The organism is Xylanibacter ruminicola 23 (genome assembly GCF_000025925.1).
Classification (GTDB): domain Bacteria; phylum Bacteroidota; class Bacteroidia; order Bacteroidales; family Bacteroidaceae; genus Prevotella; species Prevotella ruminicola.
Map to the genome: position 1 here is coordinate 2,014,095 of NC_014033.1, position 57,671 is coordinate 2,071,765.

A 57,671-nucleotide genomic window follows, 5' to 3' on the forward strand; every position below is an offset into this window, starting at 1 on the left:
CGTTGTTCTTACTTCTTGATAAGCCATAATAATAAATAATAGGTTATTGGTATAATGTTTAATGTATAATGTTTAATGTCTAAAAATTCTCCTACTGCCCTGATAGCTCACGTGGCCCTGGTGCTCCAGATAGTCCATCACCAGCTGGGCTGTAATCTTACCGATACCCTTACCTGGGTCCTTACGGTTAGTAGTGCTGATGGCCACCGTATAGCTGTTGGTAATCACCTTGTAGGTCTTTTTCAGGTTCAGCTTCTTACCGTCCTCACCATACAGCACCACCTTTGTCAGGGCCTTGGTAGCAGGGTCAACGGTGTAATCCACCTTCATGCCACCTACATAGGGGAATCCCTGGTTATCGTTGTCGTAGCACTTCTTCATCATGTCAATCAGCTCCTTACCTGTCAGCTGCAGTTCGATAGCCTCGTTCTGGAATGGGTCCAGTCTCAGGGCATCGGCCACGGTAAAGCCACCCACAGGCTTTGTCTCGTAGCGCACACCACCCGGATTCTGGAAACTCAGGTCGGCATGACCCTCCTGTACGTAGGCATCGCACATCATGTTACCCAACTCCTCGTAGCACTCAAATGGTGTGTCCACCTGTGCCAGCACACGATAGAAGGCAGGGTTCTGCGAGAAATAATCCACCAAGGCTCTTACCACCTTATTCTCGTTCTTACCACCGCGAATGGCGATGTTTTCGGCCTGGCGATCCACCACCTTACCATCCTCAAGTGTCAGTGTGGTATGGGTAACACAAGCCAGTCGGTTCTTGTTCTGGGTGATAAACAGGCCATTGTGCATCTCACCACCCTTCAGCTGGGTGTGACTGTGTCCACCTACGATGATATCCACCCAAGGCAGATCCTTCGACACCTTTACATCGCTCTCAAAGCCCAGGTGCGAGAGGAACAGCACCACATCGCACTCCTTGCGCAGAAACTGGTACTGCTGCAATGTCTCCAGAGGGTCGGTAAACTTGATATCAACCGTATTTTTAGGGTGACTCTCGGGGATACCCATCGCACCCAGTGCCACAGCACCTACGATACCCACCTTAATACCGCCGCAATCAAACACCTGGTAAGGCTTTACGTGCATGTTCCACTTGGCATCGGGCTGCACATTGGCACACAGCGTGGGGAAAGCCGACATGCTAACCAGCTTAGCCAAACCCTCCTGTCCGGAGTCGAACTCGTGGTTACCCAGTGTGGTAGCATTAAAACCAATGATATTCATCAGTGCCACCATCGGATAGGCTGGTATCTCGTACATATCGTTCAGGGGTTCGCCCGAACGGTTATCGCCGGCACTCAGCACCAGCAAGTTGGGATACAAGGCACGCAGCGAGTCGGCCACAAAACCCACTCGTGGCATGCACTCTATAGCCGCATGCATATCGTTAGCACTCAGTATGTGTAGCTCTTTCTTTCCGCCGGCCTGAACACACAGTCCTGCCAGCAGCATCATCGATGCCAATACATATTTCTTTTTAAACATAATGTTTAATCTTTTAATCGTTTCTTTAGTACGCTTGCCTAAGCAAGAATGTTTCATGTTTAATCTTTAAACTTCAGTCTGATTTGTGTAAATGCACTCGCGGGCGCATCAAGGTCAATCTCATGTCCCCACACGTCAGTTACTTCCAACTGTTCCAAAAACTTTAAGCTCATCCGCCGTCTGGTCAGATAAGAAATCAATGCGTGGCGTATCTCTGCGCCTTCAAACAACTCGATGGTTGTACGATTCACTTTCAGTTTCATTTCGTTATACGTTCCTTAATGTTTTAATCTTTCAAGCTCAAAGCTTAATGTTTAATGCTTAATCTTTAATGTATCATCGTACGCCGCCTCCTCCGCCGCCGCCCGAGAAGCCGCCTCCGCCGCCTCCCCACGACGAGTGTCCGCCACCACCGCTTGCACGGTGTTCGCGTGCTGCCTTGGCAGCCACGGCACTCGATGTACTACGCTGCAGGGTACTGTAAATCAGTGGCAGCGTCATGTTGTCGGCCATGGTACTGGCCACACGGTCCATATCAAAGTAGGCAGGGTTCACCTGCTTCATTTCCTTAATCACCTTATCGGCTATACCAAACAGCGTGGCATATATCATATAATCCTTCCACAGCTTTACTTCCTTCAGTTCGCGCTCATCCAACAGTGTAAATTCTTTCAGGAATTTTCGCAATCCAAACACCTCATTCACACCCTTATCGTATGGAGGATACTTCGACAGATCCTTCTTGGCGTGCAAGGTAGTGATAAACTGGTCGATAGCACTCTGATGGGTTCTGCTCTTCATATACGATTTCAGCTCCCATGGCTCCAATATTCTGTCGCTGCCTGCCGCATCCTTAAACATCTTGTACAGCTGGCGCATCAGCACAGGCTGCTTGTCAATATCCTTGTAGTCGTGCATCACAAAGTTGGGTTCCATCTTACCCTTCGAGTTAGGTTTTGTCTCAATGGTGATAACGCCCATGCTGATCAATTTCAGGATACAAGCCGACATCAGATTATTATAATCGCTGTTAAAATATTTATAGGCATTTAGTATCTTGTTAGCCTCCTGCAGATTGCCGTTCACTGGCACATCACGATACCACATCAGCCCTTTGTTCAGTTGGCGCTTGGCCCGCCATACACGGTACATCTGCCACACGGCGCCACCAATAACCAACAGGGCTGCTCCGCCGTAAAACAGGATGAACAGCACCCACTCAAAGGGACTCATATCATCCTCGTCGTCCTCATCGTACACGTAGTCGCTGCCCTCAAAGGCCTCGTCCTTCTTGTTCTCAAAGGTGTCGTTCTCCCATACGGTAGGCTCAAACATGCTCTTGGGGAATTTCACCATCAGGTACAATCCAGCCTCGTCGCTCATGGGCTTGGTGGTCTCTGCCATCACAAAGCCGTCCTGCATCCATATCTCACCCTCGAACCTAAAGCCCCACACGCCGCACGAATCCTCGTTAATCACCATCGTACTGTCGGCAGTAGTAATGGCCACGCGGGCATGCTCAGGTTTAGGCGACACAGCGGTATCCAGGAACACGTGGCGGATGGCACACGCATCGGGATAGCCGCGCACCAGTCCAGTCATCACATAGGTGGTGGTGTACGTACGCTCGCCCTCGGCACCCAGGCCCCAGCACAACTCAAAGCCGCGCTTGGTGGTAACAATACCGCATTTGTACTGTTTCCAACTGCGCGTCTGGTTCACGTCCCAATCCGTATATACATATCGGGCGCCCGTTTCGTCGGTCACTGTCAGGTTCTTTACAATGCTTGGCCCCATGTTAGCCAAGCCGATATAGCACTCTGTACCCTCGCTATCAATGGTCATCTGTCGTGTTTCAGTAATCAGGGCGTCGCCATTTTTATAAAGCACCACCCGTATGTCCAGGTCGTGTAACTGCGGACGGGCCAATACCTGTATTACCCCAAGCAGCAAAAGTACGATTGTCAATTTCGCTTTCATTACAAGGTGCAAATTTAAAAAATAGTGCCGAAAGTAGCACCTTTCGACACTAATATTTAACGTTTCTTCCTTTAAACTATGTTAATTGGCTTTAATAAAACATATTTTTATGTATCTTTGCAGGCAAAAATCATACAATCATGGATATTAAAGAATTACTGAACCAGACCGACCATTTTGCAGCCAACACAGGTTGTAGGATAGTAGAGGTAGACGATCAGCATGCTGTAGCCGAGATGACCGTAAACTCCATGCACCTGAATGGCGGCCATGTTTGCCAGGGTGGTGCTTTGTTCACCTTAGCCGACCTTGCCATCGCCGCCTTGATGAACCAGCACGGCGAGCTTACCTTCGGCATCTCCAACAACATCATGTTCGTGGCCAGTGCCTTGGAGGGCGACCATCTTAGGGCCGAAGCCACCTTCGTAGCCGATCACCATAAGATCCCCTCTGTTCAGGTTAGCGTCACCAATCAGGAGGGCAAACTCATCTGTCACGTCACCGGCATGGGCTACCGCAAATCCAAGCCGCTTCCCCCAAAATAAATCATACATAAAACTAATAAAAATGAAAGCAATCATTCTCCTAACAGCATTAACATTATCCATCACCACCTCGGCACAGGATAAAGAGCGCGATGCCATCGTTCAGCACTACATGAGTCTTTCTGCCCAGCTGAAAGCAAGCACGCAGTCAACCATCAAGTCCGATGGTTCGTTCTACTATCCCCATGCAGGCGATAAGTTCCCAACTTTCTCTGATAAAGACATCGATGGCAACACCTGGAACTCCGATAGCATCCGTGGTCGTGTAGCCGTATTTAATCTATGGTATTCCGGCTGTAGACCATGCCTTGCTGAGATGCCGATTCTTTCAGAATGGAAGCAGCAGCTACCCGAAGTGTTGTATTTTTCAGCAACATTCCACGATGCTGCCACCACCAAACGAATCACCGACAACCGTCAGTTCAACTGGATCCATCTTGTTGAAGACAAGACCATGATGCCATGGATTGGTTCATTAGGATTTCCACTCACCATCGTAGTCGACAAGCAGGGCATCGTACGTTACGCCGTTCACGGCACATCAGAGCAAAAGCGCGCCGAAATCCTCGACGCCATCAAGTCCGCACTCAAATGACACTCTCCACAATGGTACATTAGTTCATTAGTTCATTTCCAATTCTAAGAGACAAAAGCAGGAGGGCGAGAGAGGGTAACGGGAGGTGGAGACTATATTTATTCTATATTATATATTAAATTTATATATATTATAATATATATAAATTATATAAAGCAATAAGAGCCCACGGATGCGCTACTAAATTTTACAAAATGAACTAATGAACTAATGTACCATTCCAGCCCGCCAGCAGGGCATTTTATGTAGTACGGCAGAATCTGGTGGATAGTTTACGAGTTTTCTGTAAATCCTGCCGAACTTTCTCTTAGATAGTAAAGTGGTATTTTTAAGATAGTATATATAAGGCTCCTTACAATCAAGATTATTTCTTTACATTTTAACACTTCAGAAAAACTCAAGGAATAACTTTAAAAAGTTTTGGTGCGCATCGATTTTATTTGTACCTTTGCAGTGCAATTAGGAAATAATGCAACGTCAAAAAGAAACAAAGTGCACACGTGGATTGAGACACACAAGAGATTAAGTAACATTAGTATTAACCATTAAAATTAAAAAGTATTAGAGTATGGCAAAGATTTTTTATGAGTTGCGACAGAAAAAGAACAACAAGTCGCAGTATTTTGGCAAGTGGTTCGCCCACAGTAAGAGTATTGAAACCCTGAACACCCGCAAGCTGGCAAAGCACATCAGTGAGCACGGTAGTGTTTATACGCAGGATGTAGTATTTGGTGTGCTGTAGAAGTTCCGTAGCTGTCTGGTGGAGATGCTGCTGGAGAGCAAGCGAGTAAACATCTCGAGTCATGAGTTCCTGAAGAAGGCCGAGTTTGTGATTTCCTTAGGGTTTTCCCTATCCACAAAGGATTTTTACTATATTTTTTAAATAGGCCGTTTTTTGTGATTCTAGTCAACAATATCAGCCTAATTCGGTATTTTCTGCAAAACTTTTGCTTGGTTTAAAGTTTTCGCCTTACCTTTGCAGTGCATTTAGAATCAAAACAGGCGGTCCTTTGGGAGACCAAATGTATATGTTTAATATTAAAAAGAAAAGAAAATGAAAAAGATTTTTATGACACTCGCAGCAGTGTGTGTAGCTGCAACAATGAATGCACAGGTTTACGTAGGTGGTGGTCTTGGTCTGGCTTCTACATCTCAGGATGGCGATACCAACACTAAGCTCAAGCTCATGCCTGAGATTGGTTACAACATCAACGATAGCTGGGCTATTGGTGTAGCTTTCGGATATGCCGAGAACGAGCAGAAGGTAAAAGCTGGCAATCTCACTGTATCAGCCAAGGACAAGGTATTCCAGATTAATCCTTACGCCCGTTACACCTTTGCTAAGTTTGATAAGGTAAACCTGTTCCTGGATGGTGGTTTAGATTATATCCACGAGGATCCCGCTGTAGGTAACAAGGTAAACACCTTCGGTCTGGGCATCAAGCCAGGTATTGCAGTTAACCTCAACGATAAGCTCAGCTTTGTAGCTCACGCTGGTTTCCTGGGCTGGCAGAGCGAGAAGGAGGATGTAGATGGCGCCAAGGCTGCTAACACCTTTGGTTTCGACCTCGATGGATCTAACCTAAGCTTCGGTGTTTACTACAACTTCTAATAGTAAAACCTTAGTTTATATAAATCAAAAAAAGATGGCTGCATCATTCCGGTGCAGCCATCATTGTTTGTGTATTTAGAAGTTCTTGCGGACGCCTTGCCACTCGGGGAATTTGAGCTTGAGGTACTCATCGTCGAGGAAGAGGGCCGACTGTCCTACCTGGCCTTTGAGCTGCCAGTCGAGCCATTTTACAACGGCCTTGGCATAGTTGCCACCGTGAGCCTCGTAATAGGTACCACTGTGGCCATCCTTTGAGTTGAGCATCACTACAGGAATATCGTCGGCAATACGCTCGTAATCCTTCTGGGCGTTGGCATAAGCGATATCGGCTGGACCACCAATCATATAGAACATAGGGGTGTGCAGATTCTTAAGGCACTCTTTGGTGGCGCCCATCATCTCCATATCGCCAATACCGGTGTTGAGCATCACGCAGGTGCGGATACGGGGATCGTAGGCGATGGCAAGCACCTGGGCACCACCACACGACTGACCCATGGCGGCTACACGCTGCAGATCCAAGCAGTGGTAATACTCGGAACCAGCGGCGGCATTCTGCTCGGTGAGCCAATCGAGCACCTCGAGCAGCATCTTAGGATAGGTACTGAACTGAGGAGCAGCGGGCTGCTTAGCGGTTTTCTTAGCCTTCTTGGTGGCCTGGGCCATCATCTTGGCCTGCTCTTCCTGCTGGGCCTTGATCTCCTCAGGTGTAAGGGGCTGAATCTTCTCGCCATTGGCCATCACAACCTCGGCCTTGGTGGCAGGATAGGCCGACTTGAGCACACCACGCCACTGAGCCATGACATCGGCCTCGTCGTAAGGACCGATAGCAGCAGCTACGTAACCATACGAGGCTACCTCGCTGAGCAGCAGGCGCATCTCTACATTATTATTAAAGCAGGCGCCGTTGGCATAAACGATAACGGGCAGGGCGCCTTTCTGGGCCACCACCTGCTGCAGGTTCTGAGGGCGATAAACGGTGAAGCCTGGGCAAGAGGCATCGCCTACCACCTCGGACTTAAAGGGGCCTGTACCACCCTCTTCTACAATCTGTTTCTGAACTGTCTGGGCATTAACCAGCCCGGTACTTGCTGCGAACAGCATAGCTGATAATAGTAACTTTTTCATTTTTACGTTAGGTTTACTGTAATAATACGTTATTTTACGATGGCAAAGGTACACAAAAAAAGCCACCCGACAAAATCGAGTGGCTTAAAATATGTCAAACTAAGATTTGATCTTATTTGAGCTCAGCGAGGTACTTAATAGTACGAACCATCTGAGAAGTGTAAGAGTTCTCGTTGTCGTACCAAGAAACAACCTGTACGAGTGAGTTGCCGTCCTCCATCTTGCTTACCATTGTCTGGTTAGCGTCGAAGAGTGAACCGAACTTCATACCGATGATGTCGCTTGAAACGAGCTTCTCCTCAGTGTAACCGAAGCTCTCGTTAGCAGCAGCCTTCATGGCAGCGTTAATGCTCTCAACAGTTACATCACCCTTAACAACAGCGTGCAGGATAGTTGTAGAACCAGTTGGAGTTGGAACGCGCTGAGCAGCACCGATGAGCTTACCGTTGAGCTCAGGAATTACGAGACCGATAGCCTTAGCAGCACCAGTTGAGTTAGGAACGATGTTCTGAGCACCAGCACGAGCACGCTGAACATCACCCTTGCGCTGAGGACCGTCGAGAATCATCTGGTCACCTGTGTAAGCGTGAACAGTTGTCATGATACCGCTCTGGATTGGAGCGAGGTCGTTCAGAGCCTTTGTCATAGGAGCCAGGCAGTTTGTTGTACAAGAAGCAGCGCTGATAACAGTGTCAGCAGGAGTCAGAGTCTTGTGGTTTACATTGTAAACGATAGTAGGCAGATCGTTACCAGCAGGAGCAGAGATAACAACCTTCTTAGCACCAGCAGTGAGGTGAGCAGAAGCCTTCTCCTTAGATGTGTAGAAACCTGTGCACTCCAGAACAACGTCTACATCCAGCTTACCCCAAGGGAGCTCAGCAGCGTTAGGAATAGCATAGATAGTGATCTTCTGACCATCAACAACGATGTAATCCTCACCAGCCTCTACAGTGTGCTTGTTCTCACCAATCTTGCCACAGAAACCACCCTGAGCGGTATCGTACTTCAGCAGGTGAGCGAGCATCTTAGGACTTGTCAAGTCGTTGATTGCTACTACTTCATAACCTTCAGCCTCGAACATCTGACGGAATGCGAGACGACCAATACGGCCAAAACCGTTAATTGCTACTTTTGTCATTTTCTTAATTATTTAAATGGGTTATACCTATTATTACTAACTTTTTTAGCTCGAAAAACGAACTTTTTTTTATTTTCGGATGCAAAGTTACAAAATTATTCCTATATTTGCAGCATAAATCACTTAAAAATAAAGTGAAAAGTGAAAACTGAAAAGTAAAAAGTATAAAAATCGGCGGCAAAAAACCAATGATTGCAAAATACAGATTACAATTCATACATTAATATATTAAACATTAAACATTAAACATTTAAAGCTTATGGGATTTATTAAAGAATTCAAGGAGTTTGCCGTTAAGGGCAATGTGATGGACATGGCAGTGGGTGTTATCATTGGCGGTGCCTTTGGTAAGATTGTAAGCTCGCTGGTTGACGATGTGCTGATGCCTGTTGTAGGTATGGTTACTGGCAATGTAGATTTTACCAGCCTGGCTTTCCAGATTGGCGAAGGCGAGGGTGCAGCTGTGCTGAAGTATGGTACGTTTATACAGAACGTGGTAGATTTTGTGATCGTGGCATTCTGTATCTTCCTGATGCTGAAGGGCATTAACAAGCTGAACCGCAAGAAGGAAGAGCCTGCTCCAGAGCCCGAGGCTCCTAAGGGTCCCACCCAGGAAGAGCTGCTGGCTGAGATCAGAGATCTGCTGAAAAATAAATAAACAATAAAAAAGCCCCGCCGATTGGCGGGGTTTTTATTTTACTTAAACTTATACGGCAGGTCGCCCTTGGCCCAGTTGGTGCCATCGCCCCAGCCGGGGTTCTGCTCGAGCACACCCTCCGACAGGGTTACCTGATCCTCAGGAATCTTGAAGAATCCACCACCCGTTTCGTTATAACGCTGCATAAAATCGTTGGTAAAGGCATACTCGCCAGGAATACCCTGGTTGGTAATCTTGTTGCCTACCTGATTCTTAACCTTCTCGGCCACATCGCCCCAACGGCGCAGGTCGTTCCAGCGCAGAGCCTCGAAACACAACTCGTAGCGGCGCTCCTTTTTAAGGGCAGCCAGACTGTAGGTGATATCGTTCAAGCCGGCACGCTGGCGAACGGCATTCAGTCCGCTCTTGCCATTGAGCACAGCCTTACCATCGGTAAGCTCGGAGTGCATGAGCAGCACATCGGCAAAGCGCAGCCATACCAGCGACTGAGTAAGACCCGACTGGCGGTTGTTCTCAGAGCCATAGTAGTAAGCATAGCTAAGGTAGCGGCTGCTGTGATCCTCACTATAGGCCTCGCAACCTATGTACTTCTTAGCCAGCAGGTTGGTGTTCTCTACCTCCTTGGCGGGATCGCCCTTGTACTTAGGAATCTCGACGGCACGATCGCAGATAGAACCCACACGGCGATAGTCGCCCTGATAGTCGGGATCGGCAGCCCAATCGGTCCACAGTTTTTCGCACACAGGACCGTTAGAATAACCCTGAACTGAGAATGGGAAGGCATCAACAGTGGTCTTGCGCAGGCCGTAGAACTCAACAATACGGTTGTGGCGCAACTGCGAGTCGGCACTCCAACCGGCCTTGTTACTCATCTTAACGGCAAACATGTTCTCCATATTCTCGTCGGTAACCCAATTCAAACCGTTGTCGAGGGCATAAGGATAATCCTTGGCGGTATAGGGGTTGGTGTAAGGCCACAGGTTGCGCTGATCGCTAACCAGGCCAAAGCCAGAGTTCTGGATACAATCCTCGAGCCACGAGGCTACCTGAGCCTTTGAGATGCTACCACCCTCGGCCAAAGGCAGCTCGCTCTTGTTATAGAAGCCTGTATAGAACAGCCATACACGGGCCATCAAACCCTCGGCAGCCCATTTTGAGGCACGCCCCTCGCCAAAGGCGGGATACTTGGTTGAAGGACCATTCTCGATAGCAGCCTTGAGGTCGCTACCAATCTGGGCATACACCTCGTCGGCCGTGGCGCGTGGCAGGTTCTGCGGATCGGTGCTGAGAACCAGGGGCACACCATTAAACACCTGAGCGAGGTTGAAATAATAGAATGCACGCAGGAAGTAGATTTCGCACAGCAACTGCTTTTTCTTATCGGGCGAGCTCCACTCGGTAACGTTGTCGATGGTTTCGAGCGCGTTGTTGGCACGGTTGATACCTGCATAGCGCTGCTTCCAAAGGGGTTTCATCCAATCCACATAGGCATTCATGAGGCGATCGACACCCTGAGCGCCAATGTTACTCTGACTACCACCACCCAAGCGGTCGTCGCCAGCGATATCGAATATAAAGAAGGGGTCTTCCTCGGGGTCGGCCAGGTTGCGGTTCATAACAGAGTAGATACCATTTACCATCTGCACGGCATCGGTCTCGTTAACAGGGAAGTTCGAGGTATCCTTCATCGTAAGGTTCTCGGTATCCAGGAAATCGTCGCAGGAGCAAGCCAGCACGATGGCTGCTACTGCAATGCCAAAATTACATAATTTAAGCATCAAAGATCTATAGTGTTTCATAATTACCATGTGTTTAGAAGTTTATATTCAGTCCTACCTGCCATGAGCGAGCCGATGGATAGTAACCACAGTCGATACCCGAAGCCCAGCTGGTGCCATTGCCGAAACCTACCTCAGGATCCATACCCGAGTAGCCGGTAAAGCAGAAGTAATTGCTGAGGGCCACGTAGAGGCGGCACTTCTGCACGGGCAGCTTGTTGTAGAGCTTCTTAAAGTCGTAGCCAAAGGCAATGCGAGAGATCTTGAAGAAGTCGGCATCCTCTACCCAAACCTTCGAGATTTCGCTCATGTTCACGTTCTTACCATCGGAGAAGCGTGGATACTTGTTGGTGCTACCCTCGCCTGTCCAGTACTTGGTGTAAACATCGGTACAATAGTTATCATCGGGGTGATCGGAGAACTGACGATAGCTCTTGGCCACCTGCTGACCGAACGAGCCGTAGCCATTCAGAGCCAGGTCGAAGCCCTTATAAGCCAGGTTGATGTTAAGACCTACGGTAAAGTCGGGGTTAGGATCACCAATCATGGTCTTGTCGGCATCGCCGGTATCAATCTTACCATTGCCGTTCACATCCACGAACTTCACGTCGCCAGGCTGCAGCGATTCGCCCTGCAGCGAGTTCTTCTTATCGCCACTACAGTTACGGTTGATGTAATCCTGCAGGTCGGCCTCGTTCTGGATGATACCTTCCATGGCATAGCCCCAGAAGTAGCCGATAGGATAACCTACCTGCAAGCGATACAGCTCGGCCGTGTTCTGGGCGATGGCATTAGAACCACCATGGATGATACCCTCGGAGTTAGCCAATCGGGTAACCTCGTTCTTGTTATGCGAGAAGTTGAAGGTTACGCCATATACAAAGTCCTTACCCACCTTATCGTTCCAGGTGAGCTGCACCTCGTAACCCTTGTTCTGGATATCGCCACCGTTCACATAAGGCGCACCTGTACCGTACGACAGCAGCATGGGCGCACGTACCAGCCAGTCCTTGGTGGTTTTGTTATACCAGTCGAAGGCCACGCCCAGACGATTGTTCAGGAATCGGGCATCGAAACCAAGGTCTAACTGCTCAGAGGTTTCCCACTTTACATCCTTGTTAGGCAGGATGTTAGGATAAGCACCGATGCCTGGATTATCCTTGCTCTCGAAATAGTAAGGATCGTCGAACGCGATGGTACCTACATACTGGAAGTTAGAGATGTTACAGTTACCATTCTGACCCCAGCTGGCACGAATCTTCAGGAAGTCAAGCCACGACTTGGTCTTCTCCATAAACGCCTCGTTGCTGATAACCCAACCAGCGCTGACTGATGGGAAATAACCCCAGCGCTTGCCACGGGCAAAGTTGGATGAACCATCGGCACGCAGCACGAGCGAGAGCAGATAGGTCTCGTCGTAGTTATAGTTGATACGACCGAAGAACGACGACAGGGCACCCTGATCCTCGGGGCTACCACCTATCGAGGTGTAGGCAGGGTCAACCACATTGGCGTTGATGATATAGGCATGATCGAACGAGCCTGGGAACAGCGAGTTACTGTTAGTAACGTTGACACTGCTGCCATAGCCCCACTTCTCGATACTCTGACCCAGCAGGGCGTCGATATTATGCAGGCCGAACGACTTAACGTAGTTGATAGTGTTCTCTAACGACCAGCGGATGCTGTACGACTGGTTCTGACTCACGTCGTCGTTAGGATTCGACTTCTTGGTGCTGAGCTCGTAAACAGGCTTGTAGCTGCGGCCCTCGCGATGGCGATACAGCCAACCGGCACTGGCGCGATAGGTAAGATCCTTGATGGGCGAGAACTCGAGGAAGAAGTTGCTCTGCAGGCGCCAGCCCTTGGTATAGCCGTAGCCCTCGTCGTACTTCATCTGAGCCAACGGGTTGGCCATCTCGGCACTGAAATCCCAGCCATCGGCCACAATATCCTTGTACTCGTAGAAGCTGCCATCCTCGTTGTAAGCAGGCAGCAGCGGACTCATGGCCAGCAGGTTACGGATGCTGTTACCATAGATACCACCAATGCTTACACCTTTCTTATTAGTAGCCGAGAAGGTGATATTCTCGCCGAACTTGAGCACGTCGCGACCCTTTTTGCGGATGAGCGAGTAATCGGAGTTAAGGCGAACGGTATAGCGATCGTACTTAGGATCGGCAGGATAGCCGATGGTACCCGTCTGGTGATACTTACTGAAACCTAACGAGAAGCGCGACACATCGCTACCACCAATGATATTTACTGAGGCATTGTGCATGGGCGCATCGTGGATGGTTGTCTCCTCCAGCCAGTTGGTGCCATTCCAAGTGCCATTCATAATCTGTGCGTACTGCTTGGGAATCAGCTTGGCCCAGTCGTAGGTGCTCACACCCTGTATCTGATAGGCCTTATCGTTAATCTCCATATACTGCTTGGCATTCAGCGGGGTAACATCATTGGTATTAGGATTCTGCCATCCCATATAACCATCGAAGGTTACCTGCACCTTGCCACTCTTACCCTTCTTGGTGGTTACCAGAATAACACCGTTTGAGGCACGGGCACCATAGATGGCACTCGAAGCAGCATCCTTGAGCACGTCGATACTCTCGATATCGTTTGGCGACAGGTCGGTGATAGATCCACCAGGCACGCCATCGATGACATACAGCGGGGTGTTACTACCGGCTGTACCCATACCACGGATAACCACCTTGTAGCTCTCGCCTGGCTGACCAGAGTTCATCACGATGTTCATACCGGCAGCCTGACTCTGCAGGGCACCAAAGGCATCAACGGCATTGATGGCTGCGATATTGTCAGAGGTTACATGTACGGTTGAACCTGTAACCAGCTTTTTGCGCTGGGTACCATAACCCACTACCACCACATCGTTGAGCACCTCGGAATCCTCTTCCAAAGTAACATTCACGCTCTTGCCGGCGGTAGGTTTAACAGTTACATTCTTGTAACCCACAAAAGAGATACGGATACTTGCACCCCTGGCAACAGTAATGCTGAAGGAACCATCGGCTCCTGTAAGCGTTCCATTACTCTGTGTGCCTAACTCAATGACACTGGCGCCTATGACAGGTTCGCCACTGGTGTCGAGAACCACACCCTTTACCTGCACAGTAGGCTTAGCCTGAGTAACAACCTGACTAGCTCGCGCCTGAGCCACGGGCATGGTTGAACCCATAACCAACATTCCTGCACAAACAGCAGAAAGGATCTTTGAATAGTTGTACATAATGATAATAATTAATTAGTAATATAACCGGTAATTGGTTTCTAGTTCCATGTTATATCAACCCTATGTTTATGGCTAGGATTGATTAATTCAGCATGTTTGATTTTTAACGTCGCAAATATACGATATATATCTGATAGTTGCAAGTAATTTAAGGATTTTAACAAAAAAGCCCTGCCTTGCGGCAGAGCTTTTAATGTGATGATGTTTACTCCCACTCGATGGTTGCGGGTGGTTTCGACGAGATATCGTAGCAAACGCGGTTTACGCCACGTACCTTATTAATAATCTCGTTACTTACCTTAGCCATGAAGTCGTAAGGCAGATGTGCCCAGTCGGCTGTCATTGCATCGGTACTGGTTACAGCACGCAGGGCTACGGGATGCTCGTAGGTACGCTCATCGCCCATCACACCTACACTGCGAACAGTAGAAAGCAGGATGGCACCTGCCTGCCAGATCTGATCGTAGAGCGAAACCTCGATCTCGCCATCCTTCATATCGGCAGGGATACCGGCAGCCAGCACCTTGCGGGCCTCTTCGCCACTCAGCTTTACCTTGTAATCGCGCAGACCGCGGATATAGATATCGTCGGCATCCTGCAGGATACGTACCTTCTCAGGAGTGATATCGCCCAGGATACGAACAGCCAAGCCAGGACCAGGGAAGGGGTGACGGGTAATCAAGTGTTCGGGCATGCCCAACTGGCGACCTACACGACGAACCTCGTCCTTGAACAACCACTGCAGGGGCTCGCAAAGCTGCAAGTGCATTTCCTTAGGCAGACCGCCTACGTTGTGGTGGCTCTTAATCACCTTACCTGTAATATTCAAGCTCTCGATACGGTCGGGGTAGATAGTACCCTGAGCCAGCCACTTGGCATCGGTAATCTTCTTAGCCTCGGCATTGAACACCTCGACAAAGTCGCGACCGATAATCTTACGCTTCTGCTCAGGATCGGTAACACCAGCCAGATCGGCAAAGAACTTAGCGCTGGCATCAACACCAATCACGTTCAGGCCCAGCACCTTGTAGTCGTCCATTACCTGGTTGAACTCGTTCTTACGCAGCATACCATGATCTACAAAGATACAGGTAAGGCGATTGCCGATAGCCTTGTTGAGCAGTACAGCAGCAACAGATGAATCGACACCACCTGAGAGGCCGAGAATCACACGGTCGTCGCCCAGCTGAGCCTTGAGCTCAGCTACTGTAGAATCGACGAACGAAGCGGCACTCCACTCCTGCTTACTGCCACAGATATCAACTACGAAGTTCTTCAGGAGCTGTGTGCCCTGCAGGGTGTGGAACACCTCGGGGTGGAACTGTACAGCCCATACGCCATCGCGCCAGAATGCAGCGTTCTTAACGTCCTTAGTAGAACCAATAACCTCGAAACCCTCGGGGATTGAGGTGATGGTGTCGCCATGGCTCATCCATACCTGTGAGTGCTGCTCGAAACCTTTGAACAGGGGATTCGTGGTGTCGACAGTCTCAAGGTTGGCACGTCCATACTCGCGAGAGTCGGCCTTTTCGACCTTACCACCCAGGGTGTGACTGATGAACTGAGCACCATAGCAGATACCCAGCACTGGCACACGACCTACAAACTGCAACAGGTCGACCTTGAAAGCCTCAGGATCGTGTACCGAGTAGGGCGAACCACTCAGAATTACACCAATCACCGAGGGATCGTCCTTCGGAAATTTGTTGTAGGGCATAATCTCGCAGAAGGTGTCCAGCTCGCGCACACGGCGGCCGATAAGCTGCGTGGTTTGCGAACCGAAATCGAGAATAATAATCTTCTGTGTCATAGATATAATTTACAATTTGACAATTTACAATTTACTATTGATAAACGCTTCGGCTTGATCGAGGGTGTCGAGTTTGCCTACGTCCATCAACCTCAGATCCTTGGCCTCGTAACCACGAATCAGATGGGTGCCACAGGCCTTGAGATAAAAGTCCATAATGGGGAAGCGATCGGGCCACTCATCCAACAATGGCACGAGTGATGGGTGGAACACGTGAATGCCCGAAAAAGCGAGCTTTCGCAATTGACCATTCTTGCCTTGCAAGCCAGCAGAGCTGGAGCGGACCATTGACCATTGACCATTAGAGATGGGGCCTTTGAGAGCGCCGGTTTCGATGTTGGTCCAGCCATGCAGGCGCATCTCGTCATCGAACATCAGATAACGCTTGGTCTGGCGCTCGCTGACTACCAGCAAGGGGGCACCCATGGGCAGCGCCTCGAGGTCGAGATTGCTCAGGATATCCACATTATGAATCAGGATGGGCTCATTGGCATCAAACAAAGGCAGCGCCTTCTTGATGCCACCACCTGTTTCGAGCAGCGCACTGGTTTCGTCGCTGATACGGATATCCAAACCAAAGTTATGATTTTCCTCAAGATAGGTTACAATCTGATCGGCAAAGTGGTGAACATTTACCACAATGCGCTCATAACCAGAGGATTTAAGTTTTTGTATTACATGCCAAATGAGCGGCTGCCCCCCTACCCTCACCAGTGCCTTAGGCATGGTGTCGGTTAGTGGCTTGAGACGAGTGCCAAGCCCTGCGGCAAATATCATCGCTTGCTTCATTCGGCGCACTATGCTTTATTTGGGGTGCAAAGGTAGCACTTTTTTGGGAGATAAAAAAGAAATTGCCCCAAAAAATTTTGGAGCAATTCTGTTAATAAGTTAGTTAGAACATACGTGGGCCTCCGAAGCCGCCGCCACCACGACGACCGCCGCCGAAGCCACCACCACCTGGGCGACCACCGCCAGGACCACCAAAGCCACCACGACCAGGACCACCAGGGCCACCAAAGCCACCCTGACGACCAGCCTTACCACCAAACAGGTTCAAACGATAGATGACGTGAACCATGCCATAGCTGGTAACGGCATTGTACTGGGTATCGTTACGCATCATAGCTGTGACTGTGCTCGACAATGTGCTCTGCTGGTGCAGGATGTCGTACAGCTGCAGCGAGATGGTAAGGGGCTTACCCTTGAGGAAGCTCTGCGAGAGCTGGGCATTCCAGATAAGCTCGTTGGTGTTCATCGAGGCATCGTAGTAACCACGACGGCTCTGCATGTTCAGGTTGGTAGTAAGCGATGTGCCCCAAGGAGCTGTTACGCCCACCATACCTCCGTAGGTAAACTGCCAGGTATCAAGGTTATTACTGGTTTGCAACTCGCTACGGTTGCGGTTGTAGTTGAGCGATCCGTTGAGCTCGATCTCCAACCAATCGTTACGATAGCTGAAAGCCAGGCGCTCCATGATGGTCTGCGACTTAGTAACAGCCTTGGCATCGCTCACACCATCATTAACAAAACCTACGTTGTGGTTGTATCCAAAGTTAGTAAATGTATTCACGTTAAAGTAACCAGCCGAGTCGATGGCTGTGTTGAACATAAAGCCAACGTTGGCATTCCAGTTACCATTGATATTCTCAGGACGAGTCATACGTGCACCACCATCCAACAGGGTAACCTTGTTGGCGATAGAGTTAGCGGTGGTAGAGAAGTTTACGAATGTCATCACAGCACGCTGGTGCTTCTGGAAGTAATCGTTGTAGAACAGCTGGAAGTTCTGACGGAACGAAGGCTTCAAGCCAGGGTTACCTCGTGTAATGTTCAAGGGGTCGCTGTTATCTACGATATCCAGCAGATCGCTCATAGAGGGCTGCGAGGTGTTGGCACGATAGGTGAAGCGCAACTGACCAGTCTGCGACTTCTTCCAACGGAAGTCCATGGTAGGTGCAAAGTTGGTAACAGTGCGGGTGGTATCGGCATGGATACCCTTGTAGTCCTGAATAAAGTGCGACTTCTGAGGCACCATCTGCACACCAATATTAAAGGTATATGAGTTGCGAACGATACGCAGCATCAACTCAGCGGTGTGGATGTAGTTCTGATACTCAGAGTAGCGGCTCTGGCTATCATCGCGATAAGGATCGAGCGAAGTGATACGACCAAACTGGCCCAGATACTCATCCCATGAGCGATAACCACCATTCCATGCAGCAACGGGATCAACCTTACTGAAATCATAGGTACCACGATCGCTCTTCTGGAAACGGTACTGGTACTGATAGCTGAACTGCAAGTAAGTGCGAGGCAGAATAGGCTCGCTATAAGTAATGCGTGCGCTATAGTTCCAGTTCTTGGTTGGGGTGATAGAATAACGATTGGTAATGGTGGTTGAATCGACAATTCCTAAGGTGTAATAGTTAATCAGGCTGTTTGAAGCCGATTTGCTGGTGCCGTCGCTCCAACCTGCATTCAGCTGTACAGTGATGTTACGACCTGTATTGCTGAGACGACGGTTGAACTGCAACATACCACTTACATTCTTTGAATCGCTATACGATACGCTGTTCTGCGTACGGTTGTTCTTCAGGAAATCCTTCAGCTCATCCAACTGGTCGAGCGGACTAGTGATACGCTTATTGTCGAAAGGATTGGCAGTAAAGGTAGCCTCGGCACCCTCGTTATCGCCATCCTGAGAGTTATAACGGAAGTTTGGGCGGAACATGATGTTGGTCATCGAGTCGGGGGTCCACTCCAAACGCATCTGGGCATTCCAGTTGTTAGAACGGGTATAGTTCTGTGTAAGACTGTTACCATACTGCGAGTTGGTAGCACCATACATAGTCATGCTGGTAACCTTTGAGAGGGCATCGCCATCGCTGTGGTTCCAACGTACACTACCATCCAGAACCAGCTTACCTGTATTCTCGTAGTTCAGGTTGATACCAGTCATCTTATTAGCTGTAAGACCCTGGCGACCACCGCCAAAACGGCCACCACCGCCACCACCGGGGAATCCCATATCGTTGGTGTTGTTGGCATTGGTCATCAGGAACACCTTCATATCGCTATTCATGATACCACCGAAGATACGGCCTGCATAACGGTTCTTAGTACCTGCGGCAAGGTCGGCATTCATCATAAAGCCCTTGTTCATACCCTGCTTGATACCAAAGTCGAGCACAGTCTCCTCTTCGCCATCCTCGATACCTGATACACGGGCCAGGTCGCTCTGCTTATCGTAAGCCTTAATGCGGTCGATGATATTGGTAGGCAGATTCTTCATGGCAGTCTTGGTATCGCCAGTCATAAACTCCTTACCATCTACCAGAATCTTCTTCACCTCCTTACCATTAATCTTAATAGTACCATCGTCGCTCACCTCGGCACCAGGCAGACGCTTAACCAGCTCCTCAACTACCGAGCCCTCGGGGGTACGGAAGGCAGCAGCATTATATACAAAGGTGTCGGCCTTCAGTGTCACCTTCGAGGCGCGTGCTGTAACAGTGGCACCCTTCAGCATGATAGCATCGGGACTGAGCGAGATGGTGCCGGCATTGTAACCCTTACCATCCTTTAAAGTAAACTTCTTGGTGTAAGTCTTAAAGCCCACGTAGGTAATCTTCAAGGTGTAAGTACCATCGCTGGGGGCTGTAACACGGAATGCACCATCGGTGTTGGTAACACCATTGGCCACAACCTTCTCGCCTGAGAGAATAGAAGCGGTGGCCTGAATAACTGCATCCTGCGTATCCTGCTCAATCACTTTACCTGTAACCACGCGCTGTGCGTGTACCGACAATACCGTAAACATTACGGCCATCATGAATAGTAATAATCTTCTCATTGCTACTTTTTTCTACGTTTTTTTGAAAGTTTGACGCCTTTTCAAAAAAAAAGTTTAACCTATAGGCTATTTTTTTGTTTAATTTGTTACGTTTTAAAAAAATAATGTTATCTTTGCACTCTATAAAAATTAAAAAGTCAACTACGGCACCAAACAATGAGCCCACAGAAAGTTGTCATATCAGACCAGCTAGATCGTACACTCGCTGAAGCTATAGCAGAGTGTGAACACGATAAGGTTTTCGTCCTGGCCGACGAGACCACAGTTGAGTGCTGTCTGCCAGTTATCGAGCAGTTCGAATGCATGGCAGGCGCTAAGCGCATCACGATCGAAGCTACTGATACGCATAAGAACCTGGCTTCGCTGAGCCATGTATGGCACGACTTGAGCGAGGGCGGTGCTACACGTCACACCTTATTAATAAATATAGGCGGTGGCATGGTAACCGACTTAGGTGGTTTTGCCGCTTCAACCTTTAAGCGCGGCATTAACTACATTAACATCCCCACTACCCTGCTCTCGATGGTAGATGCATCGGTAGGTGGCAAGACAGGCATCAACTTTTTAGGCCTGAAAAACGAGATTGGCGTGTTTAACAATGCCAAGAGCGTGATACTGGATACTGAATTTCTGAAAACCCTGGATACAGAGAACATGCTGTCGGGTTATGCCGAGATGCTGAAACACGGACTGATTAATGATGCGAAGATGCTGGGCGAGTTACTCTCGTTTGATATCGAGCACCCCGATCTGGAACAGTTAAAGCGTATGGTGGCCGAATCGGTAGCTGTAAAGCAGCGCATCGTAACCGAAGACCCCACCGAGAAGGGCATCCGCAAGGCATTGAACTTAGGTCATACCGCTGGACACGCGTTCGAATCGTTCGCTCTGAAGCACAATCCCGTACTGCACGGCTACGCTGTGGCATGGGGCCTGATAGTAGAGCTGTACCTGAGCGCCATCAAGACGGGATTCCCCACTGATAAGATGCGCCAGACGGTAAGATTCATATTGGATCACTACGGAAAGATGAACATTACGTGCGATGATTACCCCACCCTGTTGGAGCTGATGACGCACGACAAGAAAAATATAGCTGGCATCATAAACTTCACACTGCTGGGAGGTGTAGGCGACATCCTTATCGACCAGACGGCTACGAAGGAAGAAATCTATGAGGCATTCGACTTTTATAGAGAAAGCTGATGCTGGTGTCTTAACACAAACCAATTCAACTTAATAGACCTAATCATATTACTAACTAATCAGAGTAGGACTGCTCGCGAGAGTAGTCCTATTCACTTTTTAGCCAGTTCTTCGGCCCTTTTTCGGGCTGGTTTGCCTGTTTCGGTAAGCGGTATTTGGTTTACGTGCAAGTAAACTTTAGGTTGATGGTACTTGGGCAGCACCTGCTCGCAGATGGTTTGCGCCTCGGCGGTATCACCCTCGGTCAACAGCACCACTATCTCACCAAACTTCTCGTCCTTACGTTTACTTATAATATAAGGTACGCGCATGTACTTTTTTAGAATTTGCTCAACCTCCTCGATCTGAATCTTGATACCACCCGAACAAATCACATTGTCCTTACGACCACGGATGCGGAATCTTCCATCGGACTTCAACTCTACAATATCGTTGGTAGTCAATGTCTGGGCGCAAACCTCAGGAGCATCAATCACCAGACAACCCTCGTCGGTAGTACTCAACTTAACGGTGGGGAAAGGCATGTACCACTCAGAGGCCTCAGGGCCACTGATGCGACGCAGGGCGATATGCGAGAGTGTCTCCGTCATACCATATGTGCTCCAAACAGCATGGGGGAAGGTACGCAGCTCGGCCTCCATCGCCTCGTCGATAGCACCACCACCAATAATCAGATGTCGGATAGCCATCAGTCGCTCCTTCTCCTCAGGCACCTGCAATGAGTTATACACCTGCATAGGCACCATGGCGGCAAAATCAAATTGAAAATTGAAAATTGAAAATTGAGAATGTTTAATGTTTAATGTTAAATGTTTAATGTCAAGTGGATGCCCACAGGGGGGCACCTCAATTAATTTAAGGCCACGCTCAATAGAGCGTACCACCATCATCTTACCAGCAATATAATCGGTACTCATACACAGCAGCGCCGTATCGCCAGGCTTCAATCCCAAAAAGTCGCAGGTTATGCGTGCAGAATTAAGCATCCTGCGCTTCTCTACCAGCATACGTTTGGGCTCACCAGTACTACCACTGGTTTTCACCTCAACATACGCCGAATCATTATTCCACTCGTCTATAAACGCCATAGTTGATCGCCTTGAATGGTGAGGGGCATTTCGATGTTATCAGTAAACAGCTGACCAGTGCCTAAGCCCTGTGGCATGCTGATATCGTCGCCATACACACTCGAAGCAAACTGGGCGATGGCATTCAAACCGATATTACTCTCAAGGGCCGAGGTAATCCACGAGCCGATATGCAGACTGCGAGCGATATCAATCCACTCCTTACTACCCATCATACCACCATGCAACGAAGGCTTGAGGATGATATAGCGGGGCTTGATAATCTCGAGCATATGACGCTTCATCTCCGCATCATTCACACCTATCAGCTCCTCATCAAGGGCGATAGGCAGGGGCGACTCCCTGCAGAGTTCGGCCATATAAGCCCACTGACCTTGCTTGATGGGCTGCTCGATAGAATGGATATTGTACTGCGACAAGAGTTCAAGTTTATACAGCGCCTCATCGTAGGTAAAACCACCATTGGCATCCAAGCGCAACTCCACCTCGTGATGCGAGAAGCGCTCGCGGATACGCTTTACCAAATCAAACTCCTTTTCAAAGTCGATGGCACCAATCTTCAGTTTCACACAGCGGAAACCCAACTTCAGTTTCTCCTCCATGCGCTGCAGCATCTCCTCGTAATTGCCCATCCACACCAGTCCGTTGATGGGGATGCCCACCTCGCCACGCGAAAAAGCAGTATCGAAGAGTTTTTCGCCCTTTTGCAGATTCAGCCAGGCTGTTTCCAATCCAAACAGCATCGAGGGATAATCGCGCAGAGCATCATAATCCATCTCGCCCTTGGCACAGAATGCCTCGCAAAACTCCTTCAGTTTAGCTTCATACTGCTCGTCGGGCATCGCATCGCAACTCAGATCGGGCAACGGTGCACACTCGCCCACACCCTGCTTATCACCATCACTCAGATGAATCAGCCACATCGTGCGGGTTAAATAAACCCCGCGAGAAGTCCCCGCGGGTTGTTTAAAATGCAATATTTTTTTTTCTATTTCAAATCGCATAATTATCTTCATTAATAAAGGCCGTGTTCGCTCGGCTTTCTTGCCTTGCAAGCGACCATAGGTCGAGCGGCCGCTTGGCTCGTCCAAGAATCCGTGCCTAATAAATCAAGGCAACTTTGGGTATTTCTTGAAATCAGGCTTACGTTTTTCAAGGAAAGCCTTGCCACCCTCCTGGGCCTCATCCAGGAAGTAATACAGCATAGTGCAATCGCCAGCTAACTCCTGGATACCAGCCTGACCATCCAACTCGGCATTCAAGCCAGCTTTGATCATACGCAGGGCCAATGGCGAACGTTCCATCATAATCTCAGCCCACTCTACGCACTCGTCCTCCAGGCGCTCGATAGGCACAACCTTGTTTACCATGCCCATCTCCTCGGCCTCCTTGGCAGTGTACTGACGACACAAGAACCATATCTCACGCGCCTTCTTCTGACCCACGATACGAGCCAGGTACGACGAACCAAAACCAGCATCGAATGAACCTACCTTAGGACCAGTCTGACCAAAGATAGCATTCTCTGAGGCAATCGTCAGGTCGCACACCAGGTGCAGCACGTGTCCACCACCAATGGCATAACCATTCACCATTGCAATAACAGGCTTGGGCAAGCGACGAATCTGCATCTGCACATCAAGCACGCTCAAACGGGGCACACCCTCTTCATCTACATAGCCACCACGACCCTTTACGTGCATATCGCCACCAGAGCAGAAAGCATGCTTTACATCGGCCAGGGTCTTACCCTCGGGCACCTCGCTCATAGCACCAGTCAACAATACCACACTGATATCCTGCATCTCGCGACACATAGCAAAAGCCTGACTCAACTCCCAAGTGGTCTTGGGGGTAAAGGCATTGCGATAGCGCGGACGATTAATGGTAATCTTGGCGATACCGTTATACTCCTCAAACAAAATCTCCTTAAACTCTCTTATCGTTTGCCAGTTTCTCATTTTTCAAAATTTGATAATATGTTTTTGCTACACGCTCGTCCTCATCAGCATCGGTAAATATCTCGAGCAATACAGGACGAGTAGATTTCTTATTTAATAAGTTGTCGACACACTGCTGCATCTCCTCCATATTGGTGGCCTTCATATAGCGGATGTTGTTCTGCTTACAGATGCCCTGGGCTGTGGTGTGATGCGCACCAGAAATGAAGCTATCACGAACAGGACTCTGTTCCAGACCCTTCAGCATGTTAAAGATACCACCCTTGCCATTATTCAGCACAATGATATGCAGGTTGCCATTCAGGTTCTGATTCCACAGGGCATTCTGATCGTAGAAGAAACTCAGATCGCCCAGCACGCACAGCACCTTCTCGTCGCCAGTAACAATCGAGCAGCCTGCAGCTGTAGATAGTGAGCCCTCGATACCATTCACACCACGGTTACAGAACACATAGTGCTTGGCATAGAGATTGGCAAAACGGATAGGACTACTATTACCATAATGGATATAGCGATAGATGGCCTTGCCCAGTTTATCCTCCAGATACTTGACAGCAGCCATCTGCGAATACTCGGGTTCGAACTTCATGGCACGATAGGCTGCCAGTCGGGTGGCCTGATCCCATCGGGCCTTAAAGGTAGCAGTAGAACTGATGGCCTTGAACTTGATGGCGTTCACCAGATCCTCGATCACATCGGCAGGACTACCCTCGATCACACCATACAACTGCATAGAGGTATCGTGAATGCTACCATCCTCGGTAACAGCCCAGATATGACAATCCTTCAGGCCACGCAACCACTTTTTAAAGCGCTTGCTAACTAGTGTATCGCCTAAGTAAAGCACAAAGTCGGGCTGGTAAGCGGGGTTGTCGCCCAACACATGTATCACCTCATCGAAATTGGTACCACCCTTACCTACACTCAGTGCCTCGTGTACCACCACAGCACACTGTGAGAGCATGAACAGCTCCTGAGGAATCAAGTCTTCGGTAGACATCTGACCAATAACCACCATAGGTTTCTTGGCCTCGGCAAACTGGCCTGCGCACTCCAACGATATCAAAGCCGCATTGCTACGTGGTGTAAGTAGCTGAATAACACGCTCCTGAGGAAGTTCTTCGACATTATACTCGAACAGGGGCTCTGAGATGGGCACATTGATATGTACAGGACCACAACCATGGTGGCGGGTCTCGTTCATGGCCTCGTTAACCAGGCGGTTACAGTACCAATGCAACTCATCGTTATACTCCTCGGGCAGGTTCACAGCCTTTTTCACAAAGCGCCCCAAGGCATCGGGCTGAGGTAGCGTCTGACCATCCAACTGATCGATCCACTGTGCAGGACGATCGGCTGAAATCACCACCAATGGCATGTGCTGATAATAAGCCTCGGCCACAGCTGGGGCCACATTCAGCAAAGCCGTACCACTGGTTACGCATACGGCTACGGGGCGATGAACCACCTGTGCGATACCTAAGGCATAGAATCCTGCACTACGTTCATCAGTTACAGGATAGCACTCGATATCAGGGCACTCGTTCAGGTTATGAACAATAGCCGAGTTACGACTACCAGGACAAACTACTGCGTATCTAACTCCATGCGCTACCAACAAACTTGTCAGTATGTTTACGTTCTGCTTACTGCTGTACATATAATAGCTTTTTCATTGTTTCCATTTTCGCTTCAGTTTCCAACCACTCCTGCTCTTCGACGCTGTCTTTCAACAGTCCGCCGCCAGCGTAGAGATGACACACATCGCCATCGATGTTCATACATCTTAGCGACACATAGAGATGGGTATCCTCCAGTGCAACAGGTCCCATAAACCCACTGTAATATCGACGTGGGGTATGCTCGTTCTTTACTATAAACTTAAAGGCCTCGCGCTTAGGCAGTCCACACACGGCAGGTGTAGGATGCAAGGCCTGTAACAAATCGCCAATTTTATTGTTGTCGGCCAACTTAAAGGTAAAGTCGCTACGCAGGTGTACCAGGTTAGCGGCTCGTACAGTGCGAGGACCCTCCTCACGGAAATCACCCGTAAACAGCTCCAGGCACTCGGTGATATAGGTGGCCACAATGCGCTGCTCCTGAATATTCTTGGTACTCCAGGTAAGTGTTTCGCCTTCGCCATCCAGCTGGTCGCCCTCCAGTTTCATGGTTCCTGCCAAGGCGATGGTTCGCCAATCGGCACCATGCCCATCCAGCAGGATCTCTGGGGTAGCAGTTAACCAGCACCCACTCTTCTCAGTATCCACCAGTGCGATGAACAGACGGGGGTAAAGCTGGCAGGCACGATAGAACAGGTCGATAGGTTTTACACCATTGGGCATCTGCTCATCGGCACAGCGTGCCAACACTATCTTGCGGAACTTATCTGCCTCTAACTGCGAGTGATAGTTAGCAAAGTCAACCTTATAATAATTCGACATATCGCTTGGCAACCTGTTTTTTCCATCATCAGCAGTTAGTTGCTCGTTGCTCAAAGCAATCATCTCTGTTTTTCCTTGTATCAAAACCACGGGCTGGTCGGCCTTCACCTCGAAGGGGGCCACTACAAAACCCTGTTTACCATTCAACTCTGTCAGCGAATGCAATTCCATGGGCTCACCCACCGATTGGGTAATCAGTGTGGCGTGGTCTTCATGGGGTAATCTGTAAATAGCGTATGCTGACATTATTTCTTCTGCTTAATAACATAGTTAGTAACTCGCACATTTGATATCAGATCGCCTGCCGTGTCCTTGATATCCACATTCCACACATGCAGCGTCTTTCCCTTGTGCAACATCTTTGCGAAGGCAGTTACCGTGTCGCCTTCAACCACAGCTTTCACATGACTCCCAGTAACCTCGATGCCCACACAGGCGCATCCAGGACAGAGAGCCGACGATGCCACCCCGGCCACATTCTCGGCCAGAGCCAACGAAGCGCCACCACTCAAAAAGCCGAATGGCTGGCGATTTCGCTCATCAACTTTCATTTTCGCCAAACAAGTATCAACCTCGGGAGTAGAAATAAATTCCATCCCGAGGGCTGTACTTAAATTCGGCTTTGCGTTAATAATCTCTACTATCTTCTCTACGTTCACTCTGAATTTTTTAATTCTTAAATTTTTGAATTTTTACATTTTATTTAAACAGCGAGTACTCTGGTACACTCCAGGCCAGGGCACTGGCACCAAGCACATCGCGTTCTCTATCTTCAAGTTTCGAAACAAGCATCTTAACCTTGCCTCGCAAATTGCCAAACACATGCTCCTCGAACGACTTGCACGTTGGGTCTAACAACCACTTGCCAGCATGCGAGATACCACCTGTAAGGATGATAGCCTCAGGATCCACAAGCGATGCGTAGTTGGCTAATCCCAGACCTAACATCTCACCTGTACGACGGTACACCTCGATAGCCATCTCGTCGCCCTGGTCGCAGCACTCCTTGATGGTACGTGGTGATAGCTTCTCAAGATTACGCATGATTGTAGGCGCCTCACTCTCAGCCATCAGTTCCTTGGCGGTATTGATAATACCAGCAGCACCGACATACGACTCCAAGCAGCCAGTATGACCACAACCACAAGCACGACCGTTCTTCACGACACAGGTGTGACCAAACTCACCGGCATAGCCATTATGTCCGATATGGTCGTCGCCTGCCGTGAAGAAACAGCTGCCTATACCCACACCCAGACTGAGAATAATGAAATTCTTCATACCATGGGCACAACCAAAGGTATACTCGCCAAGAGCCGATACGTGGGCATCGTTCGACAAACCTACAGCCAATCCAATGCGGTCGCGCAGCATAGCACTCAGAGGTACGATACCTTTCCAAGGCAGGTTGGCTGCGTTCTCGATACAGCCCGAAACCGAGCTGGCACTGGGCGAACTAACACCAATGGAACGAATGGTTTCGTAACCGCCATTAGCCTCAACCAGATTCACAATCTTATCGCTCAAGGCAGTCACAAAGTTGTTCACATCCGAATAGCCGCATGTAAGGAACGATTCCTCGGCAATAATATTACCGCGGATATCCACAATGGCATAGGTGGTCAGTTCATTACTGATGTCGACACCTACAACTTTCGTTTTAATCTTATACTCCTCCATAGATATAGGTCTAGTTATTATTTAAACAACGAATATTCCTTCACATCCCATGCCAGAGCGCTGGCGCCAAGCACATCACGCTCACCTTCCTTGAGAATCGACACCAGGATACGGGTCTTATTCTTGATGTTATGGAAAACGTGCTCCTCGAACGAGGCACGCATGGGTTTCAACAGCCACTTACCTGCCTGCGTCATATCGCCTGTCAGGATAATAGCCTCAGGGTTCAACACTGATGCATAGTTGGCCATACCCAATCCCAATATCTCTCCAGTCTTACGGAATACCTCGATGGCCACTTTATCACCTTTATAACAACAGTCAGCAATCGTCTTGATGCTCAGCTCCTGCTGCTCACTCAGCAATGTGGGTTCCTTACTGGCAGCAATCAGCTCTTCGGCAGTCTTAATCAAGCCCTTCTCCGAGCAATAAGCCTCCAAACAGCCTTTGTTACCACAACCACACTGCCTGCCGTTCAACTCTACACAAGTATGACCCAGTTCGCCAGCAAAGCCATTAAAGCCCAGATGGGGCTGACCGTTTGAGAAGAAACAGCTACCCAGTCCGCCATGACTGATTGAGATCACTACAAAGTCCTTCATGCCATGCGCACTTCCGTACGATTTCTCGCTGAGCGCTGTAATATGAGCATCGTTAGCCACTGCCACAGCCAGTCCTAACTGGTCTCTCAGCATTGCTCCCAGAGGTATCACACCCTTCCAAGGCAGATTGGCCGCATTCTCAATGCAACCTGTTACCGCACTGGCACTAGGCGCACTCACACCTACCGAGCGGATGGTTTCGTAACCACCGTTCTCCTCAACCAGCGCAACCACGCGCTCGCAAAGGGCCGCTACGTATTCATTAATATCAGTATAGTCGGAAGTCAGGAAATAATCCTGTGCCACAATCTCACCTCTGATATCTACCACAGCAAAAGTGGTACGATCCACACGGATATCGATTCCTACTACACGTGTTTTAATCTGGTCGATGCTCTCGTCTTTCTTCTCCATAACTATTCTCTGTTATTTAAACAACGAATATTCTCTTACTTCCCATGCCAAGGCACTGGCGCCTAACATGTCATTCGAGGACTTGTACTCCTCAGAAATCAGGAACTGGGTTTTGCCATAGGTATTATGGAACACCATTTTATCAAAGGTCTCTCTGGCAGGTTCAAACAACCATTTACCAGCCTTTGTAAGCCCGCCGGTAAAGATAAAGGCCTCAGGATCTACCAGCGATGCATAGTTGGCCAATCCATATCCCAACATCTCACCTGTTCTGCGGTACACTTCGATAGACAGTTCGTCACCCTGATCGCAAAACTCAGCAATCTGCAAGGCCTTCAGATTCTCAACGCCACGCATCAACGATGGTGTGGTTGTTTCGTCCAACAGTTCTTTGGCAGTAGCTACGATGCCTTTTTTTGCCACGTAGGCCTCTAAGCAACCTTTGTTACCACAGCTGCACTGTCTGCCGCCATTTACCACACAAGTATGACCAATCTCACCAGCAAAACCTTCGTTACCTTTATGTATCAAGCCATTCGAAAACATACAGCTACCAATGCCACTGCCCATGGTAAGTACCACAAAGTCGCGCATGCCTCTGGCCAGTCCGTAGGTATGCTCACCCAGAGCTCTTACATCTGCATTATTAGCCACAGCCACAGCGTAGCCAGTACGTTCTCTAAGCAAAGTAGCTAAGGGAATAACGCCTTTCCAAGGCAGGTTAGGTGCATTCTCAATGCTGCCTGTCATGAAGTTGGCGCTGGGCGCACTGATGCCTACCGAACGAATGCTCTCGTAGCCACCGTTGCGTTCCACCATTTCCATCACGCGCTCACTCAGCACTGATACAAATAGGTTTATATCCGGATAGTCTAATGTCGGGAAGCTGTCCATCACAACCACCTCACCCTTCACGTCAACAATTGCGTAAGAGGTGGCTTCAAGACTGATATCAATCCCGATGACCCTTTTCTTGATTGTTTCTTGTTCCATCAAAGTGTTCTCAGTTATCAGCCACAAATATATACTTTTTTTAGAGACTGAGCAAATCTTTCTCACTTTTTTTGCAAATATTTACTCGAATCTTGCATTTTTCGAGAAATTTCCGTAACTTTGCAGCCATAAAATTGAAATATTCGAATATTAAAGATGAACATTTTAGAGTTAAGCGAACAAGAAATCGGAAGGCGTCAGAGCCTTCAGGAACTGCGCTCGATGGGCATCGATCCCTATCCTGCAGCCGAGTTCCCAACAAATGCATTCAGCACAGAAATTAAGGAAAGTTTCAAGGACGATGAGGATCGTGAGGTCGTTATCGCAGGTCGTATGATGAGCCGTCGTGTCATGGGTAAGGCATCTTTTGCCGAGCTTCAGGACTCAAAGGGCCGTATCCAGGTGTACATCACTCGCGATGATATCTGCCCAGGCGAGAACAAGGACCTATATAATAATGTATTCAAGCGTTTGCTCGATATTGGCGATTTCATCGGTGTTAAGGGTAAGGTTTTCCGCACCCAGACTGGTGAGATTTCTGTACATGCCTCAGAGCTTACACTGCTTTCAAAGAGCCTTAAGCCACTGCCTATCGTGAAGTACAAGGATGGTGTGGCCTACGATAAGTTTGATGATCCCGAGTTGCGTTATCGCCAGCGTTATGTCGACCTGGTAGTTAACGAGGGCGTAAAGGATACCTTCCTGAAGCGTGCAACTATCATTCGCACCATGCGTAGCATTCTCGACAATGCTGGTTATACCGAGGTTGACACACCTATCCTGCAGAGCATCGCAGGTGGTGCATCAGCCCGTCCATTCATCACCCACTTCAATGCCCTGAATCAGGACATGTACATGCGTATTGCCACCGAGCTTTACCTGAAGCGCCTGATTGTAGGTGGTTTCGAGGGTGTTTACGAGATGGGTAAGAACTTCCGTAACGAGGGTATGGACAAGACCCACAACCCTGAGTTCACCTGCATGGAGCTCTACGTGAGCTATAAGGATCTGCTGTGGGGTATGACCTTCACCGAGAAGATGCTCGAGGAGATCTGTACAGCTGTAAACGGCAAGCCCGAGGTTGAGATTGATGGTAAGGTTATCTCATTCAAGGCCCCATTCCGTCGCCTGCCTATCCTCGATGCGATCAAGGAGAAGACAGGTTTCGATTGCGATGGCAAGACCGAGGACGAGATTCGTGCATTCTGCCTCTCTAAGGGCATGGATGTAGATGAGACCATGGGTAAGGGTAAGCTGATCGATGAGCTCTTTGGTGAGTTCTGCGAGAGCACCTTCATCCAGCCTACCTTCATCACCGATTATCCTGTTGAGATGTCACCTCTTACCAAGATGCATCGTTCTAAGCCCGGTCTCACCGAGCGTTTCGAGCTGATGGTTAATGGTAAGGAGCTGGCCAATGCTTATTCTGAACTCAACGATCCTATCGATCAGGAGGAGCGCTTTATCGAGCAGATGAAGTTAGCTGATAAGGGCGACGACGAGGCTATGATCATCGACCACGACTTCCTGCGTGCCCTCCAGTACGGTATGCCTCCTACATTCGGTATTGGTATCGGTATCGACCGTCTGGTGATGCTGATGACTGGTAAGTTTGCTATTGGCGAGGTAATGCTGTTCCCACAGATGAAGCCTGAGAAGAAGATTCCTCAGTCATCTGTAGCAGAGTGGGCCGAGATTGGTGTACCCGAGGATATCGTTCCAGTACTCCGCAAGGCTGGTTTCAACCTGATCACCAACATTAAGGACGAGAAGCCCCAGGGGCTGCAGCAGAAGATTGGTGAGATCTTCAAGAAGTACAAGCTCGAACTCCAGAAGCCTTCAGTTGATGAAGTAGCCGCCTGGATCGAAAAGGCCAACGTTTAATGTTTAATGTTTAACGTTTAATGTACTGATGTACGATTGTGGTAAGATAGCAATTATCGGAGGTGGCAGCTGGGCAACAGCTATTGCCAAGATTGTGGTAAGTCATACACACCATATAGGTTGGTATATGCGTCGCGACGACCGTATCGAGGATTTCCGTCGCATGGGGCATAACCCCGCCTACCTCACCAGTGTACACTTCAATATCGATGAGATCAACTTCGATAGCGATTTGAATCGTATTGCGCAGCAGTACGACACGCTGGTGTTTGTCACCCCTTCGCCTTACCTCAAGAGTCATCTTAAGAAGTTGAAGACGCGTATTCGCGACAAATTCATACTTACCGCTATTAAGGGTATCGTACCTGATGAAAATCTCGTATGTAGCGAGTATTTTCATCAGGTTTACGACGTACCTTACGAGAATCTCGCTTGCATCGGTGGTCCTTCTCATGCCGAGGAGGTGGCACTCGAGCGTCTCAGCTACCTCACCGTAGGTTGTGCCGACCGTGAGAAAGCCCAGGCCTTCTGCGATGTATTATCAAGCGAGTATATCAAAACCAAGACCTCTACCGATGTGGTTGGTATCGAGTATTCTTCTGTTCTGAAGAATGTGTATGCCATTGCCGCAGGTATCTGCAGCGGCCTGAAATATGGCGATAACTTCCAGTCGGTACTCATGGCCAATGCCGTGCAGGAGATGAATCGTTTCCTCACAGCTGTTTATCCTTTGGATCGCAATGCTTACGACAGCGTTTATCTGGGCGATTTGCTGGTTACGGGTTATAGCAACTTCAGTCGTAACCGCACCTTCGGTACCATGATTGGTAAGGGCTACAGCGTGAAGTCGGCCCAGATCGAGATGGAGATGATTGCCGAGGGTTACTTCGGTACCAAGTGTATGAAGGAGATCAATCGCCACTGTCACGTAAACATGCCTATCCTCGATGCCGTGTATAACATCCTATACGAACGCATCGCTCCCCAAATCGAGATTAAACTTCTTACCGATTCATTCCGCTAATAATGACAGCCAAAGAAGTTATCAACCATATGGAATCGCTGCGCAACGATGCCCAGCGACGCATCCTGATGGGCTTCTTCAAGACTGGTCCTGGCGAATATGGCGAGGGTGACGAATTCCTTGGCCTGAAGGTTCCTCAGACACGCGAGGTGGTTAAGCTTGTGGGGAAAGATTTCCCATTGAACGAAATCCCCGAACTCCTGATGTGTCGCTGGCACGAGGTACGCCTTTGTGGACTGCTGATATTAGTATCTAAGTTCGAAAAACTGGCCACCAAACGTCTTGAAAACGATAAGAAAGCCATTAGCGCTCGCGACGAGATACTCACCCTTTATCTGCAATATGCCGAACAAGCCAACAATTGGGATCTGGTAGATCTTTCTGTCCACAAAATCCTGGGTCACTGGCTCCTGTTGCCCTCCAACTTAGGCGATAAAGATTACAAACTCAAGGTTCTCGACTCCTTGGCCCAAAGCCCCTGCCTGTGGAAACAGCGCATGAGTATGGTCTGTTCATGGAAAACATCACAGATGGGCGATCCCACTTGGTGCCTGCGCTATGCCGAAATCCATCTGCATCACCCTCACGACCTGATGCACAAGGCCGTAGGTTGGATGCTACGCGAAATGGGTAAACGTGTTAGCGAAGAACTCTTACGCGATTTCCTCCGCCAACACGCCCACGAAATGCCCCGCACCATGCTCCGCTACGCCATCGAGAAACTCCCCGCCCCCGAGCGCCAGTATTGGATGGGCATTAAATAAGTTCACACAATCTTCAAGAAAGCCTCAACCTGATTCTTTAGTGCTACTTTCTGTTCATCGCTAAGAATCATACGTCCTTCAGTCCAGGCCTCAACATTCAGAGCGATGCCTGTCTGAGGCTCCATCACATCGGCCTTCAGAAAAGTAAGCAATTCCGTTAGTTTCTCACGACATTTGGCTGTAGCCATCTTGCCGCCTGCACCACTCAGCGCCACCTTTTTGCCATTAATAACAGTAGGTGTTTCATAATCGTTAGCTACCACTGGACGCGACAACCAGTCAAACAGGTTCTTTACATGACCAGGATAACTGAAGTTATACTCGGGCGTAAACACCCAGATGCCATCTGCCTCTTTCACCGTAGCACGCAGTCGACCTACAGCCTCAGGCTCAGGAAACTCAATATCCTGATTAATCAGCGGTACATTTGTATAGTCCAAATAAGTAACTTTGGCGCGTAAGCCAATCATCTGCTCAGCCTCGCGGGCTAACTGTCGGTTAAAGGAGCCTTCCCTCAGCGATCCTACGATAAAAAGAATTCTTTTCATAACCATAAGTTTTTAGTTATTCACGTTGCGAAAAATGAAAATCATTGATATACCAACCACCCTCTAATGAATTCCGTTGCATATGAATCCACTGATGAAGAGACATATCTACATGACCATTTGGCTTAAAGTGGATACCCTCTTCTTCTAGTAGAGGGCGTTGGCGACTCCAGTCTGGGGCGGTGCGACCAGATTTGTTCACTACACGATGACAAGGTAGATTCTCGGCACCTGGCGTGTAGCGCAACGTTCTACCTACCATACGCGAATGACTGGGCCAACCTGCCAGGGTGGCGATATCACCATAGGTGGTTACACAGCCACGAGGTATCTGGGCCACGATGTTGAGCACAGCATCGCGAAAGGCACGCGCCTGTTCGGGCGACATCTTATCAGGATAATCCTTCATTCTGAACTGTAAGTAGGATGTTCTGTTTAGCTGTGGTGGGTTGCATAGCCATGTCGAGGGGTAATCCCGGAGGATTGATGCAGGCAACACGGGCAAAGCCGGCATCGAGAAGTTGCTGCTCGTCAGCGATGCGACCGGCTATGAGCATAACAGGCACATGATGTTTCTGAGCACGCTGCAGAATGCCATAAGGCAACTTACCCATCAGCGTTTGTCTATCGGCTGAGCCCTCACCAGTAATCACCAGGTTGGCATCCTTCAGGAGTTCGTCGAAATGGATGGCATCCAACAGAAGGTCGATTCCAGAGCGACAATCAGCTTGCATATACTGCATAAAAGCATAACCCAAACCACCTGCAGCACCTGCGCCTGGCATATCCTGACAGTCGCGCCCCAAGTGCTTGGCCGATGCCTCAGCAAAGCGTTTGGCCCGGGCATCGAGGGCAAGAACATCATCAGGCGAAGCACCCTTCTGTGGCGCAAACACATGGGCAGCGCCATTTAAGCCACAAAGGGGGTTGGTAACATCGGTGGCGATGGTGAAACGCACATCATCTAACTGACGCACATCGTCCCAAGTCTTTCCTTCGGCAAACGCATCGATGATGGCACGCAGCATGCCTATACCACAATCGCTGGTAGCACTGCCACCAAGACCCACGATGATATGTTTGCAGCCTTGACGCACGGCATCGACCACCAACTGACCAGTGCCATAGCTTGTAGCTACCATGGGATTACGTTCCTCGGGCTTCACTAGCGTTAGGCCGCTGGCTTTGGCAATTTCAATCACAGCCATATCGCCCTGCATCAGATACTGTGCTACAATGGGACGCATCAGCGGGGCCTTCACATGCACCTGCACAATATCGCCACCCATAGCCGCTTGGAAAGACTCCATAAATCCCTCGCCACCATCGCTCACAGGCACCTGCACCACCTTGGCATCAGGCATCCTGCTAAGAATACCCTCGCTGGCTGCCTGATTAGCCTCAACAGACGTGAGACAGCCCTTGAACGAGTCGATGGCAACGATGATTATATGCATTTACAATAAGCTATCGGCCAACTGCTGCAGCAGGGCCTCGTCGGTAGATTTCATGCGTGAGCGGATGGTTACCATGGGCTCTACGATCTCACAGTCCTTCAGGGCCTCAATCATGGTGCGCATGGTCTTGCCGGCCGTAGGAGCCCAACTACCATTCTCAATAATACCAAACTTACGCTTCTGATAGTTCTTGATTTGCAGATGATACAGGAAGTCGTGCATCACGGGGAACACGCCTGCATCGTAGCTCGAAGCAGCCACCACCACTGTAGGATAGCGGAAAGCATCCTCGATAACCTCAGCCATATCCGAACGACTCAGATCGCTTACAACTACCTTTGGCGCACCCTTTTCGCGCAGTATCTCTCCTAAACGCTCTGCAGCAGCGGCAGTACCACCATGAATACTGGCGTAGGCAATCAGTATACCCTCGCTCTCTGGTTCGTACTTGCTCCAGATATCATATAGGCGCACAGCCTCAGCCAGAGCCTCACCCTTGAGCACAGGACCATGCAGCGGACAGATTGTCTGGATATCTAGGGCTGCCGCCTTCTTCAGCACACTCTGCACCTGCGAGCCATACTTACCACATATATTAAAATAATAGCGACGCGCCTCGCAGGCCCAGTCGTTGGGATCATCGTTCACCAATGCACCAAATTTACCAAAGCCATCGGCACTGAACAGCACCTTGTCGGTGGTGTCGTAACTCATGATTACCTCCGGCCAATGAATCATGGCAGCCCCAATAAACTGCAACGTGTGCTTACCCAACGCGAGTGTATCGCCCTCCTTAACAGTAACCACACGACCTGTAAAATCTACGCCCTCGAAGAAGTTCGACAGCATTTTTACAGCCTGCGCACTGCACACCAGCTGCACACCGGGATACGTCTCCAGCATCCAAGCGATAAGTGCCGAGTGATCAGGCTCCATGTGGTGAACCACCAGATAATCAGGCTGACGACCATTCAAGGCAGCCGTCAGGTTGGCTTTCCATTCCTCGCCCTTACGACGATCGGCAGTATCCAGCACAGCTATCTTCTCATCATCGATGAGATACGAGTTATAACTCATGCCCGCGGGCACCACATACTGACTCTCAAACAAATCGATGTCGAGATCATCCACACCGATATACTTAATTGTATCGTTCATTGTATTCATAGTTCTACGTTTAATCACATTCTGGCGACAAAGATAGTATAATTTTGTGGAAAGGCCAAACTTTTCGCACAATTATTTATGTGTTAAAATAGCGTTAACATAGCGTGCAGTGGTGCGCTATGTCGCCGATTTTTTGTACCTTCGCATCCGTTTTGCCCTTTTCGGGCAGCACTTTCAGGAAAAATGTAAAAAGATTGTTTAAAGATGGCAACAGGAAAATATCAAATTACTGAACTAAAGAAGTGTACAGCCGATTACCGAAATATATTAGGCGACGAACGTAAGGATGAGCTCCACGACAGGATAATGGAGATAATAGTAGATGACAAGAAATATCGTGATAAGGATTACACTGCCAGCAAACTAGCTGCCGACCTTGGCACCAACTGTCGTTATATCTCGGCAGTGATGACAGAGCGCTTCCACACCAACTTTAATGGATTGATGAACAAGCATCGTATCGACGAGGCTAAGACACTATTAGCCGAGGAGGAATATCGCGACAAATCTATCAGCGAGATTGGCGAGATGGTAGGCTTCGGTACCCGTCAGGCATTCTACGCCTCGTTCTACCGATTCTTAAACACCACCCCACGCGAATTCCGCGTCAAGCACCTTGGTCCTAAAAAACGTAAGCGTTACAGCAAAAAGGCTTAATGCTTTTTACGGTATTCGTATAGCTCCAACGAGTTAACAATATTCTGCCACAGCACGTAACAGCCTGCACCTACCGATGCCACTGGGTTAAGGTAGGTATAGGCTACCCAGATGCTCAGGGCAGTATTTTTTTGGAACGAAGCCTGACCGCCATCGATCTCATCGCCTAACTGGCGACCAATCCAACGGCCCATCAGGAAAAGCACAAAGCAAAGAATCAGCGACATCACGGCTATCATCAGCAGCGTACGCAGTCCAGCGTCGCTATGCACGATGTTACGCACGGTAACACCCGACGTTACTGCCAACTGCGCTGCCCAGAGGTAGAACGAGAGGTCGGGTATCGACACTATCCACGCGCAGAGGCGCTTGGCATAGTGCTGCACCAACCATCCCAGCACCAGCGGAGCTACCAGTACCATCGCCAGTTTTTGCAGGATGATAAAGAACACCGCCCAGAAACCAGTGCTTACGCCACGCTCCAACAACGGGAACACGGCTGGAATCATAAGGGCCGAGGCAAAGGCCGACATCACCACATAAGCCGTCATGGTATTGATGTTACCACCAATCTTGGCAGTAACCACAGGGGCCGCCGTAGCAGCAGGACCGATGATACACGTAAGCACACTCTCCCAAAGCAATTTCTGTTCAGGGTCGGCATCCACTTGGAAGATAATCCACACGTTCAATGCCACCAAAGCCACCTGTGCCACCAGCACACCTATGTGCCAGCGGTGAGGACGCATCTGATGGAAGTCGATACGACAGTAGGTCGAGAACAGCGTAGAGAACACCATAAACGGGAAAATAGCATCCACCACTTCGCCTAACGTATCGCCTGCGCCATCCAGAAATGGCAACAGATAAAACAGCAGATACACCACAGTACCAACAGCTATAGCCACTGGAAGAGTCCAGTCTTTAACAAATTGCTTCAGTTTCATGGTGCAAAATTACAAAAAATTTTTGTAATAAAGAAATTTTTAGTATCTTTGCAGCCAATATGAGTGTTACTGAGTTTATACATCAAGATAAGGAGGCCAAGCGATTCTCATTCGAAGTGCTGCCACCGCTGAAGGGTACTGGCACAGCCAAACTGTTTGCCGATATCGACAAACTAAGAGAATTCGACCCAGCCTACATCAACATTACCACCCATCACTCGGAGTTTGTGTATCACGAACTTGAGAATGGGCAGTTTGAGCGTCGTCGCATTCGTCGCCGCCCAGGAACCATCGCCATAGCCGCAGCCATCCAGCAGCGTTATCAGATTCCCGTTCAGCCCCACGTTATCTGTAGTGGTGCCACCATCGAGGATATCGAGTACGAGCTGCTCGACCTGCAATTCTTAGGCATCAACGATTTGTTGCTGTTACGTGGCGATAAGGCCAAGGAGGACAGCCGTTTCCAGCCTACCCCTGGCGGTCATGCGCACACCACCGACTTGATGGCTCAGGTAAAACGCTTTAACGAGGGCTTTTTTGCTGATGGCACCCCCATCAAGAATCCTGGTCGTCCGTTCGATTATGGTGTGGCTTGCTACCCCGAGAAGCACGAGGAGGCACCCAACCTTGAGATGGACATGCAATATCTGAAGCAGAAGCAGGACCTGGGCGCCCAGTATGCCGTTACACAGCTGTTCTTCGACAACGAGAAGTACTATGCTTTTGTTGAGAAGGCACGCCAGATGGGCATCACCATCCCCATCATCCCCGGCATCAAACCCATGGCCAAGCTGAGTCAGCTAACAGTAGTGCCCAAGACATTCCACTGCGATATCCCTGAGCCACTGGCCAAGGAGGTAGTGAAATGTAAGACCGATGAGGATGCCAAGCAGTTAGGTATAGAGTGGACCACCCAGCAGTGCAAGGATCTGTATGCGCATGGGGTACACAACATCCACTTCTACACCGTCTCAGCTGTTGATAGTGTTGCAGAGATTGTGAAGAGATTAGTGGTTAGAGGCTAAAGACAGATGAGTTTCGACGAGGTTATAGGACAGAAAGAGGCCGAGGAGCGATTGCTGCAGCTGGTACGCGAGGAGCGATTGCCCCACGCACTGATGCTGTGCGGTCCGCAGGGCTGTGGCAAGCTGCCATTAGCCGTGGCTTTTGCCTGCTATCTGTTGGATAATGGCACACCATCTGCCAAAGCCATGCTGGCCAAACTGGAGCATCCCGACCTGCACTTCACCTACCCCACCATCAAACTGCCATCGATGGGTGCCGAGCATAAACCTGTGAGCGATGATTTTGCCAAGGACTGGCACGAGCTGGTGATGCGAGGCCTGTACTTTACGATGGAAGAGTGGATGACAGCCATGGGCGCCGAGAACCAGCAGGCCATCATTACTGCAGGCGAGAGCGACGACCTGGTACGCAAGCTCAGCCTGAAATCCAGTCAGGGTGGCTATAAAGTCAGTGTTATCTGGCTTCCGGAGCGCATGAACATAGAGTGCGCCAACAAGCTGCTCAAGCTGATTGAGGAGCCCCCACAGCAAACGGTATTCATCATGGTATGCGAGGAACCCGACAAGCTGTTGGAAACCATCCGCAGTCGTGTGCAGCGCATCGATGTAAAGAAAATATCCAACGAGGCCATCGAGCAGGCACTCATTGAAAAGCGTGGCATCAGTGCCGACGATGCCCACCGCATAGCCCGACTGGCCAATGGCAGTTGGATAAAGGCCCTCGACGAGTTGCAGGTAGGTTCCGAGAACGAACTGTTTCTCGACATGTACGTGATGCTGATGCGCCTGGCCTACCAGCGTAAGATAAAAGACCTGCGCAAGTGGAGCGAGCAGCTGGCTGGCATGGGTCGTGAGAAGCAGAAGCGCTGGCTGACGTATTTCCTGCGTATGACCCGCGAGAACTTCATGTACAACTTCCAGAACGAGGAACTGGTATATATGACACAGCGCGAAGAGGACTTTGCCAAGAACTTTGCCCGCTTTGTGAACGAGAAGAATATCCTGCCCATCACCGATATGGCTAACCTGGCCATTCGCGATATCGGACAGAACGCCAACGGAAAGATTGTATTCTTCGACTTGGCCCTACAAATGATAGTACTGCTTTTGCAGAAGTAATAGTGAACAGTGAATAGTGATTATATATGGAAAAATCTAAAGAACATATCGTACACGTAGGTTGCGACCGCGGTTTGTGCCACCAGGCAGTGGGACGCCAGGACAAGCAGCTTAACACTTACGACTGGTTGGCCGATGTGCCTGGCAACCCCTACACCACTGATTTGGTAGAGGTACAGTTCAAGCACACCCGCAAAGGCTACTACCACAACGTAAATAATCTGGACCTGAAGAAAGGCGACATCGTAGCCGTAGAGGCCAGTCCTGGTCACGACATCGGTGTGGTTACCCTCACAGGCCGCCTGGTAAAACTGCAGCTCAAGAAGGTGAACATCAAGTCGCCCGACGATATCAAACGTATCTATCGCATAGCCCGCGAGAACGACATCCAGAAATGGCGTGAGGCGCAGGCTCGCGAGCACTCAACCATGATCGAGAGTCGTAAGATAGCCAAGGGCTTGGGTCTCGACATGAAGATTGGCGACGTGGAGTACCAGGGTGATGGCAACAAGGCCATCTTCTACTATATCGCTGATGAGCGTGTGGATTTCCGTCAGCTCATTAAGGACCTGGCAGTAGCCTTCCACGTACGTATCGAGATGAAGCAGATTGGTGCGCGCCAGGAGGCTGGACGTATTGGCGGAACAGGCCCTTGCGGACGTGAGCTCTGCTGTGCCACCTGGATGAAGAACTTCTCGAGTGTGAGCACCAATGCCGCCCGTTTCCAGGACATCTCGCTCAACCCACAGAAGCTGGCAGGTATGTGTGCCAAGCTGAAGTGCTGTCTGAACTACGAGGTGGATGATTACGTAGAGGCTGGCAAGCAGCTGCCTGGCAAGGATATCATCCTGCAGACCCAGGATGGCGACTACCACTTGTTTAAGAACGATATCCTGGCCGGTCTTTGCACCTACAGCACCGATAAAAACATCGCTGTCAACTGCGAAACCATTACCGCCGAGCGTGCCAAGACCATCATCGAGATGAACAAGCGTGGCGAGAAGCCCGTATCGCTCACCCACGACGAGGGTAAGAAGGCAGAGCCTAAGCCACATATCGACCTGGCAGGTGGTGATATCAGTCGTTTCGACAAGGCCAAGAAGAAGAAAAAGAAGAAGAACAAGCCCAACAACAACCGACAGCCTAACGATAAAAAGGAGGCCAAGGATGCAAAATAAGGCAATCACACTGATACTGGCGATGGCAGGCTTCCTCATGATGGCAGCCTGCGATCGTTCGGTGGTGTACAATCACTACGAGCATGTGGATAACGAGGGATGGGAGCGCACCGATACCATGCACTTCTACGTGCCCCCTATCAAACAGACAGGCACCTATCACCAGCAGCTCATGCTGCGCACCAACAACCAACTGCCCTTCTTAGGCATCAGCGTGATTGTTGAGCAGGATATCTACCCTGTAGGTCGCAAGCTGCGTAAGCGTATCGATTGTAAGCTGGTAGAACAGAATGGCCACGTGATGGGCAGCGGCATCAGCTGTTATCAATATACGTTTGATGTCGATAGTCTGCAGCTTAACGAGGGCGACTCGCTGCACATGTACGTGATGCATTACATGAAACAAGAGAACATGAAAGGCATCAGCGATGTAGGAATCTTAATTTCTCAGTAGATTTCTTCCCGCGTCAATACGTAGGAAGATAAACAGCAGCAGGGTGAAGCCCCACAGCGACGAACCACCATAGCTGAAGAATGGCAATGGGATACCGATAACCGGCGTAAGTCCTAATACCATGCCCACATTGATAAACACATGGAACAGGAAGATACTCACCACACAATAGCCATACACACGTCCGAACCTGTGTACCTGACGTTCGGCCAGGTGTATCAGGCGCCATATCAGCGCCAGGAACAGCAGCAGTACGCCTGCTGAGCCCACAAAACCCTCTTCCTCGCCTACAGTACAGAAGATAAAGTCGGTATCCTGTTCAGGCACGTATTTCAGTTTGGTTTGTGTACCATTCAAAAAGCCTTTTCCTTGCAGTCCACCCGATCCGATGGCAATCTCACTCTGGTGTACGTTATAACCAGCACCCTTCAGGTCCTCCTCCAGTCCCAACAGCACGTTAATACGCACACGCTGGTGGGGTTCCAGCACATGGTTCAGCGCATAGTCAGCCACGTTATAGAACATCAGCGAGCCCACAGCGAAGGCTGTAATCCAAAGATAGTTACGCAGGCGTGTAGCCAGGAATCGGTATAGCAGATAACCTATCAGCACCGCACACAGCGCCATCTCTACGTAATTCAGGTCAAAGGGGATAATCAGCAAGCTGAAGACGAGTGCCACCAGGGTAGCGCCCAGTCCTATCAGCGCCATGCGTATGGTGTCGCGCTTATCGTTACAGTACACATACACCAGTCCGATTGAGAACAGCTGCACCATCAGCAGCACAGCAAATTTTCCCACCGATGTTGGCGTATATACCATCATGGTATCTGCATAGCGTATGCCCACCACAAAGTACACCACCATGGCCACACCTGTAAACAGGATACTGCCAGGCATACCCTCGCGATACAGCATCAGGAAGAACGACAAATATACCAGTGCCGAACCAGTCTCACGCTGCAGCACGATAAACAGCATAGGCACAAAGATCACACCCAGCACCAGGGCAAAATCCTTCCATTTGGCTATAGTAAAACCATAGGTATTCATCAGTTTCGCCAAAGCCAACGCCGTAGCAAACTTAGCAAACTCAGCTGGTTGCAGTCGTATGGGTCCCAACACCAGCCACGATCGGGAGCCCTTGATACTATGCGGATTAAAGATGGTTCCGAATAGCAGTAGTAGCATGATGCCGAATATAATATAGGCAAACATATCCAGATAGCGGTCGTCGAGCATCAGGATGACGAAGCCCAACACAATCGAGGTACCAATCCACACAATCTGCATACCCGAACGGGTATCCAGACTAAACAGGTCGGTCTCGCCATAGCTGTAGCTGGCACCACACACACTCACCCATCCAAAGGTCAGCAGGGCGATGTAAATGATAATCGTCCAGTAATCGAGCGAGCGAATCACTCCTTTTTCTTTTCTGTTACCTATCGCCTGCGCCATATGCTATTCTGCGTTCCTGAATACTCTTGGCCTTAGCAATGCTGGCCTCCGAGAGTTTACCTTTTAAATATTTCTCCATAATCAAACCGCCGATGGGCACACCGTAGGTGGCACCCCATCCACCGTTCTCAACATACACGGCTACAGCGATTTTCGGGTTCTCCATGGGTGCAAACCCCATAAATACCGAGTGGTCGTGTCCGCGGTTCTGGGCAGTACCCGTTTTACCGCAGGCATTAAAATCGTATTTGCCTAACTCCTTACACGTACCGCCTAATACCGATGAGCGCATACCCTGCACCACATAGTCGTAGGCCTCTTTGCTGGCCTTGGTATAATGCTTGCGGGTGTAAAGCGTATCAAGTGGCTGTCCCTGCACGTTCTTTACCACATGGGGCACCAGATAATAACCACGATTGGCAATGGTAGCACCCAGGTTGGCAATCTGCAGTGGTGTGGCATTCACCTCACCCTGACCAATGGCGATAGAGATGATGGTGAGTCCGTTCCACGAACCCTTGTAGGCCTTATCGTAGAACATGGCATTAGGTATCAGTCCGCGTTTCTCACCAGGCAGGTCGATACCCAGACGATAACCGAATCCCATCGATACCATATAGTCACGCCAGGTGTTCATAGCGTTCTGTACCGAGCCATATTTGCTCACATTGGTATTAATCATGTGATACAGTCCCCAGCAGAAGTAACCGTTACACGATGTACTCAGGGCAGGTACCAAAGGCAGTGGTGCCGCATGTCCATGACAGCCCACGTGCAGGCCTTTGAAGTTAAATCCATGCGAACAGGGATACATGGTGTGCGAGTTGATGATACCCTCGGTCATAAACGTCAGTCCCTGGGTGGTCTTGAAGGTTGAGCCTGGTGGATACTGTCCCATGATGGCACGGTTCAACAGTGGTTTCCACACATCCTGCGACAGGGCACGATGGTTCTTACTGCGCAGTCGTCCTACCATCTGTCGCGGGTCGTACGTAGGCGATGATACCATACACAGCACCTCGCCAGTAGCAGGTTCGATGGCCACGATAGCACCAATCTTACCCTCCATCAGGCGCTCGCCTAAGGCTTGCAGCTCAGCATCAATACCCAGCGTCAGGTTCTTACCAGGGATGGCACGCTGGTCGAGTGCACCATTCTGATAACGTCCCTGGATACGTCCATGGGCATCGCGCAACAATATCTGTATACCTTTCTGTCCACGTAGTTCTTTCTCGTACGAGCGCTCTATACCCAACTTGCCGATATAGTCGCCAGGCTGGTAGTACTCATCCTCCTCGATATCGCCAGGCGACACCTCGGCCACATCACCCAACACGTGCGCACCCATATTATAGGTATATTGGCGCACACTGCGCTTCTGAATATAAAAACCTGGGAAACGGTACATCTTTTCCTGGAACACACTAAAGTCCTTATCGCTCAGCTGACTCATAAACAGCTGCTCGGTAAAGCGCGAATAACCAGGATTCTTACTGCGGTCTTTGATGGTGGCCATGCGACGGTCGAACTCCTCCTTGGTAATACCCAAGGCTGTACAGAAGTCGAGGGTGTCCAAACGGTCCTTCATCTCGTTCATCACCACCATGATATCGTACGATGGCTGGTTATACACCAGCAGCTTACCCCTGCGATCCAAGATGGCACCTCGCGAAGGGTATTCTATTTTTTTCAGGAAAGCGTTCGAGTCGGCACTCTTCTTGTAGTCATCACTTGTAATCTGGAGCATAAACAAACGGATGATGTAGATGAACACAATCAGTGCGGCCACCCCAGCAATCACGTATTTACGGTATTCCAGATCAAAGTCTTTCTGCTTCACCGGCTTCTAACACTTTCTACGGCCAGTATCAGTACCATCGTAAGCACAAAGCTGATGACCGATCGGGCCAACCATAACAGCACATCAAAAAAGTTAAACGCCTCGAGTGCGAAGAACACCAGACAGTACAGCAGTGTCAGCAGGGCGCTTAACGTTACAAACTTAGTGAGCCCCAGCACTTTGGCCGATGCCTCCAGGTCTTCGGCCGAGTCGCGTGGTGCAACCAGTTCAATCAGGTATGTCTGTGCCAGTGCCACCAGTGTCATTGTGCTGGCAGCCAGTCCTGGCGTATTCGAGAACACATCAATCAGCAGTCCTAACAGGAAGCACGATACCAGTACCAGCCACTTAGGGAAGTTACGACGGAAGGTGATGGCAAAGTATACATACAACAGCGGTGTGCCCACGCCTAACAGGTGTACATGGTTCAGGATGAGCACCTGAGCCACAAACAGGGCCACAAACATCACCAGTCGGTTTATCAATTCAATCTTCATAGTGCTACTGTCGCTGTTTAAAACTGATTGAGTCGCGGGCAGCCTGCATCAGTGCAGCACGCTCGGCTATACTCTTATCACTGATTACCACCACATCACGCAGGTTACCAAAGTCGGTACTCAGGCGCACCTTCAGCTTGTAACTCAAACCATCGCTCGAGTTATAAACCTGTTCAATCTTACCTACCTGCACACCCGATGGGAAGATACTCGAGAAGCCGCTGGTTACCATCCACTCGCCCAAGTTAAACTTGGCGTGGCGTGGCACATCCTCCACATAAGCCACCGATGGGTCGCCACCATACCAGTGCAGATAGCCAAAGTAGCCACGGTTACGAATGCTACAGCTGATACGCGACGAGGCAGCGTTCAAGGCCGAGATAACCACCGAATAGTGGTCGCTCACCAAGTAAACAACACCTACCACGCCATTACCGCATGCCACACCCATATCGGGCTCTACACCATCCTTACGTCCTTTATCGATGGTAATCAGGTTCTCAGCCTTGTGTATGGAGTTCTCAACCACCTTGGCGGGTATCAGCTGGTAATTACTCAGGAAAGCCAGCTCCTCGCGCTCAGCGGCAGTCGTGTCCTTGGTGGCCTCGGCATACAGGCGTCGCAACTGGTCAAGCTGTCGCTCCTGATAGATGTTACGCAGGGTCAGCTGTTCGTTCAGCTCGGCCATGGCCATATAGCTGGTCAGCTTGCTCTCCATCTCGTACACTTTGCCTGCCACGGCATTGGCACTTGTAAACCACACACTATTCTGATAACTGTTGTACTTAAACAACAGAACAACACTGACTACTTCGAGTAATACGAAAACTAGCCAGTGATGATACTTGTATAGGAAATCCAGCAGATTGCGCATCGGCCCAAACTACCTTATTGATTATCGCATCAAGAAATTAAATCTATCGATATTCTTCAGTGCAATGCCGGCACCCTTAGCAACACTGTGCAAGGGATCCTCGGGCACGTGGAATGGGATATGCATCTTGTCGGTCAAACGACGGTCCAAGCCACGCAGCAAGGCGCCACCACCTGAGAGATAGATACCATTCTTCACGATATCGGCATACAGCTCTGGGGGCGTATTCTCGAGCGCTGAGAGTACAGCGTTCTCGATCTTGGCCACAGTCTTATCCAGACAGTGAGCAATCTCCTGATAGCATACAGGCACCTCCATAGGCAGGGCTGTAATACGGTTTGGTCCGTGAACGATAAAGTCCTCAGGAGCCTCGTCACCCAGGTCGGTCAGAGCCGAACCTACGTTAATCTTAATACGCTCAGCCATACGCTCTGAAACCTTCACGTTGTGCTGACGGTACATATACTCCTGGATATCAGCTGTCAGGTCGTCACCAGCAGTACGGATCGAGTTGTTAGATACGATACCACCCAGTGAGATCACAGCAATCTCGGTAGAACCACCACCGATATCAACAATCATGTTACCCTCTGGTGCCTCTACATCAATACCAATACCGATAGCAGCAGCCATAGGCTCAAAAATCAGGTAAACATCGCGTCCGTCAGCATGCTCAGCTGAGTCGCGTACAGCACGCAGCTCTACCTCGGTAGAACCCGAAGGAACGCCAATCACCATACGCAGTGAAGGCGAGAACAGGCGACTACCTGTGTGTACCATCTTAATCAGTCCACGCATCATCTGCTCGCAAGCCGAGAAGTCGGCGATCACACCATCGCGCAGTGGACGGATAGTACGTATATTCTCATGAGTCTTCTCATACATCATCTTCGCCTCGTTACCTACAGCAATCATCTTGTCGGTACGGCGATCCAAAGCCACAACCGAAGGCTCATCTACCACAATCTTATCATCGCTGATAATGATGGTGTTGGCAGTGCCAAGGTCCATGGCAATTTCCTGTACGAAACTAAAAAATCCCATATATTAATGTTCAATGTTCAATATTCAATGTTCAATGTTTATTTGGCTGTTTTCTCAAACCAAGCGTTGATAGCAGTATCGTAGTGGCTGCTTACGCCAAAGGCGCGAGTAGCAAACATACGGCGATCCTCAATATCAGTCTGTGCACCCTTCTTGTTCAGGATGTCGAGCAGCACGCTGTACTCAGCCTTGCTGGGCACGATAACCACATCCTTAAAGTTCTTGGCTCCAGCACGGATCAGTGAAATACCACCGATATCAATCTTCTCAATGATATCAGCCTCGCTGGCACCGCTGGCCACAGTCTGCTCAAATGGGTAGAGGTCAACAATCACCAGGTCAATCTCTGGAATCTCGTACTTCTTCATCTGCTCCTGATCGCCCTCATTGTCGCGACGTCCCAGAATACCTCCAAACACCTTTGGATGCAGAGTCTTTACACGTCCACCCAGGATTGATGGGTAAGTGGTAACATCCTCGACCTTCTGACACTCATAACCAAGTGATTCGATAAACTGCTGTGTTCCACCAGTCGACAGGAACTTTACGCCCTCGGCGTTCAACTTCTTCAAAAGCTCATCCAGTCCGTCCTTGTGGAAAACAGACACCAATGCGGTCTTAATCTTCTTAATTTCAGCCATTTTTTATCCTTATAACGTTATAAATATAAATTTTGGGTGCAAAGGTACAAAAAGAAAACGGATTAACCTCAATTTCTCGGCGAAATTTTCAGATTAATCCGTGTTAAAAATATGATAGGTCAATTATTTCAGCGTAAAATTGCGCACCCACTCCTTCATGGGCTCTACAGCTTCGCTGTGTTCGGGCTTGTATCTCAGCATCACGGTTACCAGACGTATGGTGCCATCTTCAAGCACCTTACCATAGTAATCCCATTCTTCGTCCGAGCCCTCCTGTATGCTGTAGTCATCCCCTACCTCAACCAAGTCGGCCCCCATGGCCAACATCAGCTGACTGGCAGGTCGATGATTGCCTGTGAGCGAGTCAACCATTACCGATATACTCATCTCGTCGGCCATCAGCACCTCTTGGTTAGGCTCCTCGGGCAGATCCTGCAGGTATAGGAACGAGGGGTAGTTAATATCGAGACCTAGTTTCTCGCTGTGATATTTCAGCAAGTCCCACTGCCCCATGCGTATGGTCAAACTGTCGCTGCTGGTCAGCTCTGTACCGCCATAAGCCCTAGGCTGCCGCTGTCCGCCACAAGCGCCCAGCATACCCGCCATCAAGCCAGCTATCACCCAACACCTAACACCCTTCATCAACATTAATGTTTAATGTTTAATGTACATCAAATCAGGTTCATGCCCAGTGCCTTGCACTGCTTACGCATCTCCTCAGGCCAGATACTTGCCTGAATCTCACCAATATGGCCCTTATGCAGCAGCACCATACACAGACGGCTCTGTCCGATACCACCACCAATACTCAGTGGCAGCTTATCGTTCAGCAGCTGCTGGTGGAAGTAAAGCTGCTCGCGCTCCTCCTTGCCTTCCAGCTTCAACTGGCGCAGCAGACTCTCCTTATCTACACGGATACCCATGCTCGACAGCTCAAAGCTTCTACCCAGCACAGGGTACCAGATCAGGATATCACCATTCAGTCCGGCACGTCCGTCCTCAGCAATGGTGCTCCAGTCGTCATAGTCTGGTGCACGTCCGTCGTGCTTCTTACCATCACTCAGTTTACCGCCGATACCAATCACAAATACAGCGCCATACTTCTCGCAGATAGCATCCTCACGCTCCTTGGACGTCTTACCAGGATACATCTCCACCAGCTCCTCAGCATGTACAAAATGTATCTTCTCAGGCAGGAATGGTTTGATCTGTGGATAGGTCTCACAAGTCAGATACTCTGTACGGCGGATAGCAGCGTAGATACGCTCCACGATATTCTTCAGGAATGCCAGGGTGCGATCCTCCTTACGGATTACAGCCTCCCAGTCCCACTGGTCCACGTACAGCGAGTGCAGGTTGTCCAGCTCCTCATCAGCACGGATAGCGTTCATATCGGTATAGATACCATAGCCAGGCTCAATCTTGTACTCAGCCAAGCTCAAGCGCTTCCATTTAGCCAGCGAGTGTACCACCTCGGCCTTGGCATCACCCAGATCCTTGATGGGGAAGCTCACAGGGCGCTCCACACCATTCAGGTCGTCGTTAATACCCAATCCTTTCAGCACAAACAGTGGCGCTGTTACACGTCTCAATCTCAGTTCTGTCGACAGGTTCTGCTGAAAGAACTCTTTTATCAGTTTAATACCCTGTTCCGTCTGCTTCATATCCAGCAGCGGTTCGTACATCACGGGTTTAATTACTTGTCCCATTTTAATCGTTTATGATAATTTTGCGTGCAAAGGTACACATTTTTATCAAATATGCAAGCAAAATTGAGATTATTTTTGCAAAATGACACAAATACATTGATTATTACTATCTATTTGACACCTGACACCAAAACAAATAAAGAAACACAAAAGGGCGCGCGCCTCACGGCGCACGCCCCTTCAGATATCAAAAAATTAATGGACTGATAGATCTTTATAGAAGATAAACTTCCTACTTTTTTGCTTTTTTTCTACTATACTTTGATTAATACTAAACACCCAATCTATTTTCACGTGCAAAGGTAAGCATAAAACCGCAACTTAAAGACGAGTTTCCCGGAAATTTACATATTTTAAAAGATTTATTGACCAATATCATTAAATCGACACAATCACCACTTTTATCGTTTAAAATATTTTAAATCTACCTATAAAAAAATCCCAACCACCCGAAAGGGCAGTTGGGACCAACATATTTAACAACTAAGAACTGATGCTTAGATACCAGCGGCAGCAATCCACTCGTAAACGCAGCTTGCTACGCCGAACAGAGCGATACCTGCAGTGCAGATGCCAAGAGCCAGCTTAGTGGCCTCGTCGCTCTGGAATGTAGGCAGAGGATTCTCTGTCTTGGTGATGTACATAGCCTTCACAATGAGCAGATAGTAGTAAAGTGATACTACGGTGTTAACCAAGGCGATGAACACCACGCCATAGGCCATAGGCTCGCCATTCTGCACACCTGCCATGAACACAAAGAACTTAGAGAACATACCAGCAAATGGAGGAATACCAGCCAACGAGAACAGAGCCAAAGTCATGAGGAAGCTCAGCTTGGGGTTGGTCTGATAGAATCCGTTGTAGGCAGCCATATCTGTGCGACCGTTATTATTCTGCTCAACCACGTTAATCACAGTGAATACAGCCATGTTTGCTACGATGTAAACCAGCACATAGTAAGTCAGTGCAGCCACACCCAGCTGACCATTGCCAACCACTGCCAGCATGATATAACCGGCCTGAGAGATAGAGCTGAAGGCCATGAAGCGCTTCAACTCGTTCTGACGGATGGCAAACAGGTTAGCCACGGTAATTGAGAGTACAATCACGATATACAGCATGTAGTCCCAGTACTCAACCATAGGCGCGAATGCCTTCATCAGGATGGTGCACAGTGTGATAGCGGCAGCACCCTTAGAAATTACGCTCAGGTAACCGGTAACAGGTGTAGGTGCACCCTGATAGGTATCGGCAGTCCAGAAGTGGAAAGGCACCAACGAAATCTTGAAGCCCAGACCACTGAAGAAGAATACCAGACCCATGATGCACAGAGGCGAGTTAGATACTGCAGCACAAACATCATCGAAGTACAGGGTACCTGTAGCAGCGTAGATGAACGAGATACCGAACAGCATCACACCACTCGAGAAAGTAGCTACCAGGATATACTTGGCAGCACCCTCGGCACTCTCCTTACGATGGCGATCGAAAGCCACCATACAAGCCAGGGGCACTGAAGCCATCTCCAAGCCCAGGAAGAACAGCAGGAACGAGCCAGCCGACATCATCATGAACATACCCAGCAGGGTACTCAGAATCAGCATATAGAACTCACCGGCAATGCGCTGCTGCTTGGCAGCCCACGACTCAGCCATAATCACTACGATGAATGTACCGAAGGTGAGCACCATCTTCATCACGTTAATAGCCTGAGTGGCTACATACATACCACCAAAGGCAGTAATGGTATCACCCTGGCGCATAGCGCTGAATACACCGAGACCAACAGTCATCAGCATGAAATAGGTAAGACGACCGATAGCCACATTGGGCTTTTCGCCACGCCACTCGCCAGACTTGGTCATCGCGAAATCAACCGCAAATACCAGAATCAATGCTACAACCAGAGCACACTCTGGGAACATATATATAAATTGTCCGTAATTCATATTCTTTCGTCCTCCTTCTTTACATTACACCAATTGACTCCAGGATTGTACCTGCTGCAGGCGAAATCATATCGCTTACCCAGAATGGGAACGAACCCAAACCAGCTACGCAGAAAATCAGGCAGATAACAGCCACGCGCTCATCCCATGTAGCATCGGTGAGCTCCAGGAAGTGCTTGTTCTCAACCTCACCATACAGAATCTTACCAACCACACGCAGGATGTAAACAGCTGTTACAACAATCGACATACAAGCGATGATGGTAGCCACCATGCGGAACGAAGTGTTGGGGTCGCCACTCAGTGGGTGTGCACCAAACGAACCTACAAAGATGGTCATCTCGGCAATGAATCCAGAGAAGCCAGGCAATCCGAGGTTAGCCAAACCGGCAATCACATAACCAACAGCCAGGAAAGGCATAATCTTCATCAGTCCAGCCAGCTCGCGGATGTCACGGGTATGAGTACGACCGTAAATCATACCGATGAGGGCGAAGAACAGGGCTGTCATCAGTCCGTGTGAGAGCATCTGCAGTACAGCACCTGTCACAGCAGTCTGACTCATCATCAGCAGGGCAAACAGTACCAGTCCACAGTGCGAAACCGAAGAGTAAGCATTAATATACTTCAGGTCGGTCTGTACACAGGCTGAGAGTGCACCGTAAACTACCGAGATAGTAGTGAGGATGAGGAAGATCCACGAGAGATCCTGAGCAGCCTCAGGGAGCAGGTACATAGCTACACGGAAGCAGCCGTAACCTCCCAGCTTCATCAGTACACCAGCGTGCAGCATTGATACTGCTGTAGGGGCCGAAGCATGACCATCGGGGCTCCATGTATGGAATGGGAACAGCGCACCCAGTACACCGAATCCGATAAAGATGAATGGGAAGAAGATGTTCTGGATGTGACCAGGAATGCAGTGGTTAGCTGCGATTGTGGTCAACTCAAAGGTGTAGTTGCCGCTGTAGATACCATTAAAGTAGTAGATACCCAGCAATCCAAGGATCAACAGGGCCGAGCCTCCCATCAGCATCAGGGTCAGCTTCATGGCCGAGTACTCCTTGCGACCCGAACCCCATACACCAATCAGCAGGTACATAGGAATCAGAGCCACCTCGTAGAACATAAACATAGTAAACAGGTCGGTAGAGATAAAGAAGCCATACACACCTGTAGAAAGCAGGGTGAACCACAGGAAGTACTCCTTAGTAAGTGGCTTCAACTGCCATGAGGCAAAGGTACCGGTGAACACGATGATGCTCGAAAGCAACAGCATCACCACAGAGATACCGTCAACACCAACGCTGTAAGCGATATTCAAAGGCTTGAACCAAGGCGTGCTATAGGTCAGCAGCATCTCGGCTGTATTACCTGCTGCACGCTCCTGAATAAAGTAGATGGTTAACCAAACAGAGAGGGCCAACAAACACGAAGCTCCCGTTACCATCACACCACGCACCTGATTAACGTTCTTGGCCAACCAGAGACCAACCAGCATCAGGGCAGGAATTATTACGAAAATACTTAATATACTCATATCTTTAGATGCATAAAAGGATTAATGTAAGGGCCACACTACCAGTGATGAACCATACGGCATACTGGCGAACATCGCCACTCTGCCAGCTACGGATACTCTCACCAGCCTCGTTAGCACCCCATGCCAGGAAGTTAAAGGTACCATCCACAACGTGACGGTCGAACCAGGCAATAGGTGTAGAAACCAGACGGAAGATGATGCGATGTGTCACATACTGCCAGATCTCGTCCTGATAGAAACGCTTGTAGGCTGCGCGATGCAGCTTGGGGAAGGTAGCATACAGGCGATCGGCAATAGGCTGCTGCTCACCCTTATAGATATAGGTGGCCAGGCAGATGCTCAGAATCGCAATCACAGTAGAGGTAGCAGCAATCTGCATGTTAAAGTGGATGGTGTAGTCAGTACCAGCAGCACTTACGAAGCTACCGAACGAACCACCCCACTCTGCAAATCCTGCAATCGTGGTGTAAACACCCACACCAACGGTAATCACTGTCAGTACAATCAAGGGGATTGTCATGGTCAGTGGTGCCTCGTGTGGTGTATGATGTGCATGAGCCTCCTTGTTCTCAGTACCCCAGAAGATACCGTAGTACAGGCGGAACATGTAGAAGGCTGTCATGGCAGCGATACCTGTCATAATCCAACCTACCACCGGACTGTACTCCATGCAGGCAGTGATAATCTCATCCTTTGAGCTGAAGCCCGAGAAGAAGGGGATACCAGCGATGGCCAGACACGAAATCAGGAAGGTGATATGTGTGATAGGCATATACTTGCGCAAGCCACCCATCAGCGCCATCTCGTTGCTGTGTACAGCGTGGATGATACATCCTGCACCCAGGAACAGACAAGCCTTGAACATAGCGTGAGTAAACAGGTGGAACATACCAGCCATGTAACCCAGCTGAGCGTGGTTGTCGAGGATAGCACCATGATGTCCGGGCAGTGATACACCCAGAGCCACCATCATAAAGGCAATCTGCGAGATGGTCGAGAAGGCCAGCACACGCTTGATATCGCTCTGGGCACAAGCCACAGCAGCTGCATAGAAAGCGGTGATTACACCCACCCAAACCACAATGCTCATAGCCTGTGGGGCATACTCAATCCACAAGGGGAACATACGTGCAATCTGGAACACACCAGCTACAACCATGGTAGCAGCGTGAATCAGGGCAGATACAGGTGTAGGACCCTCCATGGCATCTGGCAGCCAGATGTGCAGTGGGAACATCGCACTCTTACCGGCACCACCGATAAACATCAGTACCAGTGCAGTAGGAATGATAAAGCCACCAGCAGCTACAGCCTTAGCCAGGTTACCCTCGATGAAAGGTGTAGTACCCTGGCCCATCACAATGTCGCCAGCAAAGTTAAAGCTGAACGAATCCACGAAGTAACCGAATGTCAGGATACCTACCAGGAAGAACATATCGGCAAAGCGTGTCACGATGAATGCCTTCTTTGAGGCAGCGATGGCAGGCTTCAAAGGATAGTAGAAACCGATGAGCAGGTATGAGCTAACACCTACCAACTCCCAGAACATGTACATCTGGAAGATGTTGGTGGCCAGAACCAGACCCAGCATCGACATCGTAAACAGCGAGAGGAAAGCGTAGTAACGCTGGAATCCCTTCTCACCATGCATATAGCCGAATGAGTAGATATGAACCATCAGTGATACAGTCGAGATCACAATCAGCATCATCACGCTGATAGGATCCAACAGGATACCGAGGTCGAAATGCAGGTTACCCAGGGGCAACCAGGTAAAGTTATACGGAACAAAGGTCTGATACACGCCATTCACACGATCCAGTCCGAAGAAGTACTGGAAAGCGGTGATATAAGAGAGTATCGTAACCATTCCCAACGAGCAGGTACCGATCAGTCCGGCCACCTTATGCTGCATCTTCATGCCAGCCAGTCCAAGAACAATGAACGACAGCAGTGGCAGAAGCATGATAAAGATTGTATATCCAAACATAATGTTTACTGTTTAATCTTTAATGTTTAATGTTAAACTATCGTTTCATATTCTGGATAGCCTCAACACTATCACTCTTGAACTTGCGATACACGTTGATGATAATAGCGATGGCAACTGCGCTCTCGGCAGCAGCTACACCAATCACGAAGAGTGTCATGAACATGCCCTCCATACCGTTTGGATAAAGCAAGCGGTTGATAGCGGCAAAGTTGATATCCACGGCGTTCAGCACCAGCTCAACCGAGATGAGCATGGCAATCAGGTTGCGACGTGTAGTGAAACCATATACACCGATAAAGAACAACAGGGCACTCAGTGCGAAATAACATTCTACTGGAATCATGCTTTATCCTCCTTTCTTGCTACAACCAAGCCACCGATGATACATGCCAGCAGGAATACTGAGATGAACTCGAAAGGCAGTACATACTGATATTTACCCGAACCAACGAGAGCAGTACCAATCTCCTTCATAGGTACCTCTACGCCAGCAATCTCCTGTGTATAGAAACCAGTCTTAAGCAGAATCAATCCTACTACCACCAGTCCGGCCAGGGCGGCCAGGGCGCCAGTAATCATCTTGCTACTCTTAACTCGCTCCTCCAAACCCTGAAGTGTGCGCTTGCTTACCAACTGGATGGCAAACACATAGATCATCGTAACGCCACCGGCATATACGCTAATCTGAGCGGCTCCAAGGAAGGTGTAATCCAGCAGGAAGTAGATACCTGCTACACCAAAGAGCACAAACAACATGAATGTTGCGGCTCGCATAATCTTCGTCGTGGTCACACACATCAGTGCCGAAGCAATGATGAATACCGCGAGAATGATAAACATAACTGTATTACCCATAATGCGTTACTTGGTTTTAGTGTTAAACTTACCGACCTGCCATTCGGCACCACCCTCAATCAGGTTAGGCAGAGAGCCACCAGCGTAAACCTCCTCGTTCAAGTGCAGTACCAGACGAGAGCGGTCGAACACAGCGTTCTCAAAGTCGTTTGTAAACTCGATGGCGTCAAAGTTGCAGGCGTTGGTACACAACTGGCAGAACATACAGTCGCCCAGGTCGTACGCATAATCGTCCAGCACCTTCTTTTTCTTGCCTGTCTCAGGATCCTCAGCCATATGGGCAGTAATCTTGATGGTTCCGTTAGGACAGGCCTTTTCGCACAATGTGCAAGCGGTACACTTGTAGCTGCCATCCTCGTTGCGCTTAAAGGTCAAGCGACCACGGTGACGCTTTGATACGTGCAGTGTAGTCTTGCGGTTTTCGGGATACTGCTCTGTCGACTTATTGGTGAAGAAATCCTTGAAATACTCCTTCCAAGTAATCTTCATACCTGTAGCCAAAGTCTTCAGGCCGTGTCCGATTTCTCCGAAATATGTTTTGTTATCTTCCATTGCTATACCTTATTTAATATATAGGCCCAGGGCCACAACAACAGTCATAATTACCAGGTTGATAAGTCCCAGAGGCATCAAGTACTTCCACTCCAGCTTCAGGATCTGGTCGATACGCAAACGTGGGAAAGTCCACTTCACCCACATCAGCAACCAAACCACCAGCAGGGTCTTGCCAAAGAACCATACGATACCGGGGATGTAGTTCATCACGGTATCAAAGGCATCCACACCAATGTTGATAGGAGCCC

54 protein-coding genes (2 of these 54 cut by a window edge) are annotated in these 57,671 nt (G+C 49.3%); 14 read left to right on the forward strand and 40 right to left on the reverse strand.

Translation table 11 applies throughout. The features are described from left to right. From PRU_RS08615 to PRU_RS08630, 4 genes are all read right to left on the reverse strand, one after another. Nucleotides 1-27, reverse strand: partial view of a TMEM43 family protein gene (locus tag PRU_RS08615; RefSeq protein WP_013063094.1) — the start only. 1,353 nt of this gene lie to the left of the window's left edge; the window shows 27 of its 1,380 coding nt (coding positions 1-27); its start codon is at nucleotides 25-27; its stop codon lies beyond the left edge, outside the window. 45 nt (nucleotides 28-72) lie between these two features. Next, the gene (locus tag PRU_RS08620; RefSeq protein ID WP_074683798.1) at nucleotides 73-1,500 is read right to left on the reverse strand and encodes a bifunctional metallophosphatase/5'-nucleotidase; all 1,428 of its coding nucleotides are present in this window, start codon (nucleotides 1,498-1,500) and stop codon (nucleotides 73-75) included. A 59-nt stretch (nucleotides 1,501-1,559) separates the two neighbouring features. Then, nucleotides 1,560-1,763 carry a hypothetical protein gene (locus PRU_RS08625; RefSeq protein WP_033149785.1) on the reverse strand — a complete coding sequence of 68 codons (204 nt, stop codon included), beginning with the start codon at nucleotides 1,761-1,763 and terminating at the stop codon, nucleotides 1,560-1,562. 73 nt (nucleotides 1,764-1,836) lie between these two features. Beyond that, nucleotides 1,837-3,480: a DUF2207 family protein gene (locus PRU_RS08630; RefSeq protein WP_013063941.1), complete on the reverse strand. Its 1,644-nt coding sequence runs from the start codon at nucleotides 3,478-3,480 to the stop codon at nucleotides 1,837-1,839. 140 nt (nucleotides 3,481-3,620) lie between these two features. Here PRU_RS08630 and PRU_RS08635 point away from each other — a divergent pair, with 140 nt between their 5' ends. From PRU_RS08635 to PRU_RS08650, 4 genes are all read left to right on the forward strand, one after another. Beyond that, on the forward strand, nucleotides 3,621-4,025 hold the full coding sequence (locus tag PRU_RS08635; protein ID WP_013065102.1) for a PaaI family thioesterase: 405 nt from the start codon (nucleotides 3,621-3,623) through the stop codon (nucleotides 4,023-4,025). Nucleotides 4,026-4,047: 22 nt separating this feature from the next. Further along, entirely contained in the window at nucleotides 4,048-4,620 is a 573-nt protein-coding gene (locus PRU_RS15340; RefSeq protein WP_013063132.1) for a TlpA family protein disulfide reductase, read from the forward strand. Nucleotides 4,621-5,188: 568 nt separating this feature from the next. Continuing rightward, complete coding sequence (locus PRU_RS15705) at nucleotides 5,189-5,362, forward strand: hypothetical protein (protein WP_013063786.1); 174 nt, start codon at nucleotides 5,189-5,191, stop codon at nucleotides 5,360-5,362. Between the two features lie 312 nt (nucleotides 5,363-5,674). Next, entirely contained in the window at nucleotides 5,675-6,232 is a 558-nt protein-coding gene (locus PRU_RS08650) for an outer membrane beta-barrel protein (RefSeq protein ID WP_013064568.1), read from the forward strand. Nucleotides 6,233-6,307: 75 nt separating this feature from the next. Here PRU_RS08650 and PRU_RS15345 read toward each other — a convergent pair whose 3' ends face one another. After that, on the reverse strand, nucleotides 6,308-7,360 hold the full coding sequence (locus PRU_RS15345; protein WP_049769120.1) for an alpha/beta hydrolase: 1,053 nt from the start codon (nucleotides 7,358-7,360) through the stop codon (nucleotides 6,308-6,310). 112 nt (nucleotides 7,361-7,472) lie between these two features. Beyond that, nucleotides 7,473-8,498: a type I glyceraldehyde-3-phosphate dehydrogenase gene (gene gap, locus PRU_RS08660; protein ID WP_013063865.1), complete on the reverse strand. Its 1,026-nt coding sequence runs from the start codon at nucleotides 8,496-8,498 to the stop codon at nucleotides 7,473-7,475. A gap of 259 nt (nucleotides 8,499-8,757) precedes the next feature. Here gap and mscL point away from each other — a divergent pair, with 259 nt between their 5' ends. Beyond that, nucleotides 8,758-9,156: a large-conductance mechanosensitive channel protein MscL gene (mscL, locus tag PRU_RS08665; RefSeq protein WP_013063381.1), complete on the forward strand. Its 399-nt coding sequence runs from the start codon at nucleotides 8,758-8,760 to the stop codon at nucleotides 9,154-9,156. Between the two features lie 38 nt (nucleotides 9,157-9,194). On the opposite strand, the gene PRU_RS08670 is transcribed toward mscL, so the two are convergent. The 5 genes from PRU_RS08670 to PRU_RS08690 all read right to left on the reverse strand — a co-directional run bounded on the left by PRU_RS08670 (nucleotide 9,195) and on the right by PRU_RS08690 (nucleotide 19,853). After that, complete coding sequence (locus tag PRU_RS08670; RefSeq protein ID WP_013064182.1) at nucleotides 9,195-10,955, reverse strand: RagB/SusD family nutrient uptake outer membrane protein; 1,761 nt, start codon at nucleotides 10,953-10,955, stop codon at nucleotides 9,195-9,197. A 13-nt stretch (nucleotides 10,956-10,968) separates the two neighbouring features. Beyond that, nucleotides 10,969-14,187, reverse strand: coding sequence for a SusC/RagA family TonB-linked outer membrane protein (locus tag PRU_RS08675; RefSeq protein WP_041385994.1), 3,219 nt, complete (start codon nucleotides 14,185-14,187; stop codon nucleotides 10,969-10,971). 208 nt (nucleotides 14,188-14,395) lie between these two features. Further along, the gene (guaA, locus tag PRU_RS08680; RefSeq protein ID WP_013065020.1) at nucleotides 14,396-16,000 is read right to left on the reverse strand and encodes a glutamine-hydrolyzing GMP synthase; all 1,605 of its coding nucleotides are present in this window, start codon (nucleotides 15,998-16,000) and stop codon (nucleotides 14,396-14,398) included. A 24-nt stretch (nucleotides 16,001-16,024) separates the two neighbouring features. Further along, the gene (locus tag PRU_RS08685; protein WP_041385996.1) at nucleotides 16,025-16,789 is read right to left on the reverse strand and encodes a nucleotidyltransferase family protein; all 765 of its coding nucleotides are present in this window, start codon (nucleotides 16,787-16,789) and stop codon (nucleotides 16,025-16,027) included. A 103-nt stretch (nucleotides 16,790-16,892) separates the two neighbouring features. Then, nucleotides 16,893-19,853: a TonB-dependent receptor gene (locus PRU_RS08690; RefSeq protein WP_013063158.1), complete on the reverse strand. Its 2,961-nt coding sequence runs from the start codon at nucleotides 19,851-19,853 to the stop codon at nucleotides 16,893-16,895. A 156-nt stretch (nucleotides 19,854-20,009) separates the two neighbouring features. On the opposite strand from PRU_RS08690, the gene aroB reads away from it, so the two are divergent. Further along, on the forward strand, nucleotides 20,010-21,059 hold the full coding sequence (gene aroB / locus PRU_RS08695) for a 3-dehydroquinate synthase (protein ID WP_013064647.1): 1,050 nt from the start codon (nucleotides 20,010-20,012) through the stop codon (nucleotides 21,057-21,059). Between the two features lie 92 nt (nucleotides 21,060-21,151). Here aroB and PRU_RS08700 read toward each other — a convergent pair whose 3' ends face one another. The 9 genes from PRU_RS08700 to PRU_RS08740 form a co-directional block, all read right to left on the reverse strand. Next, nucleotides 21,152-22,147 carry an AMP-binding protein gene (locus PRU_RS08700; protein WP_013065269.1) on the reverse strand — a complete coding sequence of 332 codons (996 nt, stop codon included), beginning with the start codon at nucleotides 22,145-22,147 and terminating at the stop codon, nucleotides 21,152-21,154. Then, a complete protein-coding gene (gene menC, locus PRU_RS08705; RefSeq protein WP_373314255.1) occupies nucleotides 22,135-23,154 on the reverse strand; it encodes an o-succinylbenzoate synthase in 1,020 nt (339 codons plus the stop codon). The genes PRU_RS08700 and menC overlap by 13 nt, the downstream gene beginning before the upstream one ends. Before the next feature lie 102 nt (nucleotides 23,155-23,256). Then, a complete protein-coding gene (gene menB, locus PRU_RS08710) occupies nucleotides 23,257-24,108 on the reverse strand; it encodes a 1,4-dihydroxy-2-naphthoyl-CoA synthase (protein WP_013065251.1) in 852 nt (283 codons plus the stop codon). Then, on the reverse strand, nucleotides 24,077-25,768 hold the full coding sequence (gene menD, locus PRU_RS08715; protein ID WP_013063213.1) for a 2-succinyl-5-enolpyruvyl-6-hydroxy-3-cyclohexene-1-carboxylic-acid synthase: 1,692 nt from the start codon (nucleotides 25,766-25,768) through the stop codon (nucleotides 24,077-24,079). The genes menB and menD overlap by 32 nt, the downstream gene beginning before the upstream one ends. Further along, nucleotides 25,755-26,795: an isochorismate synthase gene (locus PRU_RS08720; protein ID WP_013063991.1), complete on the reverse strand. Its 1,041-nt coding sequence runs from the start codon at nucleotides 26,793-26,795 to the stop codon at nucleotides 25,755-25,757. The genes menD and PRU_RS08720 overlap by 14 nt, the downstream gene beginning before the upstream one ends. After that, a complete protein-coding gene (locus tag PRU_RS08725) occupies nucleotides 26,795-27,208 on the reverse strand; it encodes a PaaI family thioesterase (protein WP_013064861.1) in 414 nt (137 codons plus the stop codon). The genes PRU_RS08720 and PRU_RS08725 overlap by 1 nt, the downstream gene beginning before the upstream one ends. A 40-nt stretch (nucleotides 27,209-27,248) precedes the next feature. Next, nucleotides 27,249-28,229, reverse strand: coding sequence for an ROK family protein (locus tag PRU_RS08730; RefSeq protein WP_013063241.1), 981 nt, complete (start codon nucleotides 28,227-28,229; stop codon nucleotides 27,249-27,251). A gap of 17 nt (nucleotides 28,230-28,246) precedes the next feature. After that, nucleotides 28,247-29,245: an ROK family protein gene (locus PRU_RS08735; protein ID WP_013064085.1), complete on the reverse strand. Its 999-nt coding sequence runs from the start codon at nucleotides 29,243-29,245 to the stop codon at nucleotides 28,247-28,249. Between the two features lie 12 nt (nucleotides 29,246-29,257). Then, a complete protein-coding gene (locus PRU_RS08740) occupies nucleotides 29,258-30,238 on the reverse strand; it encodes an ROK family protein (RefSeq protein ID WP_013063637.1) in 981 nt (326 codons plus the stop codon). Between the two features lie 156 nt (nucleotides 30,239-30,394). Here PRU_RS08740 and lysS point away from each other — a divergent pair, with 156 nt between their 5' ends. Genes lysS through PRU_RS08755 form a run of 3 tightly spaced genes read left to right on the forward strand, consistent with a single transcriptional unit; the run spans nucleotide 30,395 to nucleotide 33,910 of the window. Further along, nucleotides 30,395-32,122, forward strand: a complete 1,728-nt coding sequence (gene lysS / locus PRU_RS08745; protein WP_013065558.1) for a lysine--tRNA ligase — start codon at nucleotides 30,395-30,397, stop codon at nucleotides 32,120-32,122. Between the two features lie 28 nt (nucleotides 32,123-32,150). Then, entirely contained in the window at nucleotides 32,151-33,146 is a 996-nt protein-coding gene (locus tag PRU_RS08750; protein ID WP_013064950.1) for an NAD(P)H-dependent glycerol-3-phosphate dehydrogenase, read from the forward strand. Nucleotides 33,147-33,148: 2 nt separating this feature from the next. Further along, on the forward strand, nucleotides 33,149-33,910 hold the full coding sequence (locus tag PRU_RS08755; protein WP_041385998.1) for a DNA alkylation repair protein: 762 nt from the start codon (nucleotides 33,149-33,151) through the stop codon (nucleotides 33,908-33,910). Between the two features lie 2 nt (nucleotides 33,911-33,912). Here the strand turns inward: PRU_RS08755 and PRU_RS08760 are convergent, their stop codons facing one another. The 4 genes from PRU_RS08760 to PRU_RS08775 are packed head-to-tail and all read right to left on the reverse strand — an operon-like array spanning nucleotide 33,913 to nucleotide 37,073. Further along, on the reverse strand, nucleotides 33,913-34,458 hold the full coding sequence (locus PRU_RS08760; protein ID WP_013063018.1) for an NADPH-dependent FMN reductase: 546 nt from the start codon (nucleotides 34,456-34,458) through the stop codon (nucleotides 33,913-33,915). Between the two features lie 16 nt (nucleotides 34,459-34,474). Next, nucleotides 34,475-34,867, reverse strand: a complete 393-nt coding sequence (locus PRU_RS08765; RefSeq protein WP_013063794.1) for an MGMT family protein — start codon at nucleotides 34,865-34,867, stop codon at nucleotides 34,475-34,477. Further along, nucleotides 34,851-35,915 carry a glycerate kinase family protein gene (locus tag PRU_RS08770; protein ID WP_013064697.1) on the reverse strand — a complete coding sequence of 355 codons (1,065 nt, stop codon included), beginning with the start codon at nucleotides 35,913-35,915 and terminating at the stop codon, nucleotides 34,851-34,853. Before PRU_RS08770 ends, PRU_RS08765 begins: the two co-directional genes overlap by 17 nt. After that, on the reverse strand, nucleotides 35,916-37,073 hold the full coding sequence (locus PRU_RS08775; protein ID WP_041386000.1) for an FprA family A-type flavoprotein: 1,158 nt from the start codon (nucleotides 37,071-37,073) through the stop codon (nucleotides 35,916-35,918). Nucleotides 37,074-37,286: 213 nt separating this feature from the next. Here PRU_RS08775 and PRU_RS08780 point away from each other — a divergent pair, with 213 nt between their 5' ends. Next, the gene (locus PRU_RS08780; protein ID WP_013064035.1) at nucleotides 37,287-37,739 is read left to right on the forward strand and encodes a helix-turn-helix domain-containing protein; all 453 of its coding nucleotides are present in this window, start codon (nucleotides 37,287-37,289) and stop codon (nucleotides 37,737-37,739) included. On the opposite strand, the gene PRU_RS08785 is transcribed toward PRU_RS08780, so the two are convergent. After that, nucleotides 37,736-38,686: a hypothetical protein gene (locus tag PRU_RS08785; protein WP_013064784.1), complete on the reverse strand. Its 951-nt coding sequence runs from the start codon at nucleotides 38,684-38,686 to the stop codon at nucleotides 37,736-37,738. The genes PRU_RS08780 and PRU_RS08785 overlap by 4 nt on opposite strands. Before the next feature lie 59 nt (nucleotides 38,687-38,745). On the opposite strand from PRU_RS08785, the gene metF reads away from it, so the two are divergent. The 4 genes from metF to PRU_RS08805 are packed head-to-tail and all read left to right on the forward strand — an operon-like array spanning nucleotide 38,746 to nucleotide 42,462. Continuing rightward, a complete protein-coding gene (gene metF, locus PRU_RS08790) occupies nucleotides 38,746-39,711 on the forward strand; it encodes a methylenetetrahydrofolate reductase [NAD(P)H] (RefSeq protein WP_013064350.1) in 966 nt (321 codons plus the stop codon). 6 nt (nucleotides 39,712-39,717) lie between these two features. Continuing rightward, complete coding sequence (locus PRU_RS08795) at nucleotides 39,718-40,830, forward strand: DNA polymerase III subunit (protein ID WP_013064903.1); 1,113 nt, start codon at nucleotides 39,718-39,720, stop codon at nucleotides 40,828-40,830. 26 nt (nucleotides 40,831-40,856) lie between these two features. Further along, on the forward strand, nucleotides 40,857-42,008 hold the full coding sequence (locus PRU_RS08800) for a PSP1 domain-containing protein (RefSeq protein WP_013065691.1): 1,152 nt from the start codon (nucleotides 40,857-40,859) through the stop codon (nucleotides 42,006-42,008). Further along, nucleotides 41,998-42,462 (forward strand): gliding motility lipoprotein GldH, encoded by a 465-nt coding sequence (locus PRU_RS08805; RefSeq protein ID WP_074683629.1) that lies wholly within the window; start codon nucleotides 41,998-42,000, stop codon nucleotides 42,460-42,462. Before PRU_RS08800 ends, PRU_RS08805 begins: the two co-directional genes overlap by 11 nt. Here the strand turns inward: PRU_RS08805 and rodA are convergent. The 15 genes from rodA to nuoH form a co-directional block, all read right to left on the reverse strand. Continuing rightward, entirely contained in the window at nucleotides 42,448-43,923 is a 1,476-nt protein-coding gene (gene rodA, locus PRU_RS08810; RefSeq protein WP_013063040.1) for a rod shape-determining protein RodA, read from the reverse strand. The two genes, PRU_RS08805 and rodA, sit on opposite strands and share 15 nt — an antisense overlap. Further along, complete coding sequence (mrdA, locus tag PRU_RS08815; protein WP_013065289.1) at nucleotides 43,904-45,763, reverse strand: penicillin-binding protein 2; 1,860 nt, start codon at nucleotides 45,761-45,763, stop codon at nucleotides 43,904-43,906. The genes rodA and mrdA overlap by 20 nt, the downstream gene beginning before the upstream one ends. Further along, nucleotides 45,760-46,260, reverse strand: coding sequence for a rod shape-determining protein MreD (mreD, locus tag PRU_RS08820; protein WP_013064509.1), 501 nt, complete (start codon nucleotides 46,258-46,260; stop codon nucleotides 45,760-45,762). Before mreD ends, mrdA begins: the two co-directional genes overlap by 4 nt. 4 nt (nucleotides 46,261-46,264) lie before the next feature. Then, nucleotides 46,265-47,134 (reverse strand): rod shape-determining protein MreC, encoded by an 870-nt coding sequence (gene mreC, locus PRU_RS08825; protein ID WP_013064278.1) that lies wholly within the window; start codon nucleotides 47,132-47,134, stop codon nucleotides 46,265-46,267. A gap of 21 nt (nucleotides 47,135-47,155) precedes the next feature. After that, nucleotides 47,156-48,178: a rod shape-determining protein gene (locus PRU_RS08830; protein WP_013064665.1), complete on the reverse strand. Its 1,023-nt coding sequence runs from the start codon at nucleotides 48,176-48,178 to the stop codon at nucleotides 47,156-47,158. Nucleotides 48,179-48,216: 38 nt separating this feature from the next. Beyond that, complete coding sequence (locus PRU_RS08835; protein ID WP_013065513.1) at nucleotides 48,217-48,819, reverse strand: IMP cyclohydrolase; 603 nt, start codon at nucleotides 48,817-48,819, stop codon at nucleotides 48,217-48,219. 123 nt (nucleotides 48,820-48,942) lie between these two features. Beyond that, entirely contained in the window at nucleotides 48,943-49,461 is a 519-nt protein-coding gene (locus PRU_RS08840; protein ID WP_143040036.1) for a hypothetical protein, read from the reverse strand. Nucleotides 49,462-49,490: 29 nt separating this feature from the next. Further along, nucleotides 49,491-50,528, reverse strand: a complete 1,038-nt coding sequence (gene asnA, locus PRU_RS08845; RefSeq protein WP_013064292.1) for an aspartate--ammonia ligase — start codon at nucleotides 50,526-50,528, stop codon at nucleotides 49,491-49,493. Between the two features lie 497 nt (nucleotides 50,529-51,025). After that, nucleotides 51,026-52,477 (reverse strand): NADH-quinone oxidoreductase subunit N, encoded by a 1,452-nt coding sequence (locus PRU_RS08850; RefSeq protein WP_013064678.1) that lies wholly within the window; start codon nucleotides 52,475-52,477, stop codon nucleotides 51,026-51,028. A gap of 19 nt (nucleotides 52,478-52,496) precedes the next feature. Further along, nucleotides 52,497-54,017: a complex I subunit 4 family protein gene (locus tag PRU_RS08855; RefSeq protein ID WP_013064082.1), complete on the reverse strand. Its 1,521-nt coding sequence runs from the start codon at nucleotides 54,015-54,017 to the stop codon at nucleotides 52,497-52,499. 4 nt (nucleotides 54,018-54,021) lie between these two features. Further along, a complete protein-coding gene (gene nuoL, locus PRU_RS08860; protein WP_013063411.1) occupies nucleotides 54,022-56,010 on the reverse strand; it encodes an NADH-quinone oxidoreductase subunit L in 1,989 nt (662 codons plus the stop codon). 37 nt (nucleotides 56,011-56,047) lie between these two features. Further along, entirely contained in the window at nucleotides 56,048-56,356 is a 309-nt protein-coding gene (gene nuoK, locus PRU_RS08865; protein WP_013065623.1) for an NADH-quinone oxidoreductase subunit NuoK, read from the reverse strand. Continuing rightward, nucleotides 56,353-56,868 carry an NADH-quinone oxidoreductase subunit J family protein gene (locus tag PRU_RS08870; protein ID WP_013065044.1) on the reverse strand — a complete coding sequence of 172 codons (516 nt, stop codon included), beginning with the start codon at nucleotides 56,866-56,868 and terminating at the stop codon, nucleotides 56,353-56,355. Before PRU_RS08870 ends, nuoK begins: the two co-directional genes overlap by 4 nt. A 6-nt stretch (nucleotides 56,869-56,874) precedes the next feature. After that, nucleotides 56,875-57,420 carry a 4Fe-4S dicluster domain-containing protein gene (locus PRU_RS08875; protein WP_013064037.1) on the reverse strand — a complete coding sequence of 182 codons (546 nt, stop codon included), beginning with the start codon at nucleotides 57,418-57,420 and terminating at the stop codon, nucleotides 56,875-56,877. A 9-nt stretch (nucleotides 57,421-57,429) separates the two neighbouring features. Further along, a protein-coding gene (gene nuoH, locus PRU_RS08880) for an NADH-quinone oxidoreductase subunit NuoH (protein ID WP_013064661.1) crosses the window boundary here: on the reverse strand, nucleotides 57,430-57,671 show its end. Its footprint extends 847 nt past the window's final position; 242 of the gene's 1,089 nt are visible here — the last part of the coding sequence; its start codon lies off the right edge, out of view — the gene reads right to left on this strand; the stop codon is at nucleotides 57,430-57,432.

Excerpts from the sequence above, each read along its gene's own strand:
- PRU_RS08620 (WP_074683798.1), bottom strand. The coding sequence starts at position 1,500 with ATGTTTAAAAAGAAATATGTATTGGCATCGATGATGCTGCTGGCAGGA.
- PRU_RS08625 (WP_033149785.1), bottom strand. The coding sequence starts at position 1,763 with ATGAAACTGAAAGTGAATCGTACAACCATCGAGTTGTTTGAAGGCGCA.
- PRU_RS08630 (WP_013063941.1), bottom strand. The coding sequence starts at position 3,480 with ATGAAAGCGAAATTGACAATCGTACTTTTGCTGCTTGGGGTAATACAG.
- PRU_RS08635 (WP_013065102.1), top strand. The coding sequence starts at position 3,621 with ATGGATATTAAAGAATTACTGAACCAGACCGACCATTTTGCAGCCAAC.
- PRU_RS15340 (WP_013063132.1), top strand. The coding sequence starts at position 4,048 with ATGAAAGCAATCATTCTCCTAACAGCATTAACATTATCCATCACCACC.
- PRU_RS15705 (WP_013063786.1), top strand. The coding sequence starts at position 5,189 with ATGGCAAAGATTTTTTATGAGTTGCGACAGAAAAAGAACAACAAGTCG.
- PRU_RS08650 (WP_013064568.1), top strand. The coding sequence starts at position 5,675 with ATGAAAAAGATTTTTATGACACTCGCAGCAGTGTGTGTAGCTGCAACA.
- PRU_RS15345 (WP_049769120.1), bottom strand. The coding sequence starts at position 7,360 with ATGAAAAAGTTACTATTATCAGCTATGCTGTTCGCAGCAAGTACCGGG.
- gap (WP_013063865.1), bottom strand. The coding sequence starts at position 8,498 with ATGACAAAAGTAGCAATTAACGGTTTTGGCCGTATTGGTCGTCTCGCA.
- mscL (WP_013063381.1), top strand. The coding sequence starts at position 8,758 with ATGGGATTTATTAAAGAATTCAAGGAGTTTGCCGTTAAGGGCAATGTG.
- PRU_RS08670 (WP_013064182.1), bottom strand. The coding sequence starts at position 10,955 with ATGAAACACTATAGATCTTTGATGCTTAAATTATGTAATTTTGGCATT.
- PRU_RS08675 (WP_041385994.1), bottom strand. The coding sequence starts at position 14,187 with ATGTACAACTATTCAAAGATCCTTTCTGCTGTTTGTGCAGGAATGTTG.
- guaA (WP_013065020.1), bottom strand. The coding sequence starts at position 16,000 with ATGACACAGAAGATTATTATTCTCGATTTCGGTTCGCAAACCACGCAG.
- PRU_RS08685 (WP_041385996.1), bottom strand. The coding sequence starts at position 16,789 with ATGAAGCAAGCGATGATATTTGCCGCAGGGCTTGGCACTCGTCTCAAG.
- PRU_RS08690 (WP_013063158.1), bottom strand. The coding sequence starts at position 19,853 with ATGAGAAGATTATTACTATTCATGATGGCCGTAATGTTTACGGTATTG.
- aroB (WP_013064647.1), top strand. The coding sequence starts at position 20,010 with ATGAGCCCACAGAAAGTTGTCATATCAGACCAGCTAGATCGTACACTC.
- PRU_RS08700 (WP_013065269.1), bottom strand. The coding sequence starts at position 22,147 with ATGGCGTTTATAGACGAGTGGAATAATGATTCGGCGTATGTTGAGGTG.
- menB (WP_013065251.1), bottom strand. The coding sequence starts at position 24,108 with ATGAGAAACTGGCAAACGATAAGAGAGTTTAAGGAGATTTTGTTTGAG.
- menD (WP_013063213.1), bottom strand. The coding sequence starts at position 25,768 with ATGTACAGCAGTAAGCAGAACGTAAACATACTGACAAGTTTGTTGGTA.
- PRU_RS08720 (WP_013063991.1), bottom strand. The coding sequence starts at position 26,795 with ATGTCAGCATACGCTATTTACAGATTACCCCATGAAGACCACGCCACA.
- PRU_RS08730 (WP_013063241.1), bottom strand. The coding sequence starts at position 28,229 with ATGGAGGAGTATAAGATTAAAACGAAAGTTGTAGGTGTCGACATCAGT.
- PRU_RS08735 (WP_013064085.1), bottom strand. The coding sequence starts at position 29,245 with ATGGAGAAGAAAGACGAGAGCATCGACCAGATTAAAACACGTGTAGTA.
- PRU_RS08740 (WP_013063637.1), bottom strand. The coding sequence starts at position 30,238 with ATGGAACAAGAAACAATCAAGAAAAGGGTCATCGGGATTGATATCAGT.
- lysS (WP_013065558.1), top strand. The coding sequence starts at position 30,395 with ATGAACATTTTAGAGTTAAGCGAACAAGAAATCGGAAGGCGTCAGAGC.
- PRU_RS08750 (WP_013064950.1), top strand. The coding sequence starts at position 32,151 with ATGTACGATTGTGGTAAGATAGCAATTATCGGAGGTGGCAGCTGGGCA.
- PRU_RS08755 (WP_041385998.1), top strand. The coding sequence starts at position 33,149 with ATGACAGCCAAAGAAGTTATCAACCATATGGAATCGCTGCGCAACGAT.
- PRU_RS08760 (WP_013063018.1), bottom strand. The coding sequence starts at position 34,458 with ATGAAAAGAATTCTTTTTATCGTAGGATCGCTGAGGGAAGGCTCCTTT.
- PRU_RS08765 (WP_013063794.1), bottom strand. The coding sequence starts at position 34,867 with ATGAAGGATTATCCTGATAAGATGTCGCCCGAACAGGCGCGTGCCTTT.
- PRU_RS08770 (WP_013064697.1), bottom strand. The coding sequence starts at position 35,915 with ATGCATATAATCATCGTTGCCATCGACTCGTTCAAGGGCTGTCTCACG.
- PRU_RS08775 (WP_041386000.1), bottom strand. The coding sequence starts at position 37,073 with ATGAACGATACAATTAAGTATATCGGTGTGGATGATCTCGACATCGAT.
- PRU_RS08780 (WP_013064035.1), top strand. The coding sequence starts at position 37,287 with ATGGCAACAGGAAAATATCAAATTACTGAACTAAAGAAGTGTACAGCC.
- PRU_RS08785 (WP_013064784.1), bottom strand. The coding sequence starts at position 38,686 with ATGAAACTGAAGCAATTTGTTAAAGACTGGACTCTTCCAGTGGCTATA.
- metF (WP_013064350.1), top strand. The coding sequence starts at position 38,746 with ATGAGTGTTACTGAGTTTATACATCAAGATAAGGAGGCCAAGCGATTC.
- PRU_RS08795 (WP_013064903.1), top strand. The coding sequence starts at position 39,718 with ATGAGTTTCGACGAGGTTATAGGACAGAAAGAGGCCGAGGAGCGATTG.
- PRU_RS08800 (WP_013065691.1), top strand. The coding sequence starts at position 40,857 with ATGGAAAAATCTAAAGAACATATCGTACACGTAGGTTGCGACCGCGGT.
- PRU_RS08805 (WP_074683629.1), top strand. The coding sequence starts at position 41,998 with ATGCAAAATAAGGCAATCACACTGATACTGGCGATGGCAGGCTTCCTC.
- rodA (WP_013063040.1), bottom strand. The coding sequence starts at position 43,923 with ATGGCGCAGGCGATAGGTAACAGAAAAGAAAAAGGAGTGATTCGCTCG.
- mreD (WP_013064509.1), bottom strand. The coding sequence starts at position 46,260 with ATGAAGATTGAATTGATAAACCGACTGGTGATGTTTGTGGCCCTGTTT.
- mreC (WP_013064278.1), bottom strand. The coding sequence starts at position 47,134 with ATGCGCAATCTGCTGGATTTCCTATACAAGTATCATCACTGGCTAGTT.
- PRU_RS08830 (WP_013064665.1), bottom strand. The coding sequence starts at position 48,178 with ATGGGATTTTTTAGTTTCGTACAGGAAATTGCCATGGACCTTGGCACT.
- PRU_RS08835 (WP_013065513.1), bottom strand. The coding sequence starts at position 48,819 with ATGGCTGAAATTAAGAAGATTAAGACCGCATTGGTGTCTGTTTTCCAC.
- PRU_RS08840 (WP_143040036.1), bottom strand. The coding sequence starts at position 49,461 with ATGAAGGGTGTTAGGTGTTGGGTGATAGCTGGCTTGATGGCGGGTATG.
- asnA (WP_013064292.1), bottom strand. The coding sequence starts at position 50,528 with ATGGGACAAGTAATTAAACCCGTGATGTACGAACCGCTGCTGGATATG.
- PRU_RS08850 (WP_013064678.1), bottom strand. The coding sequence starts at position 52,477 with ATGAATTACGGACAATTTATATATATGTTCCCAGAGTGTGCTCTGGTT.
- PRU_RS08855 (WP_013064082.1), bottom strand. The coding sequence starts at position 54,017 with ATGAGTATATTAAGTATTTTCGTAATAATTCCTGCCCTGATGCTGGTT.
- nuoL (WP_013063411.1), bottom strand. The coding sequence starts at position 56,010 with ATGTTTGGATATACAATCTTTATCATGCTTCTGCCACTGCTGTCGTTC.
- nuoK (WP_013065623.1), bottom strand. The coding sequence starts at position 56,356 with ATGATTCCAGTAGAATGTTATTTCGCACTGAGTGCCCTGTTGTTCTTT.
- PRU_RS08870 (WP_013065044.1), bottom strand. The coding sequence starts at position 56,868 with ATGGGTAATACAGTTATGTTTATCATTCTCGCGGTATTCATCATTGCT.
- PRU_RS08875 (WP_013064037.1), bottom strand. The coding sequence starts at position 57,420 with ATGGAAGATAACAAAACATATTTCGGAGAAATCGGACACGGCCTGAAG.